The sequence below is a fragment of the Listeria sp. SHR_NRA_18 genome (assembly GCF_003856515.1).
GTDB lineage: Bacteria > Bacillota > Bacilli > Lactobacillales > Listeriaceae > Listeria_A > Listeria_A newyorkensis.
This window is the reverse complement of sequence record NZ_QPKR01000009.1, coordinates 1-57,671: the sequence shown is the minus strand read 5'-3', so window position 1 is coordinate 57,671 and position 57,671 is coordinate 1. Positions and strand designations below refer to the sequence as shown.

Genomic DNA, 57,671 nt, shown 5'->3' with positions numbered 1-57,671 from the left:
TTCGAAAAGTCCTGTTTCTTCCAGCGCTTTGGATAAGAATAGCGCTACTTTCTTCGTTCTTTCATGAATGCCGCGATAGCCATCGAAACCGAGTCGTAAGAAATTGTAGTACTGCGCGATGACTTGGCTCGCACTCCTAGAGAAATTAATCGCCATGGTTGGCATGTGACCGCCGAGATAACTTACATCGAAAATCAGTTCTTCCGGTAAATATTTTTTATCTTTCCAAAGTATCCAACCAATACCTGGATAAACAAGTCCGTATTTGTGACCGGATGTATTGATAGAAACGACGTGTTTGAGACGGAAATCCCAAGGTAATTCAGGATTTACGAACGGTGTGAACATCGCACCACTTGCGCCATCGACATGGATAACGAGTTCATGCCATTTACTCTTCTTATTGTATGCGTCCACTAAATGGTTAATTTTTTCAATGTCATCGAATTTACCAGTATAGGTGATACCTAGAATACCGACAATTCCGATGGTGTACTCGTTGACGTAATCCATTAGTGTGTCAGTATTAATACTCATGTGCTTCGGATCAACAGGAACTTCGATCAAATCGACATCCCAATATACGCCGAATTTTTCCCAACAAACTTGGAAGCCAGAGGAGATGATTAGATTTGGTTTTTGCGCGTTAATATCTAAACCGTTTTCAAGAGCCATTTTGCGCCATCTAAATTTCATCGCCATACCAGCCAGCATACAGGCTTCACTTGATCCGACGGTAGACGTTCCAATGAAGTCATCGCCTTTTTGGACACTCCATAAATCAGCTAGAACGTTCACGCAATAATTTTCCAGTTTGGCCGTTTGTGGATACTCGGATTTATCAATCGCGTTCTTTTCTAGCGTTTCACTCATCAATTTTACTGCTTCAGGTTCCATATAGGTTTGACAAAAAGTGGCGAAGTTTTGGCGTGCATTTCCTTCATCCATCAGTTCATCGGAAATAAGGCGGTAAGCTACTTGTGGATCAATTGGTTCTCTTCTCAGCGTCGTTTTGACGATAGCGGAATCCTCGGCATAGCTTCCGTAAATGGGCATTTTAGGGTCATGTTTCTCTTCTCTACGATCATGTAACATAATTATCGCTCCTTATATAAGATATCTTCGGTTTGCAATACATCCCACTCGTATGGGGTCTGTGCGTTATTGATAAAATCGTCATCCAGCTTGCACCCGGTAATGCGTTGGTTGCCGTATGGTGTGAAATAGTATGTTAAAGAAGATACACACATAGATGACGTATATTGTGTTAAATCTGGGGTGCCATCGGATTTGATGACGGCGCCTTTAGGTATCGTAACGCTTTTTAAAACGTACCAAACATTTGTCACACCTTCTTGTTCATTGTTCGCTTGTTGAATCGTTTCTTTTAAGTATGCAGCTCGGACAAATCGTTCAGGAGGCGTATATCCACCTGGAAGCCCCAAAGTTCCGCCACCTTGTGAAAATGGATGCGCTTCAAAATCGCCGAACGTTGTAGATGATTTTTGCTGTGGCGCAATATGAAGGTAATTACTTAAATTGTGAAAATGCCACTCTAGGGAAGGCGTATTCGTCATCACACCAACCGGGTTTCCCTTGAGTGTTAATTTGAAGGAAGTATCTGTTGGTTCAATAACCGCAACGTTTCCCGCTTTATCATAAAAAATCCAATGTAGAGGGGTCGTGATACCAAGAAGGTCCACTTTTTGATCTACTAAATGAATCGTTGGGAGCACATCTCTTAATTCATGGATATCTTTACAAAAGGACAGCGCCCAAAGTAAAAATTCGTGTGGAGCCAGATTCGTTTTGCCAGATTCTTTATCTTTCGAGTAAACCGCCTCACTTGGCAAATAAAGAGAAGCACAGGCTAAGCCGTGTTCGTTAAGCCCATCTGCCAAAATATATTTTCCTAAATTTCTACCAGCCCCGAGTAACGCATATTTTCCTGAGTAACTTTCGCCATCGACATCCGATTCAAACGTATAGCCTCGAGGTAAAGACACTGGTTTCGCATCCAGCGTAAAGCCAAAGTCCATGGTTCGAGATAAAAATAGATTGTCACCGTTCGTGCGATAAACAAAACTTGTACACATACTACTTCCTCCTTTTTATAATGGATTGACTGAAATATATACATATATATCAAAATTATGATGTATATTACAGTCATAATACCCTTCTAATTATAAATAAAACCGAATGGGTAAAATAATTTACAAAAATTAAATATACTGTTAATGAAGAAATAATATATTTTTTTAATTAGTTTTTAGTTATATATGTTGGTATAAGCTGTTTTTAGTGATTGTATAGTAGATATATCTATGATTAGAAATATAATTTATTTTTTTGAAGTATTATTATATACGTTTTTAGGTTAAATATGAGGAAACGCGATTATCAATGTAAAACGCCAAAAAGTGACAAATGAAACGACAAAATTGCGAATTTGCGGGGCGGGATATTCGATATAATAGGTATTGTAAGTGAGAGAGACATGAGGATGGGACAGCGTTTTAGAAGGAAAAGCAAGGCAGTCAAAAATGTACCGCTAAAACGACAAAAGAACAAAATCAGTCGAAGAGAAACTCGCTATAATAGGTAGTATAGTAATTAAATAAAACTTTGAAGGAGAGAATTAAATTATGTGCACAAGCTTTGTATTAGAAACGTTGGATGGGAAACATGTATTATCGAGAACGATGGATTTCGCTTTTATCTTGGAGGCGAACCCGACAGTTAGCCCGCGGAATTACGAATGGAAATCTTCGACGGATGGCGTGAATTACACGAATGAGTACGCGTTTGTTGGCGCTGGAAGAGAGTTGGATAAGTACATTTTCGCAGACGGATTGAATGAGAAAGGCTTGAGTTGTGCGTCGCTGTACCTTCCTGGCGAAGCGGTTTATGCGCCGGAAGCTATCGATGGGAAAATTAATTTAGCGCCACAGGAATTCTTACTTTGGATGTTAGGTACGTGTGCGACGATTGAGGATGTGGAGGCGAAGCTGGCGGACATCAACTTGGTGGATCAACCGGTTGCGTTACTGGGAATCACGACGCCGCTACACTGGATTTTCACGGATAAAAGTGGGCGCTGCGCCGTGATTGAGCCAACGGAAACGACACTGCGCATCAAGGAAAACCCAGTGGGCGTCATGACGAACACGCCGCGCTTGGAATGGCACATCGAGAATTTGCGAAACTACACAGGATTACAAGCGCAACAATTGGCGCCAGTGAAGTTCGGTGACTATGTCGCGAAACCATTTTCACAAGGAACGGGGACGAGCAAGTTACCAGGCGGATTCACGCCACCGGAACGTTTTGTCCGCGCGGCTTATTTGAAAGAAAACGTAGTTCCAGCGAAAAACGAGGAAGAAGCAATCACCAACGTGTGGTACATTTTGAACAGTGTTCGCATCCCAAATGGCGCGGTGATTAAAGATAATGGTGACCCGGATTTCACGCAATATGTCGCATCGATGTGTTCAGAAAGTAAGACGTACTACTTTACTTCTTATGAAAACAATCAAATCAACAGTGTTACCTTGACGGATGAACTTTTAGAAAATACGAAAGAACCGATCACCTATGTGGTGGATACCGTGCAAAAAGTAAATCATTTAGCTCAATAAACACCTTATGTATCAGAATATTCCGACTATAAAAAGGGAGCTAGAATACAAATAAATGACAGCTCCCTTCTATGTAAAAAGAAACATCATAGCCGATATGACAGCAGATGTAAGTTAAATAAGCAGAAATAAAAATATGATAAAAAGTCATAAAAGGACACACATCTGTGGCGAAAAGTCATAAAATGTTCAAAATGCTACCTATTTATTCTGGATTTTAGAAAATAGATTCTCATTTTTGTTCTATACTAAGTTCCGTTCACTACCAAGAGAAAATGCATATAAATAATCGATAATGTGGAAGGAGAATGTTTAGATGCAGAATAATATGATAGATATGAACAGTTTGTACGGTGAAGCCTCGATAGCAAGCCAGTTTAGTGAGCGTAGATTCCGCCGATTTATAGAAGAAGATTGTATTTTTCCAGTGAGAGGCGTGAAGAAAACCTTCAATAGGAACGATATTATTTTGAAAGCGAATAATGATTTAAATGCCATTTATTTTATTGAAGAAGGTATTGTGACGGGGTCGATTGGAAAAGGAATCGTTGTTGATTTCTATACAGCACGAGACGTACTAGGGCTTTCTAATTTGATGCTTGGAAGTGATCCGGCATATACATATCAGGTTCTATCCGAGGAATTGGTTGTGACCAGATATGCAAAAGAGGACATCATTGAAAAAATAATGAACACGCAAGAAGGCTATTTTTATCATTATGTGCACATGCAAAATTTGGTGAATCAAATGGTGAAAAAAGAGGAATTACTCAGGCTTCCGACGCGACAAAGGATCAGTTCTGTACTTCTAGAGCTAGGTGAAAAATACGGTGAAGAGACCTCAGAAAAAAATATCATCTGCTTTCCGAGACAAATAAGTAAAGGCATGATCGCTCAGTATGCGAATTTAAATCCTAACACCATCACAAGTGTGCTACAAAAGCTGCAAGAAGAAGGGTACATCTATACTATCAAAAGCGCGATTTTTATGGATAAATCTAAGCTTGAAATGAAATTAGAAGTTTTTTCGTAAGTTGTCACAAAGTATTCGAAAATTATTATTATAATTCTAAATACTAGAAAACAGACGAAGATTTCTATTATATACTAAGAATCGACAGGAAGATAATGAGGCACAAAGCATCTCACCGCGGAATAATGCATAGCGCAACGTAGCCCATAAAATAAAAGTAGTTATTAGTAATATTGAATTTTTAATATTTGGATAAAAAATATAATTAGATTTTTTAGGTTATTAATTTCAAACAAGAAAGGATGTCGTTAGGATGAAAAAATGTAACAAGCCGATTGATTCAAGTTAACTCTTTTGAACTCAGTCCAAAAAATAGTTGCGCAACTATAAAAGTAATAATAATTTAAATCAGAGGAGGACATTAATTAATGTCAACGAAAAATAATATCGTCAGAAAAAGTGGAACAATCGCTTTAGCAACCGTCTTGGTTGGGAGCTCGCTACTAAGTACACTACCGGTTAACGTATTTGCAAGTGAAGAAGCACTTAAAAATGCAGTGTCAGCAGCCGCACCTACCGCTGCCCCTGCTAATGCAACAGAGGTAGCAACATCTGCAGAGCTAAGAGCAGCTTTGGAAAGCAAAACAATAACAGACATTAAACTAACAGCAGACATTAAACTAGCAGCAACGTTTAACTTCACAACACAAAAAAACCTATATGGTGATGGACACACGCTTGATATGAATATGAATAAAATTGGAGTTGCCAAAGCAGATTCTGTCAATCGCGTAGAAAATCTAACAATCACTAACCAAAATATTTATCCGTTATTCTGGTCAGAGTATGCTGGCGTGCAAGTTACGTATAAGGATGTCACTTCTAGCGGTAAACAATTTATTTACAATGCGAAAGGTACAGCCATTTTAGAAGGAAATATTAAAGCAACTGCCAATTATGAAGAAATTTTCCAAGGAACGAACCTGATAATTAAAGAGGGTGCAGATGTTGATTTCAATTCCGTTGACTCTGGTTTGACGGCACTCTACGTTGTTGGGGATCTAACGCAAGAAGCGAATTCTAATATGAAAGTCAATTCAAAATCATATACGCTTTATGTGGCTAATAATAGCACACAAATTTCTGTCGCAGGAAACATGGAGCTGAATTCTGGCACGAAACAAGCCATTTACGCGACTGGCGGGAATATGGTCGTTAAATCAGGAGCGAAATTCAAGGCTAATGCAGGCGATACAGTCGAAGAAGGTATTTCCATTACAAACGGTAGCTTAACTGTTCAATCAGGAGCGGATTTCGTTGCGACTTCCAAAGGTGTACAAGGAACAGTCCAAACCGGTAAAGCCCTAACATTTGAGAATGGTTCAAACTTTGCCATTACAAATACGAATGCGACTGGTTCTGTTTTTGCGAACTATGCTGGTGCTTCCACAAAAATTAACATCAATTCTGATAAAGGCCTGTCTACATGGGATTATGGTTTCATCAACAATGACAAGCCAACGCATAACTATAACGATTTTAAAACAGCAACATTCGACTTGTCTGGTTGGGATAAAGGGAACTTAAGCCAAAAGAACTTGACGTCAAACAGTGCGCAGTTCCAATCACAATTTGTAAGTAAAACAACGGGTAAATTATTTGGTGGTAGCTATGCCTTAACGAATATTACAAAAACAACCATCGATGACCTTACGACAGATTCGACGCACGTAGTCGGTCTAGCGGAACCAAATGCAAACATCGTGATTAAGAATGCAGCAGGAGTAACACTAGGTCAAGGAAAAGTAGGATCAGACGGTTACTACGACGTTACTATCGAGAAACAAGCCGCTGGAACAGTCGTAACGGCAACAGCTGACTCTAATGGTATTACATCTTCTGCATCAACGACAGTCATCCAAGCAGCGATTGAACAAACAACGATTGCACCTCTCACAACAGATTCAACTAAAGCAACAGGAACAGCGGAACCAAATGCAGACATTGAAATCAAAGCAAACGGTGAAGTCATAGGTTCTGGAAAAGTAGGATCAGACGGAAGCTACAGCATTACCATTTCACAACAAGATGTAGGCACAAGAGTCACAGCAACGGCGACAAAAGGAACAGCTTCTTCTCATGCGACTACAACAGTAACACAAGGTGACCTTGAACAAACAACGATCTCAGCGCTAACAACAAAATCAGTGCTAGCAGAAGGCACAGCAGAACCAAACGCATCTATTGAAATCCAAAATAGTGCTGGAGAGACACTTGGAAGCGGAAAAGTAGGATCAGACGGCAAATACAGCATCACTATTCCGAAGCAAGCAGCTGGAACAATCGTAACAGCTACAGCAACAAAAGATGGCAAAACATCGACCGCTCAAACTACAGTCGTTCGCGGTGAACTTGAACCGACAACAATTAACAAAGTTACTACTGAGTCAGTGTCCATTTCAGGAACAGCAGAACCGAATGCCACACTTGTTGTAGAAGATCAAGATGGTAAACAACTGGCAACTGGCCGCGTTGGATCAGATGGTATTTACAGTTTAACAATTGCCAAACAACCAGAAGGAACAACTATTTCAGTAACAGCTTCTTTGGCAGGATTAACATCGAAAGCATCAACCATTGTAGAACGTGATGGTATTGATAAAACGACAATTAACGCACTTACAACGGATTCTGTATCTGTTTCAGGAAAAGCAGAACCAAACGCAAACATCGTGATTACTGATCAAAACGGTAAAGAACTAGCGAAAGGGCGCGTTGGATCAGACGGCATTTACAGCTTGACGATTGCGAAACAAGCCGAGGGAACAGTCGTAACAGCAACAGCGACAAAAGACGGAAAAACATCAAGCGCACATACAACAGTTATACGTGATGCCATTGCTCCAACAACAATCAACGCACTAACAGCTGATTCTACAAATGCAACAGGAACAGCAGAACCGAATGCAGATATCGTGATTAAAAACGCAGCAGGAACAACAATCGGATCAGGAAAAGTAGGATCAGACGGCAAATACAATTTAACCATTGATAAACAAGCCGAGGGAACCGTCGTAACGGCAACGGCTACTAAAGATGGTAAATCAGCAAGCGCAGACACGATTGTAACAGCAGGTAAAAATATTGCTCCGACAACAATCAACGCACTAACAACAGATTCCACAGTAGCAACAGGGACAGCCGAACCGAATGCAGCAATCGTTATCAAAAATGGAGCTGGAACAACCATTGGATCAGGAACAGTCGGGTCAGATGGTAAATACAGTTTGACGATTGACAAGCAACCAGCAGGAACAATCGTAACAGCAATAGCAACAAAAGATGGCAAATCAGCAGAAGCACAAACAACAGTTATCCGTGATGCGATTGCGCCAACAACGATTAACGCGCTAACGGCTGATTCCACGGTAGCAACAGGAACAGCAGAACCAAATGCAGACATCGTCATTAAAAATGCAGCAGGAACAACAATCGGATCAGGAAAAGTAGGATCAGACGGTAAATACAGCTTGATCATTACACCACAAGCAGAAGGAACCGTCGTAACAGCAACAGCAACAAAAGATGGCAAAATCGCAAAAGCAGAAACAATCGTAAAAGCAGGACAAACTATTGCAGCACCAACAATCAATGATTACTACGTGAATGACGGCTATGTGACTGGAACAGCTCCAGCAGGTGCGACGAAAGTAACCGTTGAAGTAGCAGGTAAAATAATTCGTACAGTAGATGTTGCAGCGAATGGCACGTACAGAATCTATGTCAACGATAACGCAGCAATGGGCGTAGCAGGAACAACTTTCCAAGCCTACGCAACAGATGCGAATGGCAAACCAGGCGACAAAGCAACAAGCACAGTTAAAGCAAGAGCAGTAATCGTTGCTCCTCCAACAATCAATGATTACGTTGTAGATGGCGGATATGTGACAGGTAAAGCAACAGCACCAGCAACAAAAGTAACGATTTCTGTAGGTGGCAAAGATATTCGCACAGGTGACGTAGCAGCAGACGGTACCTTCAAAATCTACGTAAACGACAACGCAGACATGAAGATTGTAGGTAAAGAATTTACAGCCGTTGCTAAAGACGCAGCAGGTAATGTAAGTAAACCAACAACCGCAACGGTTAAAGGCGCGACACTTGGACAACCAACCATTGATCCTTACTATGCAGGTCAAGAATATATCACTGGTAAAACAGACAAAGCAACGAGCAAAATTGGTCTTTACGACAAAGATGGCAACTTACTTCGTTACGGCGCAGTAGATGCAGCAACGGGAACATACAAAATCTATGCTTCTGATAAAACAGCGATGCGCGTTGTCGGTGATGAATTCTCCGTCAGAGCCATTGACGTAGCCGGAACAGCGACAGCACCAACGAAAAGCACGATTCTAACAGCGCTTTTAGGCAAACCATCTATCAATGATTACAACAAAGGCGACGAATATGTCACTGGTAAAACAGATCTTGCAACGTTCAAAATCGGTCTTTACGACAACAATGGCACACTACTACGCACAGGCCTAGTAAACCCAGATGGCACGTACAAAATTTACGCATCAGATAAAGCATTCATGCAAGTGATTGGCAACAACTTCACGGTTCGTGCCATTAACTCGGCGAACGTTCCAGGTTTAGCGGCAACTTCTACCGTTTTAGGCGAGCGTATCCCGTCAGTCGTGACAGCAGCAGATTACAACTTAGGCGACAACAACATCACTGGAACATACACAGGCGCTGGTGCGAAAGTACAACTATTTGTAAATGACGTACTCGTTAAAAATGGCGCACTAGACACCGCAACAGGCACGTACCAAGTGTACGCGAAAGACTACATCAAGTCAGCAACAGATAAAGTCGAAATCGTATTATACGACAAAAACTGGCAAGAACTAGATCGCACACCAGTAAACGTAAAAGCAGCAGCAGGCCAAACATTAAAAATTACTCCAGATGCGTATACAATTGGCGATTCAAATGTAACAGGTAAACTTGATGGCGTAAGTACAGGTATTAAACTATACGTGAATGGTGTACTCGCTCGTACAGGTCAAATAGACGGTCAAACATTCACTATCTATGCCCAAGATAAAATCAAGTCTACAACAGATGTCGTGACAGTCGTTGGAACAGATAAAGACGGCAAAGAAGTAACGGCACCTGTCACAGTCAAAGCAGCAAGTGAATCACCAGACGCACTAAAAATCGGCGCTACTTCTTATACGCTAAACACAGATAACCTAACTGGTTCCTACACGGGCACAATGAACGGCGTAGAACTTTGGGTAAACGGCGTGAAAGCTCGTACAGGTGGGTTTGATGCAACAGCACAAACATTCACTGTCTACGCAAAAGACAAAATTACGTCTGCAAGCGATGTGGTTCAAATCAAAGGTTACGACAAGAATTGGAATCCAGTAACAGTTGACGTCACTATAAAATAAACGTTTGAAGGCAGGTATCCTAGGACGCTGTTCTTAGGATACGCCTTTCAATAAAAAGTCACATTTGAAATTGTCAACAAATCTTGATAGAAACAAGATTTCAGATTGTAGGAAAACTGCTTCACGTGATTTTTCGCAAAACCTCAGCGTGTCGACAAATGCTTAGTTTCTAGGCAAAAGCGAGTACCAGCGTGGAGCGTACTCAGGTACGTGAGCACTGGAACGGAGTTTTTAACGACGAAAATGAGTGTTTGTCGACACGCTGAAATCTTGATAGAAACAAGATTTTATATATCTATTCTAAGAAATGAGGATTTTTCCTATGAAAAAATATCAAAAAATAATGATTACCGCAGCTACTGTTTTGACATTAGGTACAACAATGGCTGGCTGTAGTGCGGCAAAAGAAGATGATACTCCTAAAGCAACGCAACAAACACAAACGGACCTAGACAAGAAAAAAGTCATTGCCGACATAGAAATGACGCCGAAGAAGTTCACCTATAAACAAGATGACACATTTAACGAAAAAGGAAAAGAGCTAACGGTTATCCCGATGCACATTGCGAACAAGACGAAATCCGAATTCGGCATTGGTGCAGGAGACTTCCACTTAGAAACAACAGACGGAAAGAAAATCCAAACATTCGGTTACCATGACAGCTTCGGCGATGTTATCCCAGCTGGAAAAGCACTTGACGGTAACGCTTACTTTGCTATTCCAAAAAACGGTAAAGATTACACACTAGTCTACCACCCAGCGAATGCAGCGAAAGAACAAACGTTGAAATGGGAGATCGGCGCACCTAAAAAATAAAGAAAAGAAGGTACCAAACGTGCTAAATGCAAAAAAAATAATGATGTTCAGTTCGGTTCATGTTTGGAATGACACACGCATTTTTTATAAAGAAGCGATGACGCTTGCTGATGCAGGGTTCGAGGTGGACTTTTACGCGATTGATAATGGGATGGAGGTCGTGAAACATCCAGGCTTACGGGTTCATTTACTACCTGCGAGTACGTCGCGACTAGCACGTCCCGTTCGTTGGCGCAAACTTTACAAGATTGCAAAAGCGTCTGACGCGATGTACTACCACATTCATGATCCAGAACTGCTCCTACTTTTACCGAAGTTACGTAAGAAAAAACCAGATGCTATTCTAACCTATGATATGCATGAAAATTTTCCAGCAGATATTGAGACAAAAACATGGATTCCCGCTATTTTAAGAAAGCCACTTCAAAAATGGATTTTGCGGATGGAAAAACGAACCATGGCCAGCTGTGATCATATTATTTTTGCGGAAGAATCGTACGTGGAAAGTTATGAACATGTGTCTTGTAAGAAAACCACTGTTTATAACTATCCAACTTACATGGAGGCTATTCCGAAAACGTCATCCGCTTCGCCATTCACGCTTATTTATGTTGGCAGTATCACCGAAGATCGCGGGATTTTTGAGATGTTAGAACTGATTCGTCGGTTACAAGAGAAGCATCCGCAAGCTTATCGTTTGAAACTATTAGGTCCGATGACAAATAGTCTAGAGATAGAAGTACAAGAGTTTGTGAATAAACACCAACTGGAAACGGTTGTACAGATACACGGCCGCGTTCCTTACCCTGAAATTTGGCAAGCGTACGCGGAATCTGATTTAGGTCTTTGTCTTTTGCATCCGATTCCGAACTACCTCCAATCGATGGCTACCAAATTATATGAATACATGGCGGCGTCACTGCCAATCCTAGCCTCAGACTTTCCAGATTGGGCAGCTTTTATCGAAAAGCACCAAAGTGGTACGGTTAGCTCTCCGTTTGACACAGAAAAGCTACTATGTGAAATAGAGAAGCGGGCGGCGAATTCTCCATTTTACGCGCAAGAAGGAGAACGAGGGCGCCTAGCTTATGAGCAGGAATATCACTGGGGAATCGAGGCGCAGAAAATGCTAACTACGATTTATAACACGCATTAATTGGAGGTATTTATGAAAGAAGCAATGAAAACAAAACAGATTTTACGCAGTTTTAAAAAGTCTTGGTATTGGTTGATTATTGTACCAGCGATCCTCGTCATGCTCACGTTCGGAATCGAGAAGTTTTGGATTACACCGAACTATACGACATCGACCCAAGTCTTAGTCACAACCGTCACTCCCAAAAATGAAACGCAGGCTTCGGATAGTGTCCGGTCCTCGATTCAGCTCAGTGACACCTATAGTACGACAATTGGAAGTGCGAGAACGATGCAGGAAGTCATCGATAAATATAAGTTGGATATGACGCCGGCAGAACTCGCAAGTAAAGTCACGGTGAAAGGAAACATCAACTCGCTCGTCTTTACGATTACCGTGGTGGATTCGAGCCCAGAACAAGCTGAACTCATCGCGAACGGCATCGCATCTGTGGTGCAAAGCGATTTCCCAGATTTGTTCAGCGGTACCAAAATGATAAATTTAGAAAAAGCAAGTGAACCCGTCACGGTCAGCAGTATGACGAAATATATTTTAGCAGCTGGCTTTGGATTAGGCATAGCGTTAGTTATTGTGCTATATCGAGCAAGTTACGATAATATTATCCGCCAAAGAGAAAGTTTTGATGACATTGGGCTCAGGTTCTTAGGCGACATTCCACTGATAGAAGGAGAGTAAAACAACATGGCTAGATTCAAGAAAAATAAACTGTTTTTTGAAGGGAAATCCAAATCCTTCGAAGCTGAAAAAATCCGTTCGGCGCAAGTAAGTCTTCAATTCGCACTGACTACGCTGGACAAAGCACAAACCATCATGTTTACATCTGCCAATAAAGGCGAAGGAAAAACATTTTGCATTAGTAATATCGCCAAAGAATACGCAAAACTAGGCAAAAAAGTGTTATTGGTCGATTTAGATTTGCACCGGCCGCGTCTCTCCCAGTCTATTGCCCCACGAGAAGTTGGCGGTTTGATGTTGGGCGTGCGAGACTTATCCGTCTTAGCCGATCAAATTCTTCCTTTGGCGGAGGAAAACCTCTTTTTCTTACCAACAGGTCCGCTACCTTCGAATCCATTGGAAGTGGTGAGTTCCGGATTGCTCGCAGAAGTGTTTGCAAAATTGGAAGAAGAATTCGATATGATTTTTATCGACACACCGCCCGTTCGCGTGTTGTCGGATGGACGTATGATTGCCACGTTATGTGACGGTGTTGTCTTAGTTGTTCGTAATGGCGTGACGAAACTAAATGAAGTAGAAGAAGCCAAAGCATCGATTGAAAATGCTGGGGTGCCGATTGTTGGCGCTATTTTAAACGGCCAGCAGTATAACAAGAAAGAGAAGAGTACGTATGCCTATTATTAATTGGCTACAACTGCATACCAAATTAATAGTAATCATCGTAGGCTTAACCGCCGTACTAGAGGCTTGCGTCTTTCTTCCCAACGGCTTCTTGGCCTTACCACTTTTCTTCGTTGCTGCCTTTATTTTCCTGCCAATCAACATGGAAAAGTTCACAACCGCACTTAGTTTTGTGATTCTGTTTTCTGGATTTTTTGGTTCTTATCTAGGGATACCTGGTAACGAGAACATCTTTTTATTTCGCCTCTTAATCCCGATTCATCTTTTCCTCTTTCTATTCTTTGTAAAAAAAGATTGGCTACGATTGCGTTACGTGAGAGCCTTTCTCTTCCTCTTCATTGCCTTCCTTATCGGGATGATGGCAACTGGATTTTGGGCGCCGCAGTTGGGACAAAGCATGCGTTATCTGTATTTTATTTTTGAATGGTTGTATGTCATTTTTCTATGTGTCTACTATGTTCGGAATGAAAACATATATCAGATGCTGGCAAAATGGCTGACGGTGCTTTATATCGGTATTTTAATGATCGGCGTATGGGAATGCTTGACGGGGAATCATTTAAGTCAGTCGGGTTCTCTCTTTTACGAAACGACAACGAGTGCGTTCCAACCAACTGGCTTTCAGTTTAATACGAATGATTTCGCCTCGCTACTCACGATTTTTTTTCCGATTGTGATGATGTCGATTACCACGTGGAAACGAAAATTCATCATGCTTAGCGGGTTGCTGGGGGTTGGTTCAATCACGCTTTACCTCGTTATCATGACTAATTCTCGCCTTGCGATGCTGGTTCTCATTCTAGAAATTTTCGTTTTGCTGTTCGGATGGTCTAAAATCTGGTCTTTCGTCGCCGTTTATGTTTTGGGTATGGGCGCCTTACTTGTCTCGACTTTCCATGCCTCAGGTTTCGTTCAAAAGTTACTTGGCATGGTGACTAATTCCTTTACGGATAAAGGGGATTCGACGAGTGAGCGGGTGCAAATGTATCAAGCCTCGTGGAACATGATCAAAGAATCACATTTTATGGGAATTGGCGCGGGAAATTTACCGATTCGGCTGGATGAATATATGTATGGTTTTGAACGGGTTTCCGACAATTACTGGGCGCCACACAATTATTGGCTAGAAGCTTTGGCGAATGGTGGTTTGCTGGCTTTTATACCGTTGCTTGCCTTTTTCATTGCTTATCATATTGTCGCGATTCGTTATTGGATGACGGAAAAGTACAGTGCATCCTCGGCGATTCCGCTTTTGATTGGTATTGCTTTTGTGGCGGCGAGTATTGGACTTAGCAGCACGATTGACAAACGGCATCTTAGTTTAGGTATCGGGATTGGGCTCGCCCTCTTGAATATCTGTTATTTACAAAAAGGAAGGATGAAACAGGATGATTAGTATTATTATGCCTGCACACAACGCGGCGGCGCATATTCAAGCAGCGATAGACAGTGTTTTAGCGCAGAGCTTTACCGATTTTGAGTTATTGATTTTAGATGATTGTTCGACGGATCAGACGGTGGCACTTGTTCAAAGTTATACAGATCCGCGGATTCAGCTACATGCGTTGGAAACGAATCTAGGCGCGGCAGGCACGCGAAATTATGGTATTCGCCAAGCAAAAGGTCGATATGTGGCGTTTTTAGATAGTGATGATTGTTGGAAACCAGAGAAATTAGCGTTACAACTAGCGTTTATGCAAGAAAATGAAGTGGCGCTCAGCTATACGGCGTACGATGTGATGAGTCCAGACGGCGACCAGATAACTGGGCATGTAGCGGTGCCAGAAACGGTGACTTATCGCTATTTACTGCGCAACACGATTATTGGTTGCCTCACGGTGATGATTGATACGAAACAAACCGGCCTCGTGCAAATGCCTGCGTTTCAAGGCGCGGAAGATACGGCAACCTGGCTTTCGATTTTGAAAAAAGGACATGTCGCAAAAGGTCTGACCGAGCCGCTCGCTTTTTACCGGAAAGGCAACGTATCGTTATCCAGCAATAAAATTCAGATGGCAAAACACATTTGGCAAGTCTACCGAAAAGGTCAAAACATGTCGGTATTTACAGCATTAACGCATTTCCCATTTTACTTATGGAATGGACTTGTGAAACATTTACGAACAGGCGGTTCCGTGAAACTCGTGAAGTAGGTAGCGCTCTTATCAACTAAAAAAACAAGGAGGTATCAGCCATTATGGAGCAAAAAGCAACATTAGTTGTCAGTCATGAATACAGAAGAGTCAAAAGAATGATTGATTTTATATTAGCACTCATCGGGATTATTTTGTTAAGTCCCATATTTCTCATCGTAGCGCTCATGATTAAGCTAGATTCACCGAAAGAAAAAGTGATTTTTGTCCAAACGAGAACAGGTCTGAAAAATGAACCGTTCCAAATCTTTAAATTCCGTTCGATGCGAAAGAGTAATCAGCCGGGCGGTGCTAGAAAACATGTATACGATTGGGAAAATGGTGTGCCGGACGATTTTGTTTTTAAATCCGTATCAGGAAATGATCCTGAAATTTCTCCCATCGGTGCTTTCGTTCGCAAATTCAGTTTAGATGAAATACCGCAACTTTTCAATGTATTACGTGGCGATATGAGTCTAGTCGGGCCACGCCCAGAAATACCAGCAATCACGAATCTGTACTCAAGAACGCAACAAACGAGATTGCTCGTGAAACCGGGCGTGACAGGATGGGCGCAAGTGAATGGACGAAGCAATATGAATCATGGTCAGAAAATGGCCTATGACAGTTATTATGTACGGAAATTTAGCTTGAAATTAGACATCCAAATCATCGGTATGACCGTGAAACAGGTGTTAACGGGTAAGGATGCGGTTTAATCGATGAAAAAAGTCACAACGAACTATATTTTTGTTTTACTGTATCAACTGCTCATTATTATTACACCGATTTTCACCATGCCATACGTTATTCGTGTTTTAATGCCGGAAAACGTTGGTGTGGAGGCGTATGTGAGTTCCGTTGTACAAATTTTCACAGCTTTTGCCGCGCTTGGTATGGGAGATTACGGTCGAAAAGTGATTGCGAGTGTGAAGCGCAAACAAGATTTGAAAGTCGAATTTTATAGTCTGTATGTGGTACAAAGCTTCTTTTCCGCTATTGTCCTCATCGCCTATCTTATTTTCACATACTATACCAAGCAATATCAGCTGCTGTTTTTGATCAATATTTTGACCATTCTTTCGTATATTTTTGATATTACGTGGTTCTACACGGGGCAAGAGAATATAAAAAACATCATGATTCGGAATATGGTGGTACGCCTCGGTTCGATGATTGGGATCTTTTGTTTCGTGAAAGGACCAGATGATTTAGCGATGTACGTTTGGATTAATGCAGCGACGCTTTTTTTAGGACAACTTGTGACGTGGCTGCCTCTGTTAAGAAAGTTGAGAGGGTTTGAAGTGCAATGGGAGAAGGTGAAAAAGCATGTGGTTCCTGTTATGACGGTTGCTATCGTGCCAATCATTACGCTCATTCCGCTTGCCGTCAATAAAGTTATCCTAGGAAACAGCACCTCGGCGATGGATGTCGGTTTTTATAACCAAGCTTTCAAATTGATGACGCTGTTTGTCGTGTTTGTCACCGCTTTATCCACCGTCATGAGTCCGCGAATGGTCAAACAATACAATGGCGCGAAAAAAGAAGACTTCGAACGTTCCATGTATTTTTCGTTTCGCTATGTCGCGCTCAGCACGTTACCGCTCGTGACCGGTTTAATCGCTATTGCGCCGTTGTTTATCCCGTTATTTTTAGGCAGCGCGTTTCAACCCTCAACCCTTAATTTACAAATTCTAGCCCCAAGTTTATTTTTCTCCGGTTTAGCTGGTATTTTCGGCTTACAAATTTTAGTGACGACAGGCAGGAATAAAAGTTACGCCTTCAGTGTTCTAATTGCTGCGGTCGTGAGTTTCGGCACGAATATCATCTTCATTCGACTATGGGGAAGCTACGGCACAGCGGTTTCCTATCTTATTTTCACGATGATGACCTGCGTGCTACAAGCTTACTTTGCGAGACACTATTTCTCCATCAAAAAAATGGTACAACAACTATTTCCTTATGTAGCAGCGAGTTTGATCGCTTTTGTGTTTGAAATTGGCGTCACGTACGTTTTAACAGAAATACACGCGATTTTTATAATCGCCGCACAGGTGTTTATCGGTGGGATTGTGTATTTTGGCATATTACTTCTATTCCGCGATCCACTTCTTTTGAAAGCTGGACAAATCCTACAAGCAAAAATAATGCGTAAAAAATAAGAAGAAAGGTGATGGACGTTTGTTTAACTTTGATAGTATACGAAATATGGAAGACCTACTTGCTAAAAAAACAGCGATGTTAGCTTCCTGTAATGAAGAAAAAATCGTCTTGCTGGGCGGTAGTAGCGTACTGTATGGCTTTAATACCGATGAAATACAGCGAAGGCTCGGGAAACCGACGTTTAATGCGGGGGTTAATGTTGGGCTAGGTTTTCGGTACTTGCTTGATCATATAGAACCCCACTTAAAACCAGGCGATCACGTGCTTTTGCCCTTGGAATTTAATCAGTACACGAATCCGAGGTATTACGTGTTCGGCTTTGGGATTGATACGTTTGTTCACCGTGAGTACTGGAAAAATTGCAGGAAGTATCGCCGAAAATGGAAGCTACTGCTAATTTCGCTCAAACATGCTAGATCCTCGGCAACACCGGAAAAGCTGGCCAGACGTAAAGTAGCGACACTGACAGAGACGGGCTGTTACCTTGGCTTGGATACACAACTACGAGACCCCGCCACGTTAAAAGCAATACCGTTCCCAGAAACGTTTCAAGAGACAGACACGATGAAGGAAATTGCTGCATTCATGACGCGGTGCCAAGCGAATAATATTCGTGTGACACTATTGCCGCCAGTTTTTTACGCGAGAGAAGTGAATACAGCCTATCTTGAAAAATTGTACGCCTATTTTGGCGAAACGATATCACCAGAGCTGTTTCGTTTGGAGGCATCAGAAGTATATGATTCCGTATACCATGCGAATCAAATAGGCCAAATGCGTGTGACAAATCACCTGATCGAACAATTGGAAGAACCTCAAAATAGAAAGGAATTAAACCAAATATGAAAACGAAATTTTTAACTAAAGAAGCGAAGATTGCTGTGATAGGACTTGGATATGTGGGATTACCGCTCGCTGTTGCATTTGTCCAAAAAGGATTCCAAACGATTGGCTACGATACGAGTGCAAAAAAAGTGCAGTCACTGGTAGCAGGCGTATCGGATATTGCTGATATTTCGAATCAAACGCTTCAAGCATGCTTAGATACGAATGCGTTTGAATTATCAGCGAGCCCAGAAATTTTACACGAAGCAGATGCGATTATCATTTGCGTCCCAACACCACTGACCGAAGCGATGGAGCCAGATATGAGCTTTATTAAATCCGCGATGCAAGATATCGTCACGTATGCGAAAGAAGAAGTCTTTGTTTCGCTCGAAAGCACGACCTATCCCGGCACAACACGCGAACTCATCTGTGCCCCAATGCTTGAAAAAGGCTATACGCTTGGACAAGACTTCTTTGCATGCTATTCACCAGAACGCGTGGATCCCGGAAATAAGAAGTACCACACGTTGAACACACCAAAAGTAGTCGGTGGCGTCGATCCGATGTCCAAAGAACTCGGCGAAATTTTATACGGTCAGGTGATTGATACGATTGTCCCTGTTAATTCGGCAGAGGTGGCTGAAATGAGTAAGCTCCTCGAAAACACGTTCCGTAGCATCAACATTGCTTTTATTAACGAAATGGCGCTTTTAGCTGAAAAAATGGAGATTGATATTTGGGAAACGATTGAGGCGGCGAGCAGTAAACCGTTCGGCTTTATGAAGTTCACGCCAGGTCCGGGCATTGGCGGACACTGTATACCACTTGATCCGATGTACTTGTCTTGGAAAGCAAAATCGAAAAACTTTTATAGTCGTTTCATCGAATTGGCGCACGAAACGAATCATTTAATGCCAGAGAAAATGGTGGATCATGCCGCAGAAGCACTGAATCTGCATCAAAAATCGATTAACGGCTCGAAAATCCTGCTCGTTGGTATGGCGTACAAGGAAAATAGCAACGATTTACGCGAATCGCCGGGACTGCATATTTATGAACAACTTTGCGCACGAGGGGCGGACGTTTCGTTTTGCGATCCAGAAGCGCCAACGTTCCGAGATGCCGATGGAAATACGCAACACAGTATTCCACTCAACTATCAAGCGTTCTCTTGCTATGATTTAGTGGTGATTGTCACACCGCATAAAGTATTCGATCTCGAACAAATCGGTACAGAAAGTTCGCTTATTTTAGATACGAAAAACGCCTTAAAAGACACGTTCCAAGAGAAGAAATGGGCGTATGGCAAGGTGCAGATGAAACAAGTCACGGCGAAAGGAGTGAAATAATTGATGCATAAAAAAGTCCTGTTTTTTGTGACAGAGTTTCCGACACTCTCCGAAACATTTATTTTAAACCAAATGACAGGAGCTATCGATTTAGGCCACGATATCACGATTTTGGCGCTGAAAAAAGGCAATACGACGCAGATGCACGCGGATGTGACGGCGTACGGGTTACTAGATAAAGTTGTGTATGTCGATTTGCCTGATCAAAAAGGAAAGCGCGTATGGCAAGGAATCGCTTGCGGTACCCAACATCCAATTCGGACGGCGCGCCTGTTAAACACGAAGAAATATGGCAGGGTTACGAAGTCGCTACAACCCGTTTTAGTCGCGCAAAAAGTACCGAAACAAGCGTTTGATCTCGTTATTGCGCATTATGGGAACGTCGGTTTAGTCGCCAGCATTTTACAAGATCAAGGCGTATTATCAGGAAGATTGCTGACGTTTTTCCACGGATACGATGTGACGCGGACAATCAAGCTAAAAGGAGCTGCGTTTTATCAATTTCTATTTAGCTCCGATACCGTTCTTTTACCAATTAGCGATTTCTGGGCACAACGATTAATTCATCTAGGCGCAGAAAAAGAGAAAGTGCACGTCCATCACATGGGCATTGATACACAAACATTCCAGATGCAAACACTGAAAGCGACACAACCAACATTGCAGCTACTACTCGTGGCACGTTTGACAGAGAAAAAAGGAATTCCCGATGCGATTCATGCCGTTCAATTTTTACAAAGTCAGGGAATAGATACCGTATTGCATATTGTTGGTGATGGAGAAGATCGCGTTGCCTTAGAGGAGATGGTGAAGCAACTTGGGCTCCAAAATCAGGTCCAATTCCACGGCTTTTTAAATCAAGCGCAGGTGAAAGAACAATTTAACGCGAGTGATATCTTTATTTTACCGAGTGTTGTCGCGCAAGATGGGGATATGGAAGGGATTCCGGTTTCTCTGATGGAGGCGATGGCGCAAGGGAAAACCGTGATTTCAACGATTCATAGCGGCATCCCCGAGCTCGTGATACACGGTGAAACAGGATTTCTAGTGCCTGAAAGAGACGCGAAAGCCCTGAGCCAAGCCATTATCGATTATCTCCACTTAACAGAAGCTCAAAAAGCCGAGATTGTAACAAACGCACGACAAAAAGTAATAGCAGAATTTGATATACACCGTTTAAATCATGTCTTATTTCAGGATGGAGCGTGAGGAGTGATGGGAAAACTCAACAAACAAGAGCAACGTCAGCTATTAGATCATTATTTTCTTTCGACGACGGAGGCACTTGCCATTTTGCGCATCTCCAAACAAAATTTTTATTCGCTTATTCATCGGGATAAAATTACAAAAGTAAAAAAAGATGGTGCTGTGCTATTTTTTAAAGAAGAAATTTTGGCACGGGCCCATGCACAAAACCAATTACGCCAAAAATATCGTCCGTATGATTTTAACTAATCCCCATTGGAACGAGGAGGTCAAACTAGTGAGGAACACCATTTTAGTAACAGGTGGCGCAGGATTTATCGGGAGCCACTTAGTAGAAACATTAGCCAAAAAGGAAACGAGTACTATCGTAGTTTTTGATAACTTAAGTACTGGATGTCTCGAGAATATACCAAATCAGAGCAACGTGCAGTTTATCCAAGGAAATGTGCATCATGAGGCCGATATCGCGCACTTATTTCGCTCGTTTTCGTTTGACTATATTTATCATTTGGCCGCGGTTGCGAGTGTTGCAGAATCTGTTCAACAGCCACTCGCGACGCACCAAGTGAATATGGATGCCACGATTTATTTGTTAGAAGCAGCCAGGGCCCAAGAAAAAACGGTTCGTAAATTTATTTTTGCCTCATCAGCCGCGGTTTATGGTGCAGAACCAACGTTGCCAAAAACGGAAAATTCTGTTATTGATCCAATTACGCCTTACGGTATCGATAAATATGCATCTGAAAAATACGTGACATCTTACGGGCATTTATACGGTTTAAATGTTGCAGTTGCGCGCTTTTTCAATGTATATGGACCACGTCAGAACCCCGCGTCGCCGTACTCTGGTGTGTTATCGATTTTAACGGAAGTAGCGCAGCAAGTGAAACAAGGGAAAACGGGATTATTTCAAGTATTTGGCGATGGAGAACAAGTGCGTGATTTCGTGTTCGTCGAAGATATCGTGCAGGGCTTGATTTTACTGAGCACAAAAGCGGAAAGCCAGGCAAACGCATTTAACATCGGTTCTGGTGAAAAACATTCGCTTCGTGACATCATCGCTGCGTATGAAACGTTGCTAGATATGGTCATTCCGGTAGCTTATCGGGAAGCGCGCGCAGGGGATATTAAATATTCGTACGCTTCCATCGAAAAAATAACAAAACTCGGTTACCGACCAAAGTTTTCGATCATGCAAGGTTTAGAAAAATATATGGCGTGGATGAATTAAGATAGAGTTCTGCCTTGGTTAATCATTTCGTTTGCGATATACTTTAAGAAATGAGAAGAAAAAGGTGGCGCATAGTATGGTAGAAATTAGTGGTTTAGCGACGGGTTTATTGCAGGAGAATTGTTATGTGATTTCGGATGAGAAGCATTGTTTGATTGTTGATCCGGGAAGTGACGCGGAAAATATCATTGCAAAAGTGGAGGAAACAGGGACGAAGCCGGTCGCGATTTTGTTGACGCATTGTCATTACGATCATATCGGGGCGCTTGAGGAAATTCGGGCGCATTACGGGGTGCCGGTTTATGTGAGTCCGCTAGAGCAGGAATGGCTTGGGAATCCGGAGTTGAATGGCTCGGTTGGGATGTCGCAGTATAGCAACAAGGAAATTATTTGTGTGCCTGCGGAGAACGAGTTTCAGATGGGGGAATATTCTATAGAAGGATTTAATTTCCGTGTCGTGCCTACGCCGGGGCATTCGATTGGGAGTGTGAGCTTTATTTTCGATGATTTTGTGGTCGTTGGAGACGCGTTATTTAAAGGAAGTATTGGGCGTTCGGACTTGTATACGGGCGATTTTGATACGCTGATTGAAAGCATTACGAGCCAGTTGTTGGTATTGCCAGAGGAGACACGTGTGTATGCGGGACATGGGGACGCAACGACGATTGGCCATGAAAAAGCGACAAATCCATATTTAACGTGAAGGGGACGGGTAAAATGAGAATTAATTTAGCGAGTGTTTTTGTAGATGATCAGGACAAGGCGTTACGATTTTACACGGAAATTCTAGGATTTGTTAAAAAAGAGGATGTGCCAATAACCGAGAAGTTTCGCTGGATTACGGTGGTGTCAAAAGAGGAGCCGGATGGTGTGGAGCTGGTTTTAGAGCCGGATGAGAATCCTGCGGTGGGGCCTTTTAAGACGTCGCTTTACGCGCAGGGGATTCCCTTTACGTCGTTTGCGGTCGATGATGTCTATGAGGAACATGAGCGGTTGCGGGCGCTTGGTGTTGTGTTTACGAAGGATCCGGTATCGCACGGACAGGTGACGCTTGCAGTTTTCGATGATACGTGTGGGAATTTGATTCAGATCATGCAGATGAACGAGGCGGCGTAGCGTCATGGGACTGTATTTGGAGTTTCCAGCGCTAGATAAGGATTTTCCGATGCGGAGTTTTACGAATGAGGGTGGCGTGATCGTGTATCCTCACTGGCACAAGGAGATTGAGCTGATTTACGTGATTGAGGGGCGGTTGAACCTTGGCGTGAATGATGTGCCGATTCAGATGGCAGAAGGCGAGATTTATGTGATTAATGGCGGCGATGTGCATTATTTTTTGGCATCGCCGAACAGTGAGCGGATTGTGCTGCAGTTTGACTTGAATGTTTTTCAGGAATTTTCGTTGACGGAGGACGAGGGCAAGCGGTTGCGCGATTTGTTTTTGCATGTGTCGCCGTCGAGTGCGGATTGGGACCCAGATGTGGCGCAGCAGGTTGCGGGACTTTTGCAGGTGATTCATCGGGAGAGTTCGCAGCGCAAGCCGGGGTATCGCTATGTTGTGAAGGCGAAATTGTACGAGATGCTGGCGGTTTTGGAGCGAGATGTGCCAAGGCTTGTGCGTGATTCTGCGGAGGACGCGACGAGTAAATCACAGGAAACGCTTGAAAAATTGCAGCAGATTTTCGCGTATGTGGAGGAGCATTATCAGGAAACTATTACGCTGCAACAGGTCGCGGATCATGTCGGGTTTAGTTCGTATTATTTCACGAAGCTGTTCAAGCGCAATATGGGGATTACGTTCATGACATTTGTAAACGATTACCGACTTAGTAAGGCGAAATGGATTTTGCTAAATGAGGAGACGCCGGTGACGGAAGTGGCTGAGCTGGCGGGCTTTAGTAGTGTGAAGACGTTTCATCATGCCTTTAAACGAGCGATGGGTGTGTCGCCGCTCAAATATAGGAGGACAATATTCGGGAATAAGTAAGCAATAAAGTAGGAAGAAAAACCTCGGTTTGTTTTGTATCATGGAGATAATAAAACAAATGGAGGTTTTTTGATGACTTTAAAAATTGGAATTATAGGTTGTGGCGGTATTGCAAACGGTAAACATATGCCGAGTTTGGCAAGTGTAGCAGAAGCAGAAATGGTCGCGTTTTGTGATATCGTAGTGGAACGTGCAGAGAAAGCGAAAGTGGATTTCGGGACACCGAATGCAAGCGTATACAAGGATTACAAGGAGTTATTGGCAGATAAAACGATCGATGTGATTCATGTTTGTACACCGAATATTTCACACGCGGAGATTTCGATTGCGGCGATGGAAGCTGGGAAACACGTGATGTGCGAGAAGCCAATGGCGAAATCAACGGCAGAAGCGCAAGCCATGATTGATGCGAGCGCGAAAACGGGGAAGAAATTGACGATTGGGTATCAAAATCGGTTCCGGAAAGATTCGCAATTTTTGCATGAGGTTTGTGCGAACAACGAATTGGGCGAGATTTATTATGCCAAGGCAAAAGCGATTCGTCGTCGCGCGGTTCCGACTTGGGGTGTGTTCTTGGATGAGGAGGCGCAAGGTGGTGGCCCGTTGATCGATATTGGGACGCATGCGCTTGATTTGACGCTTTGGATGATGGACAATTATAAGCCGAAATATGTGGTTGGAAACGCGTATCATAAGTTATCGCAACGCGCGAATGCGGCGAACGCGTGGGGACCTTGGGATCCATCGAAGTTTACCGTGGAGGACTCGGCGTTTGGTTTCATCACGATGGAAAATGGGGCGACGATTGTGCTTGAGTCGAGCTGGGCGCTGAATACGCTGGATGTTGGTGAGGCGAAGACATCGCTTTGCGGGACGGAAGGCGGCGCGGACATGGAGAACGGTTTGCGGATTAACGGTGAGTCGCATAGCCAAATGTACGAGACGGAAATTCAGATGGAAGCGGGCGGCGTTGATTTTTACGATGGTTCGGGTGATATTCCGGAAGAACTGGAAGCGCAGCAATGGATTGATAGTATTCTGAATGGGACAGATCCTGTTGTGAAACCGGAGCAGGCGCTTGTGGTGACGCAAATTTTAGAGGCGATTTATGAGTCGTCGCAAACAGGACAACCGGTATTTTTCCAATGACGACGCCGATCGCGATTCAGTTGTGGAGTGTGCAGGACGCGTGTCAGGAGGATTTTTTCGGGACGCTTAGGCACCTTGCTGAGATGGGCTACGATGGCGTGGAATTCGCGGGTTATTATGATAAGTCCGCGGCAGATTTGAAGGCAAAATTGGCGGAACTCGGACTTGGGATTGCGGGCTCGCATATTCCGTATGAACGGTTGCGCGATGAGTTGGACGCCGTGATTGCTTTTGAAAAAGAGCTTGGAAATGACTACCTCGTTTGTCCTTATGCAGATTTTGAGACGGAGGCAGAATGGATTGAATTCGCGAAATCGCTACGTGTGATTTCCGAGCAGATTCGTGACGCTGGGCTTCATTTCGTGTACCATAACCACGCGCATGAATTCGAAAAGCTGGGCAACGATTACATTTTGGACGTATTGTTAGCGGGTGTGCATGGCTTGGAAGTCGAGCTGGATACGTATTGGGTGCATCATGCGGGCGTTGACGTCGTGCCATATATGGAGCGTTGGGCGGACCGGATGCCGTTGATTCATTTAAAAGATATGAAACGCGCGCCAATCGAAAGTACGGAAATCGGCAACGGTGTATTGGCTGTGAGACGTTTCGCAGAACTCGCAGAACAAAACGGCGTAAAATGGTTCGTGATTGAGCAGGAAGCATTTGAAAAGGCGCCGCTTGTCAGTGTGGAAATTGGATTGAAGAATTTAAGAAAGATGGTGGGCAAATAATGACGAAGGTAACGGTTTGGAATGAATTTCGCCACGAAAAAGAGAGCGAAGAAGTTGCCGCGATTTATCCAGATGGCATTCACGGTCAAATTGCGAGCTTTTTAAAAACAGCAGGACTCGATGTCAAAACGGCGACGCTAGACGAGCCAGAACACGGCTTGACGGAGGCAGTTTTGGCAGATACAGATGTCCTAGTTTGGTGGGGACACATTGCGCATGACCAAGTGGACGAGGAAATCGTGAATCGCGTCCATAAGCGAATTTTGGAAGGCATGGGCTTGCTCGTATTGCACTCTGGGCACATGTCGAAAATTTTCATGAAATTGATGGGGACGAGCTGCGATTTAAAATGGCGTGAGGCGGACGAGAAAGAGCGGCTGTGGGTCGTGGCGCCGAATCACCCAATCACAGACGGCGTTCCAGAATATATTGACCTCGAAAAAGAGGAGATGTACGGCGAGCATTTCGATGTGCCAGCTCCAGAGGAATTGATTTTCATTAGTTGGTTCGAAGGCGGGCATGTGTTCCGCAGTGGGGCAACGTATAAGCGCGGTAACGGCAAGATTTTCTACTTCCAACCGGGCCACGAAACGTATCCAACCTACCATAACGAAGCGATTCAAAAAGTCATCACAAACGGCGTCAACTGGTGTGCCCCGACTTCTTGGGTGTACCCGAAATACGGTAACGCAGAACCATTAGAAAAGATCGGAGGAAAATAACATGAAATTAGGCGTATTTACACCACTATTTGCAAATTTAAGTTTGGACGAAATGCTCGATAAAGTAGCAGCAGCAGGGCTTGGCGCAGTCGAAATTGGCTCAGGCGGGAATCCTGGAAACCATCATTGCCCAACCGATGAATTACTCGCAAGCGAAGAAGCACGTTTGGCATACTTGAAGAAATTTGACGATCGCGGTTTGATGATTAGTGCGTTTAGTTGCCATGATAATCCGATTTCACCAGATCCAGAAGAAGCGCGCGCCGCCGACGAAATTTTGCGAAAAACGATTCGTTTGGCGTCGATGATGGGCGTACCAGTCGTGAATACGTTTTCAGGGACAGCGGGTGACAGTGACGAAGCGAAAGTTCCGAACTGGCCAGTAGCGCCTTGGCCAACGGTTTACAGCGATATCAAAAAATGGCAATGGGAAGAAAAACTAATCCCGTACTGGAAAGAAATTGGGCGCTTAGCAGAAGAATACGACGTAAAAATTGGCATCGAACTGCACGGCGGATTCCTCGTTCACACGCCACACACGCTCTTAGAACTACGCACAGCAACGAGCCCAGCAATCGGCGCGAACCTTGATCCAAGCCATCTCTGGTGGCAAGGCATCGATCCCGTCGGCGCCATCAAGATTCTCGGCAAAGAAGGCGCGATTCACCATTTCCACGCGAAAGACACGTACCTCGACCAAGACAACATCAACCGCTACGGCCTGCTCGATATGCAACCGTACGGCGATGTCCAAACACGTGCATGGACGTTCCGCTCAGTCGGTTGCGGGCACAGCGTGAAAGAATGGTCCGACATGATGAGTGCCCTGCGTACGTACGGCTATGACTACGTTGTCAGCATCGAGCACGAAGATCCACTGATGTCGATTGACGAAGGCTTCCAGCGCGCCGTGACCAATTTGCAAACGATTTTAATTAACGATGAACCGCTAGATATGTGGTGGGCATAATGAAAAATTTAGTTATCATAGGTTTTGGTGGCATGGGAACGTATCACGTCGAACTCGTTGGTGCAGCGAGCGGAATCACCGTGACAGGCGCCTACGACATCGCACCAGATCGCATGCAAGCAGCCACGGAAAAAGGCCTCGAAGCGTATCCGAGTTTTGAAGCCGTCCTTGCCGATGAAAAAGTAGACGCCGTCCTTATCGCGACACCAAACGACAGCCATAAGGATTTGGCAATAAAAGCACTAGAAGCTGGCAAAAACGTAGTCTGCGAAAAACCAGTCACGATAACGAGTGCCGATTTAGAAGCGATTCTTACCGTTGCCAAAAAAGAAAACCGAACATTCATGGTTCATCAAAACAGACGTTGGGACTCTGACTTCTTAATCATACGCGACATGGTTCAAAAAGAAGCCAAAATCGGCAATGTATTCCACGTCGAATCCCGCGTACAAGGCGCGAACGGCATCCCTGGCGATTGGCGCCACCTCAAAGCACAAGGCGGCGGCATGGTCCTCGATTGGGGCGTTCACTTACTCGACCAACTCCTATTCATGACCGACAGCAAAATCAAGACCGTGTCAGCGAGCTTGAGCTTCATTCTAGGCGATGAAGTCGATGATGGGTTCACAAGCTTCATCACCTTCGAAAACGGCGTCACAGCCCTCATCGAAGTTGGCACAACGAACTACGTGAAACTGCCACGCTGGTACGTCAAAGGCACAGAAGGCACCGCGGTCATTCAAGATTGGGATTTAAGCGGCGAAATCGTGGCCCCAGACCGCACCGTTGCAAAAGTAGAACCAAAACCAATCCAAGCAGGTCAAGGCCTCACAAAAACAATGGCACCACCATCCGAAGAATCCACAACACGAAGCCCCATCACGCCCGTCGCGCCAGACATGCCAGGATTCTACGACAATTTTGCAGCAGTCCTAAACGGCGAAGCAGAACCAATCGTCAAAAATGAAGAAGTCCACCGCGTTCTCCGTCTCATCGAAGCGATTTTCGAAGCAGGCGAGCAGAATAAAGTCGTCGATTTCCAAGAATAATCAGCAAGTAAAGACTCAATCACTTGCGAATATCCGCATAATATACTATACTTACCTTATTCAAAATCAGTACGCCCGATAAGGGGAGTAGCAGTATAGCAATGTCGTCAGTACGGGATAAAACCCCGGCATTGTTAGCAATTTTTGTCGATTGTTTGCGAGACCTTACGTTTATTCGTGAGGTCTTTTTCTTGCGCTTAAACGGCGAAGTAGCTCAGGCAAGTTGATGCGAACAATCTAGTCAAAACAGGAGGAAAACCATTGAAGAAACTACTTTTTTTCGTGATGTCGATGATGCTCGTTTTTTCACCACTGGGCACCGTGACATACAACACAATCATGCCGTCAAAATATGAACAAGTAAGTGAGGCACACGCAAAAGGCTACCGCTCACCAAGCCGATCTTACCGACCAAATAACAACCAAATCAAACGAAACAACAACAGCACGACAAACAAAGCAACAAACAACCAAGCGGCAAAAAAATCAAATCGTGGCTTCTGGGGCGGCCTAATGTTCGGTGGCTTAGCCGGTCTACTATTCGGTAGTATGCTCGGCAATATGGGCGCATTCGGCGATATTTTAGCCCTGATTATCAACGTTATCGCGATTATTGTCATCATCCGCCTATTAATCTATCTCTTCCAGAAATGGCGTAACCGCAATAATCCGAAGCCACAAGCGAACGTTTTCGATCACCAAGGAACGACAAACGCGACGCAAGAAACTGGGAATAGTAGCATCGTTCTTGACGAAGGAAACATTTCCAACGCGGTCATCCACTTCTTCACACACGAAAAAGGCCTACAACTAGAAGATGTAGAAGTTATTTTGACATACGACGACCAAAAAGGTTTCGGCGCAGATGTCATGAAAAACAACACACTCGTTCAGGCGTTAGATCATTTTTCACTGATTCAAGCCATCCGTTACTGGGCAACGAAAGAAGCCCATTTCGATCCAAACTGCGGCTTAGAATTACGATTCTCTGAAACAGAGGGAATTACTGCTATTGTCACTGAATAAACCAAGGAAGCGTCTTTTGTGGGCGCTTCTTTTCTATGTAGTAATGCTAACGGGAATATTGCAAAAATACCGCGAAGCAATGATTTGTACCTAGGTTTTTCCGCCCTTTTTGCCAATTTAAAAGTAAGCGCTTTCTAGGTCTATACGCGTGCGTTTGGATACAAAGTATGAAAAATGTAATATATAGTCTAAAAATTTCCCTTCAATTGTCTCATTTCGTATAATAAAAGAGAAGATATGAGGAGGGATTGCAATGTTGTTTGAGGATATGGAAAAGTACGATTATGAACAGGTTGTTTTTTGTCACGATAAGGCTTCGGGATTAAAAGCGATTATCGCGATTCATGATACGACGCTCGGCCCAGCGCTTGGTGGATGCCGGATGTGGCCTTATGAAACAGAGGAAGAGGCGCTTCAGGACGTTCTTCGCTTGGCTCGTGGCATGACATATAAAAATGCGGCTGCTGGACTTCACCTTGGCGGCGGGAAAACAGTTATTATTGGCGATCCGAAGAAGGATAAATCAGACGCGATGTTCCGGGCGCTAGGACGCTATGTGGAGCGGTTAAATGGAAGCTATATTATTGCAGAAGACGTTGGTATCACAGTGGCAGACATGGATTTAGTACATGAAGAAACGAAACACGTGACGGGAATCTCCGAGCGCTTCGGTTCATCTGGAAATCCGAGTCCGATGACGGCATTTGGTGTTTACAGCGCGATGAAACGCACAGCCTTAGAAGTTTTTGGAACAGATTCACTAGCCGATAAAACGATCGCGGTGCAAGGTGTTGGGAATGTGGCGTTTGCGCTGTGCCGGTTGTTGCATGAAGATGGTGCGAACCTTATTGTGACGGACATTAATACCGAGGCTGTCAATCGTGCTGTGACGCAGTTTGGAGCGAAAGCAGTGGCGCCCGCAGATATTTATGACGTCGAAGCGGATATTTTTGCCCCATGCGCACTTGGCGGAATTTTGAACGATGAAACGATTCCTAAGCTAAAAGTTGCGGCCGTTTGTGGTAGCGCTAACAATCAACTGTTGGATGCAACAAAGCACGGTGACCTGCTGGCAAGCGCAGGCATCCTTTACGCGCCAGATTACATTGTCAACGCTGGCGGAGTCATCAATATCGCCGACGAACTGAACACCTACAACGAAGCACGCGCCCAAAAGAAAATCGGTGAAATTTTCGATCAGATTGGAAAAGTATTTGACATCGCGAAAATGGAGCAAGTCACACCGGCAGAAGCAGCAAACCGCATGGTGGAAAATCGGATGGAAGCAGCCAAAACGAGCAAAATCAGCTAGGTCTATTATTTTTTAGAACCTTCCAAATATGGTATAGTAGAGGCAGTACATATCGATTTGGAGGGAAAAGGAATGAAGAAACCATTATCACTGTATTTTGTGCGTCACGGTCAAACGTATTTGAATAAATATGAGAAAATGCAAGGTTGGGCAGATTCACCATTAACTCCCGAGGGAACAGAAATTGTGAAGGCGAGCGGTCGAGGCTTTGCGGACACGGAGTTTGTGGCGGCTTACTCGAGTGATTTACACCGCACGATTGCAACAGCCGAACTTATTTTAAAAGAAAATAAACACGGCTTTGGTTTGACGCTAGAGCCACGCAGTGAATTCCGCGAGACCTTTTTTGGATCTTTTGAAGGCGATGCCAGTGGGATGACGTGGGATCTCGTTGCTAAAAAGATGGGATTTGCGTCGAAAGCGGAACTTTATGCCAAGGCCAATGTGCGCGAGACGATGAATGGTACGAAAGTCGCGGATCCGACACATGATGCAGAGGATTTTATGACGTTTTGGAATCGCGTCGAGCAAGGCTTCCTGCATGTCGTTAATGCACATCGGGAAACAGGCGGAAATGTGCTAATAGTGGCGCACGGCAACACGATTCGCAACATTGTCCACGAATTAGAACCAAGCGTGAAAGCCGACTTTGTTTTAGATAATGCGAGCGTCACGGTCTTAACCTACGAAAATGGCCTATTCAAAATTGAACGTTTGAACGATACATCTCATTTTATTGAAAATACGTAATGCAATTCAAAAAGCTAGCACTTACGCCGAAATGTAAGTGCTAGCTTTTTTTTGCAGTTTATCCAAAACTAATATTAATGATACCTAACGCGAGCATCCCTAATAAAATCAGCGACGTGACTGTAATATGCCAGGCTTTATACATCACGATAATCGCAATAAACTCCCGCATCAGCGCATTTGGCAAATAATAAAGCGCAGTTTTGGAGCTAATGCCCTGACTTTTTAGTCCAGCTTTTCGTGCATACAGGCTAGCCCGAAATAGGTGGAAATTATTCGTGACGAAAATGCTGCGGTATTTCGGTTTTAAATCATCCATCAACGTTTTCGAAAAGCGCATATTTTGCAACGTATTGACAGACAAATCTTCCATTAGAATATGATCTTCCGGAATCCCTTTATCCAGAAGGTAATTTTTCATCGCGAAAGCTTCGGATACGAGCTCGTTAGGACCTTGGCCGCCAGAAACAATGATCTGTGGCGCAAATTTCTTCGCCGCCTGTTTATAATAAAAAACAATGGCTCGGTCTAACCGGCTGGCAAGCAGTGGAGGGACTCTGGTTCCATCGATCAAGCCGCTTCCCAGTACAATAATGAAATCCTGCTTTAAGCGCGGACGATTGTACTGATAAATATAAGAAGAAAGCAGGAAACTGATGAGTAGGAATGAAAAATAACCTAAAATCAAGAATAGTGCGGTAAAAAAGATGCTTAACCAAACCGAGTCAAAAATTGTGATTTGTAAAATGATTAAAACGATGAGTGCAAGAATCATGATTCCAACAAATAACGTGAGCAAGTTCGGTATTTTTCGACCTTCGCGTTTTACCATGAGCCGCCCATTATACACTAATCCAATGCCCAAACCGATAATGAGAAAAGGCGAAAGTGCCAGAATCAAGAAGAATACACCGATGACGATAAGCGCGATAAGATTGCTATCCGTCGACATTAAACCGTAGGCCACAGCAAGGATGGTGAAAAATAACGCGAATGTGAGAAAAATCCCGTTGCTCACTCTCCGTTTGTCAATAATGAATAGAATCAAAAATAAAAGAATAAAAAATCCTGCGATATAAGCTAGTACCATAATTATAACCTCTTTTCTATATCTCCAACTCTAGTATACTGGGTATGCTTTCAGAAAGGCAAGTCCATTTTTTTGTAGTTGATCAATTTAGCAATATTAACGGGGGAATTGCTCCATTTATGCCGAATTTGTGAACAATTAGCCAATTGGATTGAGTTCCAGTACCTTTTATGATAGATTTAGACTATAAAAGAGAGCGAGGGAATTTTTATATGAAAATGAAAAAGCTTACATTGTTAGTTTTAACGTTAGTTATGGGACTAGTCCTAGTGGCGTGTGGGAGTACACCACAGGAAAAATTCACGAAAAGCGTGGAAAAAACATCGGAACCTGCGGATCAATCGACATCCACAATCGGATTTAAGATTGATGAATTGCCGGCTACTTTAAAAGCAGACCAAAGCGCGGCGATGTTAGAAGGTTTATCTGTCAAAATGACGGTTGCCAATGATCAAAAAGCACAAAAATCTGCGGCGACAATTGCAGTCAAGACGGCAGGATTAGTCAATATCGATGCGACGCTTGATTTATTAGTAGATTTGAAAGCCGAAAAAGTATACTTCCCATTAAGCGATTTATACGATGATAAAGGCAATTTAACCACATTACTTGACCAATTAACAAGCGGCATGTTCTCACAAATTAAGGAAGATAATCCAGATTTAGCAACGAAATACGTGGAGCTGACAGAAGTCGCGAAAGATTTAACGGACGAAAAAGCGAAAAAAGAAGCCGCAAACACGAAAGATGTCGAGAAAGCAACGAAAGATTTGAACAAAAAAGTAACCAAAACTGTCACGGATTATTTCAATAGCTTACCAGAGGATCGTTTCAAAGAGGGCGATGATGGCGAGTTAACTGTGAAATTAACAAAAACAGATATTACGAAATTAGCGAATCAATTAGTGAAATTAGCTGATGACAAAGATGTGAAAGCGGATTTGAAAGTCATCGTGACATCACAAGGCGTTTCAGAGGAAGACTTTGATAAGCAATATGAATCAGCTGTGAAATCAGTCAAAGATGCCATTAAAGATTTAGAAGATGAGAAAAACGCGAAGATTACGATCGACGCGACAATCAAACCTGGCAAAGACGACTCGATTGAAAACATGACGATGAAAGTGAAGCTTACTGATACCAAAGACAAGGACAAACCTGAATCAATGGCCTTTACTATCACGATGAAAACAACAGATTCAGCAAAACTTCCAAAATTCCCAGTAGCATCTGATGTGATTTCTACGACGGAATTACAAAAGATTATTGAGGAAGCAACATCTAGTTACTATGAGTCGTTATATGGCGATGCTTTAACAGGTACGGATACAGACGAAGTACAATAAATAGCATAAAAAACGAGATGTCCTAAAAACTGGGCATCTCGTTTTTTATGCAAGAAAATAATGTTAAGTGCAGGTTATCAAATATTTTTCAGGGGATAGCCAAAATTTGGACTTTGTTTAGAACATACTTAGCGAGTATTGCTGACCAGTCCTATTTTTTATGGTATGATATGTACAGAAAATGATAAAAAAGGTGAAGCGATGAATTATAAAATAGAAACAACAAATGAATCAATCACGCGTGAATTAGCGAAGAAAATTGGCACCAAACTGCAATCTGGCGATGTTCTTTTGCTAGAAGGGGACCTCGGAGCGGGGAAAACCACGTTTACAAAAGGACTCGCGGAAGGTCTGGAGATACCGCAAATGGTCAAGAGCCCGACGTTTACCATTGTTCGTGAATATACAAAAGGACGCTTGCCGCTTTACCATATGGATGTTTACCGGTTGGAAGATGCGGAAGATGATCTCGGACTGGATGAATATTTCCAAGGGAATGGTGTTTCCGTTGTGGAATGGGCCCACTTTATCGAACGGGATCTTCCGGATAAATATATACGCATCACCTTGAAGCATGTCGCAGAAAACGAGCGTACGCTTGAAATAGAGCCAGTTGGAGCACGATACGAAGCACTTTGTTCGGAGGTTTTTGGAGAATGATAATACTTGGGATAGATACGTCGAATGATACACTGGGCGTTAGCATATGGCGCGACGGCAAGGTAATAGGAGAATTCGTCACCAATTTGAAAAAAAATCACAGCGTTCGATTATTGCCGGCAATCGCGGAGTTAATGAAGGAATGCGATGTGACACCGCAAGCGTTGACGAAAATCGCGATCGCGGAAGGACCGGGTTCCTATACAGGCCTTCGAATCGGCGTGACAGTCGCAAAAACGATGGCTTGGGACTTACAAATTCCGCTCGTTGGTGTTTCAAGTCTAGTCCTGATGGCGCAAAATGGGCGCTTTTTTGATGGGCTGATTATACCAATCATGGATGCGCGTCGTGGCAATGTGTACGCGGGCATTTACAAAAAAGAAGCAGCAGGACTCGCGACACTAAAACCGGATCAGCATGTTAGTTTTGAGGATTTACTGGCGGGTCTGGACGCGAAATCGGATGTGCTTTTCATCGGGGACGGCGCAGTACATTTTCAAGAAGAAATCGCAGGACAACTCGGAGCGCGTGCAACGATTGCTGAGGCAGCACTTTGCTATCCACGACCCGCTTTTCTTGGCGAATTAGCGCAACATAAAGACGGCGTTCCAGCGCATTCTTTTGTCCCAACTTACCTGAAACTCGCGGAAGCAGAAAGCAAGTGGCTCGAGGCGAACAAACATGACTGAGGTTACTTTTCGCCAAGCTACCGTTGCCGATGTCAAAAGCCTACTCCGCATCGAAAACGCCGTATTCAGCTCTCCATGGACCGAGAAAGCGTTTCGAAATGAGTTTTACACGAATCAGTATGCGCACTATATTGTCGCGGAGCAGGAGGAGGCGATTATCGGATATGCCGGTGTCTGGATGATTTTGGATGAAGGGCATATTACCAATGTCGCAATCCATCCCGATCAACAAGGAAACGGCTACGGTCGGGCGCTACTGGCAGAACTAATCCACATCGCCCAAGAAAATAACGTGACAAAAATAACACTTGAAGTTCGCATATCAAACACAAAAGCACAACAACTATATCAAAAATTTGGATTCAAAAATGGCGCGATTCGGAAAAAATACTATCCGGATAATCAAGAAGACGCGCTAGTTATGTGGGTGGAATTATGACAAAAGATATCTTAATACTCGGCATCGAATCAAGTTGTGATGAAACCGCAGCATCCGTCGTCAAAAACGGTACAGAAATGCTGTCGAACGTCATCGCATCACAAATCGAGAGCCACAAACGCTTTGGCGGCGTTGTTCCAGAAATCGCTTCCCGTCATCATGTCGAACAAATCACAATTGTATTAGAAGAAGCATTAACCCAGGCAGGCGTCACGATGAAGGATATCGATGCCATTGCTGTTACAGAAGGACCAGGACTCGTAGGCGCACTCCTCATTGGCGTCAACGCAGCCAAAACATTGGCGTTCATTCACAATAAACCACTCATAGGCGTTCACCACATCGCAGGCCACATCTACGCGAACCGCTTCGAAACCGACATGACATTCCCGCTCCTATCCCTCGTCGTGAGCGGCGGACATACCGAACTCGTCGTCATGCACGAGCACGGCAAATTCGAAATCATCGGCGAAACACGAGATGACGCAGCAGGTGAAGCATACGACAAAGTAGCGCGAACACTCGGTTTAACCTATCCAGGCGGCGTCCAAATCGACCGTTTAGCAGCAACCGGAGAAGACACATTCCATTTTCCGCGCGCAATGATGAACGAAACCGATTACGACTTTAGTTTTAGCGGACTGAAATCTTCCTTCATCAACACCGTCCACAACCTACGTCAAAAAGAAATGCCAATCAATGAAGCCGATTTAGCCGCGAGTTTCCAAGCAAGCGTTGTCGATGTCCTCGTGGCAAAAACAATCCGCGCGGCAAAAGAATTCAACGTGACGCAACTCCTTCTAGCAGGTGGCGTTGCAGCGAATCAAGGCCTCCGAGAACGCCTCATCAAGGAAACCGCAAAAGAAATTCCGGATGTCCAGCTCATCATCCCGCCACTGTCTCTATGCGGCGACAACGCAGCGATGATTGCAGCAGCTGGAACCGTCCTATTTGAAAAAGGAATCTACGGCGATTTAACGATGAACGCAAGTCCCGGCCTACTTTTTGAAGATACGTATTAAGCGAAAACGAGTCTCATTCTGCCCTTTTAAAATAGGAATAGAATGAGACTCGTCTTTTGGTTGGAATGGTGGTATAATACGTCCATGTTGTATAGCGTTTAAGAGGAGGATACATATGGAAAGAAAAGATAAAATTAGGATTGGTCTGGCGATTGGGACGCTCGGCATTGTCTATGGAGACATCGGGACATCACCTCTATACGTTATGAAGTCGATTGTCGCGAGTAATGGCGGGCTAAATCACGTATCGGAGGACTATATTATCGGCTCCTTATCGCTCATTTTTTGGACGCTAACGTTGCTTACGACAATCAAATACGTCATCATTGCGTTGCGAGCAGATAATCACGGCGAGGGTGGTATATTTTCACTATACGCCTTGGTCAGGAAACGCGGTAAATGGCTCGTTATTCCCGCGATGATCGGTGGGGCAGCCCTACTCGCAGACGGCGTCTTGACACCAGCCGTCACCGTAACATCCGCGATTGAAGGATTAGAAGAAATTCCAGCCTTTGACGCACTATTCACTGGAAACACCACACTTATTATCACAATTGTTATCGTTATTCTTAGCGGTATTTTCTTTATGCAACGCTACGGAACCATGTTTATCGGGCGTATTTTCGGCCCAACGATGTTTCTCTGGTTTTCCATTTTAGGCGTGTTAGGCATTATCAATATTTTGGGCGACTTATCCATTTTCCGAGCATTTTCGCCATATTATGCCGTAGAATTACTTTTCAGCGATCAAAATAAAGCCGGCTTCCTCATCCTTGGTAGCGTATTCCTAGCCACGACAGGAGCCGAAGCCTTATATTCCGATTTAGGACACGTCGGCCGTAAAAACATCTACATCACATGGCCATTCGTCAAAGTATGCCTACTACTCAACTATTTCGGACAGGGCGCTTGGATTATCTCACTTAAAAATGCCGATGACCCATTCGTGAATCCATTTTTCCAAAGTATGCCAGAATCGTTCATCATGTACGGCGTATTAATCGCGACCCTGGCTGCTATCATCGCCTCACAATCCCTGATAACAGGGGCTTACACGCTCGTTTCTGAAGCCATCGCACTGAATTTATTACCGCGCCTAAGCATCCGTTATCCATCTGAGACGAAAGGACAAGTCTACATTCCAACAGTCACAACGGTTCTCTGGCTTGCCTGCGTAGGAGTCGTGCTCTATTTCCAAGACTCGACCCACATGGAAGCAGCGTACGGCCTATCCATCACCGTCACGATGCTGATGACGACGGTACTCCTTTTCCAATTCTTATTACGAAAAGGGTTCTCGAAACTCGTCACGACAGCGATTCTTATGACATTTGGCGTTCTCGAATTCGCCTTTTTCATCTCAAGCGCCGCGAAATTCATGCACGGAGGCTTTGTCGCCGTTGTCATGGCCGTTGCCATCATGGCGCTCATGTACATCTGGTTCAGCGGTTACCAACTAAAAACGAAACTAGTGAAAAACGTTTCCCTGAAAAAATTCGTACCGATGCTTGCCAAATTAAAAGTCGATACAGCCTATCCAAAATTTGCGCATAATCTGGTTTACCTGACGAGTAGCCGTAACCCATATCGCGTCGAACATGAAGTCATGGCTTCGATTCTCGATAAACGTCCCAAGCGCGCCGATGTCTATTGGTTCGTGAACGTTCAAGTGGTCGATGGGCCTTACGCCGCGTATTATACGGTCGAAAGTTTTGACAGTGATTTCGTGGTTCGCGTGCAATTGAAACTAGGTTTTCGCGTCGAGCAAGATATCAACGTGTTCCTCCAACAAATCGCGAAAGACCTCATTTCCAAAGGCGCACTCGACCAGCAAAAACGGAAATATACAGCGAAGAACGGCCGAACACTCGGCGATTTCTGCTTCGTTATCGTAAAAGACGAGCTGAGCACCGAGGCCGATCTAACGAATTGGCAACGCGTCATCATGCGGAGTAAACTGTTCATCAAGCGATTCACCACCTCACCAGAAAATTGGTTTGGCCTAGAGTACAGCGACGTTCAAATAGAAAATGTCCCACTATACCTCTCCAAGAAAAAAGTCGTGAAAATTCGCGAGTGGAGTTAAAAAACGGGGTTGGGACATAACTCCAAACAAGATAAAATCGCCTTACCCTTCATTTTTGGGTAAGACGAAAATATTGCTTTACACAAATCGAGCGAAAGCGTTTGTATTCAGGGGATTTGGTGGAAGCCGGAAGCGGAGCATACTGGTGTATGTGATGACTGAAAGCAGGGAGAGGGTAGTTTCCTCGACCATGCAAGAAGTTAAGCGTAGCAAGTATTGCGTAGCAGAACCGGAAGTCCGCCAAATCCCCTGAATGCGAGCGCTTGTCGCCGATTTATTTGGCTTATGCACCAGACACGTTTTTTGTTATTCTTCCAGTTCCTCACTCAAAATCGTCCATTCCTCCATCAAATTCTCACTCGATTGTTTCAGAAGGTCTAGCTGCTCCGTCCGTTCATAAGCAGCTTCATGATTTTGATAAACCGCCGGATCTAACAATTCCTGCTCAATCTCACTAATTTTGAGGTCCGTTTCTTCCATCCGTGTCTCGATTTCATCCAATTTCCGCTTCTTCTGACGCATCACTTTTTGCTGTTCCTTATCCAAATGATACGCCTGTTTATTCGTTGCTAACTGCTTCTCCTCAGGATTCGTCTGTTGTTTTTGCAACGCATCAAGTCGTGCATGTTCTCTTTGCTCCGCGATTTTATCCTGATAGTAATCATAATCGCCGAGGTAAACCTGCGCGCGCGTCGGGTGCATTTCGACAATTTTCGAGGCAATTCGATTGATAAAATACCGATCATGCGACACAAACAAAATCGTCCCTTCAAAATCAATCAACGCAGCCTCGAGAACTTCCTTGCTCTCAATATCCAAATGGTTTGTCGGCTCATCCAGAATCAGTAAATTAGCGCCAATCAACGTCAATTTCGCGAGGGCAACACGCGCTTTTTCGCCACCACTAAGCGTATTGACCACCTTCAAAACATCATCATCAGAAAATAAAAAATTCCCTAGCGTCGTGCGAATCGCTTGTTCATTCAGATCAGGATAATCATCCCAAAGCTCATGCAAAATCGATTTATTGGAATCCAGTTTCGCCTGTTCTTGATCATAATAACCAATCTGAACGTTGGTACCAAAGCGATATTCACCAGAAAGCGCCGGAATGTCCCCAATCAATGTTTTTAGCAACGTGGATTTCCCGATCCCGTTTGGCCCAACAAGCGCAATACTTTCATGCCGCTTCATATCGAAAGTCAGCTTTTCCGAAACCCGTTTATCGACCGCATAACCAATCGCCAAATCCTCCACGAAAAGCACATCCTTGCCACTAGAACGGTCAAATTGGAAACCAAAATGCGCCGTCTTTTCACTGCCTTGCGGACGGTCCAACCGATCTAATTTCTCCAACTGTTTTCGGCGACTCTGCGCCCGTTTCGTCGTCGAAGCCCGAACGATATTCCGCGCCACAAAGTCCTCCAATTTTGCGATTTTCTCCTGTTGTTTATCGAATTCCTTCCATTGCTGCTCCAATTTTGCCTGCTTCTGAACGAGGTAACGCGAATAATTCCCAACGTAGCGATCAATCTGCGTGCGGCTAATCTCATACACTTGATTCACCACTTTATCCAAGAAATACCGGTCATGCGAAACGATGAGTAGCGCGCCTTTGTAATTCTGCAAATAGGACTCAAGCCAAGAAAGCGTCGCGATGTCCAGATGGTTTGTCGGCTCATCGAGAATCAGAATATCATGTCGCGCCAGAAGTAGTTTTGCCAAAGCAAGCCGCGTTTTTTGACCACCACTAAGCGACGCAATCAGTTTCTCATAATCCGCCTCGAAAAAACGCAAACCGTGCAAGACCGAGCGAATATCCGCCTCATATTGGTATCCACCTTGTTCCTTAAACGCGTGCTGCAACGAATCGTATTCCTTCATTGTTTGCTCGTACTGCACCTTGTTCTCATAAATCGCAGGGTCGCCAAGCCGTTCCTCAAGCGCGCGTAAATCTTGCTCCATAGCCCGAAGCCCTGTGAAAACATCCAGCATTTCATTCCAAATCGTTTTCGAAGACTCAAGGCCAGTATTTTGCGCCAAATAACCAATTTGGACATGCTTCGGCTTTGAAATCGTGCCGCCATCATAACTAATCTGCCCAGCAATAATTTTCAAAAGCGTCGATTTCCCCGCACCATTCCGACCAACCAGCGCAATCCGATCATTCGTCTGCACTTCTAATTTTATATTTTCTAATATCGTTTCAGCGCCAAAATTTTTGACAATCTGTTGTACTTGTAAAAGTATCATTTTTAAATTCTCCTTCATCTCAAAATCCGTCTCTTCTTAGTTTATCGCAAAGCAAGGAGAGAAGCAATGTCTTGAGAAAGGAAACGCTTACGATAATAGAATTCACAAACTCAATCTTGTGAAATAACTAGCAATATAACATCTTTTGCTGTATAATGGAATCCAACAAGCGTTGTAACAAAATAGTAACATATCATTTGAGCAAAAACATTGTGAAATCTATGTGAAATGTTTATAGTGAATAAGCAAGCATGTGAAATGAACAACGATACGAATTAGCGCAATCGTTTTTGTTATATCTCCATGTTTAGTAGCACAAGGATGGCGTGCGAAAGCCACCGTCCACTTACAAATCAAAAGGAAGAAGGGAAACAAACATGATCGAGGAAACGGGCAAGATTCCACAAGCCACAGCAAAGCGTTTGCCGCTTTACCACCGCTATTTAAAGTATTTGCATGAGTCAGGAAAAGAACGCGTATCATCCGCAGAATTAAGCGAGGCTGTGAAAGTTGATTCAGCAACGATTCGTCGCGATTTCTCCTATTTTGGAGCACTTGGCAAGAAAGGTTACGGCTATAATGTGTCCTATATTTTGGACTTCTTTAGCAAGACGCTGAGCCAAGACAAGCAAACGAACGTAGCCATTATCGGTGTCGGTAATTTGGGGACCGCACTATTACACTACAATTTCATGAAAAATAATAATATAAAAATTGTCGCGGCGTTTGACGTCGATGCAAACAAAGTTGGAACGGTGCAACAAGACATTCCAATTTTCCACTTAAACGATATGCAAGATTTGCTGAAGGAGAACAAAGTCGAAGTCGTTATTTTAACCGTGCCATCCGATGAAGCACAAACAACCGTAGATCGCTTGCTAGAAGCCGATGTGAAAGGCATTCTGAACTTTACACCAGCACGTATCAGCGTACCAAAACACGTGCGCGTGCATCACATCGATCTAACAACCGAACTACAAACACTGATTTACTTCCTAGAAAACTATCCAAACAAATAATAACCGAAGAGCCAGACGCGATGTTTGGCTCTTTTTGGCGAGGAGGAAAGCCACTATGCTTAAAAAAATTGTCACGTGGGCACAGCACCAAAATCAAGTCTGTGCGCTCGTACTAGAAGGTTCGCTCGCGAAAAAGCAAGACGTAGATGCCCTATCAGACTTAGACATCAACGTCTGGTTCACCGGAGAAGTTCCGTTCGGAAAAACAGTAGAATGGCTCGCAGAAATCGGCGATGTACTTATCGAAAACCAGCTACATATGGACACACCAGCCGGTGAAATCGCAACCCAGCTCGTCATCTTCCAAAACGGCATCAAGGTCGATTTTTCCTTCTGGCCGATCACCTATCTAGATAATCCTTTCCCGTACTATGAAAAAATGGAAATACTACTAGATAAAGGCGCATACACCCAGCAAATCAAGCGATGCGTCCGTGAAAAAACGAAACTCGCGATGGAAAAGGCTGATTTCAACCAAATCGTGAACGAGTTCTGGTTCGAGTTACATTACGTTGCAAAATTTCTCAAACGCAAAGAAATCTGGTTTGTGCAAGACATCCAAGCAGGCATCCGCGCGAATTATCTTTTACCAATGTTAGAAGAACAAGCCCGCATCACCGAGCGAAATCCATCTTTTTCAGGTCGCAAAATGGAAACTTGGCTCGATCCCGTGTATTTCAACCGCTTACCATCGATTTTTGCCGACTATTCATTGGAAGCAAACTGGCAAGCCATGTGGGAAGAAATCTCGATATTTGAAGAAGTCACCGATTTTATCAGGAAACACTACCAATTCGAGCTCCCAACAGCTAAAATAGAAGGAATGAAGCACTTATTACGCGGCATACAGGAGGGATAATTTTGTTCACAAAAGCAGAAATAACGCAAATACGGCTACACAAATTAGGAATGGACGAACCGTTCGCCGATTCAACAACATTCATGAACCAAGCAATCGCCCTGCAATCGCAAAACCACCAACCAGCACTCGTGAATTTTTTACAACACGTAGACATGCGTTGGCGCGACGCAGAACAGTTTTTCGAAGACGCGCAAGTCATAAAAATCTGGGCCAACCGATTAACACTCCACACTTTTTTAGCAGCAGATTGGGAAATGGTGTTCCGCGTTTTTGGCACACGGACGAACATCGTACACCGACTTTGTAAAAAAGAAGGCATTGATTTGGAAGCAATTTTGGCGGAAATAGACAAGCTTGGAAGAGGGCAAGAAGTGGTGAGTCGCAAGGAACTGGAAGCGATTATTGGCGATTATTCCGCGCAGGTCAGATCCGCAATCATTGCCCAAGCCGCGATACGAGGCATTTTATATTTGCTACCATCGAGCGATACGATTAGAAATTACAGTCACCGCATGCGATTAGGCAATTATAAAAAGTGGACGAGCGACCCTGAGAAAGATATCGAGGCACTGATGACATTGATACGTCGCTATTTAGCAGGATACGGCCCCGCAACTTGGGACGATTTCAGGCATTGGAGTGGTTTGAACATCGGCGAAATAAAGCCAGCAATAACAAGATTGGCAACAGAACTCGACACATTCACGCTAGAAGGCCAAACCTATCACGCACTAAAAGGCGAAAAAACCGTACCAGCATCCGAAAAAGTATTTTTATCAGGAAAATTCGACCAATCCGTAATCGCCTACAAAGACCCAACATGGATCATGACCGAAGCCCAGCGAAAATCAGCTTGGACAGTAAATGGTCACTGCTCGGCGATTATCGTAGCAGAAAACCGCGCCATCGGATTATGGAAATACGAATGGAAAAAAGAAACCCTACAATTCACCATTACCTATTTTGAAAAAGCCTGTCTCGAGACGGAAATCAAGCAAGAATTGGAACATTTTGCATCACGCTTAGAAAAACAAGCCACTGAAATTCAATATGAAGGCATATAAAAAGAGCAGGCACAAGTCCTACTCTTTTTTCTTCGTCAAACCAATCGCTACAAACTTAATCCCAGTCACGAAGTTAACAGTAGCCATCGCAATCATCAAATACGTCATAATCGTCCAGCCACTCGCATTCACTTGGCTAATCGCGAAATAAGTAAAGACAATCGCAAGCACTAAATAAATGAGGCCCTGCATAGCTAAAGGGTTTTTCATGATCCGCCTCCTAACATAAATTGGCCAACCATCGCGAGCACGTTCATCAACATATGCGCGGCAATCGGCACCGCGATTCGTTTCGTTTTCGTATAAATATAGCACAGAATCAGCCCAATCACGACGTAGACGAGTAAAAACGTCAAATCCATATGCATCAATCCGAAGAAAACAGAGCTAATCACAGCCGCAACGTGAATGTTCATCCGTGACGCCAAGCCTCCGAAAATAATTTTCCGAAAAACGATTTCTTCCAAAATTGGCGCTAAAATCGACGTGAAGACAATCATCAATGGCACAGCACGAGCTAGTTCTCCGAGCATCTCAGTATTCGGAGAGAGGCCACTTATTCCAAATAATCCCATGATGAAAACAGATATCGATTGACCGAAAAGCAGTGCGACGAAACCGAGCACCGCATAAGCGACACTTTTCCCGACAGAAGCAGGTTCTCCTTTTTCGATTTTAGTCGTTCGCGGTTGTTTTCGAAGCAACATCCAGATAATGATCACGGCCACTAAGTTACTGAAAACACTCCAATAAACCGAGGCGTACGTGATGAGCTGCTTATCCGATAAATCAGTTGCTGCACGTAAAATGCCCATCAAAATCGGAGCGCCAATGAGGGATGAAAAATAAGCAGCGAAGTATGTAAGTAGCACATACCAATAACGTCTATTCAAAATAACACGACCTTTCAAATACATAGGCAGTACAAATGCCTGCCATTTATCTCATTTCCCTATTGTACTAATTATTGGGGGAACAAGCAACAACGGGGATGCGATATGCAGAAGAAACCTCTCTATTTTTAGGTGCAAATACTTGCATTTTCCGCGCATTTTTTATAATATAAGAAGTGGGTTAGCACTCTAATGTTAAGAGTGCTAAAAATCATAAACATAGACTTGAGGAGGTTGTTTTAATTGTTAAAACCATTAGGAGATCGCGTTATTATCGAAGTTTTGGAAGCAGAAGAGAAAACGGCAAGTGGTATCGTACTACCAGATTCGGCGCAAGAAAAGCCACAAGAAGGTAAAGTCGTAGCAGTCGGAAGCGGCCGCGTATTAGATAACGGCGACACAGTAGCACTAGAAGTCGCAGAACAAGATCACATTATTTTCTCCAAATACTCAGGCACAGAAGTCACGTATGACGGGAAAGATTACTTGATTGTGAGAGAATCGGATATATTGGCAGTCGTAAAAATAGAAAGCTGAAAAGAGCCTGCTAGCCTCGAAAAAATTTGTTAGGGGGCGCAGTGGAAACCTGAACTTGGTTTTTGCGGAGGCACCGAAAATTTCGAGAGGCTGGTTCTTGAAGCTGGGCTGGGAAATAAGGAAGCTGAATCGGCTCGTTCAGCTCCGAAAAAAAACTGGAGCGGCCGCAATGAAAACCTGAACTTGGTTTTTGTGGAGGGCGTGAAGTTTTCGAGGAGTTAGCCGATGAAACTGGACTGGGAAATAAGGAAGCTGAATTTAGATTAGGAGGAATCATAAAAATGGCAAAAGATATTAAATTTAGTGAAGACGCACGCCGCGCAATGCTTCGTGGTGTCGATCAATTAGCAAACGCTGTAAAAGTAACACTCGGACCAAAAGGACGCAATGTCGTATTGGAAAAGAAATTCGGTTCACCGCTGATCACAAATGATGGCGTAACGATCGCGAAAGAAATCGAACTCGAAGATCCTTTTGAAAATATGGGTGCAAAATTAGTATCCGAAGTAGCTAGCAAAACAAATGACGTTGCCGGTGACGGAACAACAACGGCGACTGTTTTAGCACAAGCGATGATTCAAGAAGGCCTAAAAAACGTCACAGCTGGCGCTAACCCAGTTGGAATTCGTCGCGGAATCGAGCGCGCCGTAGCCACAGCAATCACAGAACTAAAAGAAATCTCAAAACCAATCGAAGGCAAAGAGTCGATCGCTCAAGTTGCTGCAATCTCATCAGGCGACGAAGAAGTCGGTCAACTGATCGCAGAAGCCATGGAACGCGTTGGAAACGATGGCGTTATCACGATTGAAGAGTCTAAAGGTTTTGCAACGGAACTGGACGTAGTAGAAGGTATGCAGTTTGATCGTGGCTACTCGAGCCCGTACATGGTGACTGATCCAGATAAAATGGAAGCCGTTTTGGAAAATCCATATATCTTAATCACCGACAAAAAAATCAACAACACGCAAGAAATCCTGCCAATTTTAGAGCAAGTGGTTCAGCAAAATCGCCCACTTCTTATTATCGCAGAAGACGTAGAAGGCGAAGCGCAACAAACGCTCGTTTTAAATAAATTACGCGGTACGTTCAATGTTGTCGCAGTGAAAGCACCAGGATTCGGCGATCGTCGTAAAGCGATGCTAGAAGATATCAGTATCCTAACTGGCGGCCAAGTAATCACCGAAGAACTAGGCCTAGAGCTGAAAACAACAACAATGGAACAACTTGGTAACGCGGCTAAAGTCATGGTCACAAAAGAAGCAACAACAATCGTAGAAGGCGCTGGAAACAGCCCACAAATCTCGACTCGTGTGAACCAATTACGCGCCCAAATGGAAGAAACAACATCCGAGTTTGACAAAGAGAAACTACAAGAACGTCTTGCGAAATTAGCAGGTGGTGTTGCGGTCGTTAAAGTCGGCGCAGCAACAGAAACTGAATTACAAGAACGTAAACTTCGCATTGAAGACGCGCTAAACTCTACACGTGCAGCCGTTGAAGAAGGAATCGTATCCGGTGGTGGTACAGCCCTTGTCAACGTATACAACAAAGTCGCAGCGATCGAAGCAACAGGCGACGAAGCAACAGGCGTGAAAATCGTTCTTCGCTCACTAGAAGAACCAGTTCGCCAAATCGCGCATAACGCAGGCTTAGAAGGCTCCGTTATCGTAGAACGCTTGAAAAACGAAAAAATCGGCGTAGGCTTCAACGCAGCAAACGGCGAATGGGTAAACATGATCGAAGCAGGCATTGTCGATCCAACAAAAGTAACCCGTTCCGCATTACAAAACGCATCATCCGTAGCAGCACTTCTTCTTACAACAGAAGCAGTCGTTGCAGACCGTCCAGACGAAAACGCTGGCGGCGGCGTTCCTGATATGGGAATGGGTGGAATGGGCGGCATGATGTAACAATTAGAAGTGAATTGGCTTTATATCAATGTTTAACGGGTTTATTTTCACCTGAAAAATTGATTTAGCCCACTTTTAGCCCACATAAATTGCAAAAAATTATTGAAGGAAGCTTTTCGCCAGATTATTTACTTTGGCAGAGGCTTCTTTCTTTATGTTGTCTGTTATATGAATATATGTGCTTTGTGTCGTCTCGAAAGAGGAATGACCAAGTTGTTTTTGTATATATACTTGGGGTAGTTGTAATTCTTCTAATAAGGTCGCGTAAGAGTGTCTAAAACTATGCGGGGTATAATTTTCTTCGATTTCACAAAGTTTTAAGAGTCGCCGTAACCGGTTAGCAATTTGTTTAGCGTTTTGAGGGTATCCATTTGTTTTAGCGAAAATGAACTTTTCATTATGATAGGATTCCCCAGCGGCTAATTTTATTGCTTTTTGCTTTTTAATAAGGCTGGCGATTAAATCGTACAGCTCCTTACTAATATCTATAGATCGTATAGAACCTTTCGTTTTGGGTGGAAGGAGTGTATACTCCTTCATATTATTTTTAGGGTTATATAGAGTCTTAGTAACAACAATTTCGTATTTTCCATTTTGTGATTTTAAATCATCGTATTTTAGAGCGATAAGTTCACCGATACGAATTCCAGTAGAGGCCAGCAAACTAAACGTTTCATAATCATCTTCTAACCCTTTTTCTTTAGCTGTAGACAATATAAGCTTGATTTTATCTATCTCGATGTTTTTATTACCTGGATTCGATATTTTGTTTTGGATGTCTTGGGCGGTTTCTAATTTTTTAGGCAGGATGGCGTATAGTGTCGGGTCGCGATCTATAATGTTATCCTGATATGCTTTTTTGAAAATCATTCTGGCTACTGAATGAGTGCCGCTAATTGTATTTGTTGCATAGATTTTATTGAGTTCGTCTAGGAAGTCTTGATACATAATTGACGTAATTTGTTTTATTTTGATATAACCGAATTGCTTTACAAGCCTTTTCTGTTCTATTTTCCGCGGCCGAACAGTGCTTTCTTTATTGTTGATTGCATAGTTAGCAAGCCATTTCTCCGCATACTCAATGAATAGAACGCTATCGTCTGAATTGAAGTGCCCGCTTTTTATTTTCTTCTCAGCTTCCGCGGCGGCTTCTATACAATCTGCTTTTCTTTTGAATCCTGCAACTGATTTTTCTTTTTGCTTTCCAGTTGCCGGATCAGTGTATCGAATTCTGTATTCCCATGTGCCATTTCTCTTTCGATAAGATGCCATATTAACAAATCCTTTCGTTCCTCTGTTTTAGCTAAAAAGAAAAGCCCGGTAGGGCGATTCTTACATATGCTTCGAAACAATCACACGAGTGACTATGTTTTCGTCGTTATCATTAACAAATAAGACATCGTATTTCTTTTTATATTTTTTCGATTCATAGACGAAATACAATTACATGAACCAATTTCATAATTAAAAAGCGTTGCAGCCCAATGATTTTCAAGGTACAAAAATGGACTACCTCCCCATAAACCAGATGACATTGCGGCTATATCAATAGGGAATTAGATAAAATGACTAAAATGGGCCAATTACCTCCCCATTGATATGATGCGGTTTCCACTTGTTTTCATGAGAAATAAGATAAAAATCAGCCTATTTAAGCCATTTTTCGACTTATGAAATTGATTCACATATCTAAGATTTGTTTTTTCTTATGGATAAATTCTTCTTCTGTTAGAACACCTTCATCAAAAAGTTCCTTGTATTTGCGTAGTTCTTCGGCGGGGGATAGTGTTTGCTGATTTATTAAAACGCTAGCAGAATCCTTTGTAATTCGCTGTTCTATAATGTTTTTTATAATATTAGCTTTATCCGAGTCTTCTTTCAAAAAGATAATACTATTTTCGTCTTTTACAGCGTCTAGTATACCTTGTGAGTTACTGTTTCCAGAGAGAGTAAATTGTATATAACCACTAGTCATACCAGGTTCTTTCAGCTGAACACTATTAATATTAGATATTTTGATTGCTTTTTCTCCAGATGATCCTACGTTAATTTTATTCATAGCTCCTTTACGAGTTATGCGGATAAAGTGTTCATCAATAATCACCTGCGTCTTAGCAGGTTTTTCAAATAAAAATTGATTGTTCTTTATTTGTTGATTTCGTTGATGCTCCTCGGCTAAAATTTGCTTTTTCTTCTTACCTTTTAATTTTAAATCTTGGCTTCTCGACGATTCACTTAATACCTTTTCTTCAAATGCTTTTTCTTCCTGCGCCTTTTTAAATTTCATTTTTTTCTTCTCATCAGAGCGCTCTATAGATTTATCAATGCTCTGTTTTGCTATTTCCGTTGATTTTTCCATACTTTTCTTTGCTAGCGCTTTCCAGTCTACCATGAAATGACCTCCCGTTTTTTAATTATACATAACAACAAATCAACGTGAAAAGCTGATTTGCTTGTCTTTGAAGAATGTGTTCCAATCGCTTTCTAGGTCTGCAGCGTGCTCCGGTCTTCGCATTTTGATATATATATCCATACAATCCAAAACCTCGGCCTCCGCGTCTAAATTACCTTCAAGATAATCAATTATAGCCAAATGTGCATAGGCGTCATTTTCGACAGATGGTTTATCGTATTTTTTGCAAAGAGGGATCGCTTTTTTGAGATAGTTCTTTGCTAGATCAAATCTATTTTTGTGGACATAATATTTCCCAACATTCGTATAAAAGGTCGCATCAAAATTAACGTCCTTACTATAATCAAGATAATAAACCATTCTGTCCTCTATTCTTTTTACCATCTCAGCACCGAGGTCGACAGGGAAAATGAAAAAAAGCTTTGACATAATAAAAAGTTCTTGGTAAGTCCAATCTGGGCGAGGATTAAGAATATCCCAAATCCTTCTAGCGGCAGGGCTCTCCACATCGTAGGTGTTTTGTTGAGTTATTTTTAGGTATACATCTTCTATGACATACATACAGTAAGCGATAAAGTCATTTGGGTTCTCCGCTAAATAAGCTATCATGTGCTCTAATAGCTGATCCCCTTGGATTCGATCTATCGAATTTTTTGTATTTGTAAAACTGAAAAAAATGTCATCAGTAGGGGATAGTTTATAGTCATGCTGAATATACACAAACTCCCTTAGAGGCATCTCAAATTCTTCAAGTATATTCAATAAAGTATCTAGTGTGATGTTACTTCTAGAGGATTCGAGATTTGCTATACCGGCTTGAGTGATACTCTTAAAATCTTTTTGCCTCATGCCTTTCATTTTCCTTATATGTCTGATAGTTTTTCCCACGGTTTTCATATTAAGCCCCCTTAAAATATTTATATGTGGTAGAAAACAACGTTTATTTGACAAAATTTGATAAGATATAGGTGAGGAGGTGAATAATTATGAAAAAACTGAATAAAATGTTTTATGTTAGTAAAATGGTTGCGCTACCAGCTATAACAATGATAATTGCCGCGTTCATCAACATTCATACTTAAGCACAAAAAAACGAAGTCATCTCCCCCAATCTCGCCGATTGTAAAAAGAAAAAGACTTCGTACAACGGGATTATAACATGTAGGAAAGGGATAATACAATTTTTATGAGATGAACAGGAGTGACATCTATGGCGCAATTGAGTGAGAAAGTAACATCTGAAATACTCGAAAATATAGAGAAAAATATGGAGCTATACTTACAAATAACAAAAGATGCTCCAAAAAATAATAAAGTGACGGATGCTCTAGTTACCTTGGGTACTAAAAAAGAAGATATAGCAGGCCTATCTATTTTTATAGCAGGTCTCGTAATATCAACTTATTACCAGTGAATATGAATACTTCAACTGCCTACGATTTGTAGGCAGTTTTTTATTTCTTATTTTTCTTGTCATTATTAATCGATTCAAAGAGTTGTTTAATGTTCTCTAAACTATCTGGGTTTTTGTCGAGTAAATCAAAAAGCCATTGATGTAATTCCTTATCTTTCACAATATCATCAATTGAATTGTACTTTTTCTTTTCCTCAATATTAGGGGTATCAGTTCGACCTAGCAGATAATCAGTTGACACTTCAAAATAGGAGGCCAACTCTTCCAAAGTCTCGGTATCGGGAAATCTATTGCCATTTTCGTAACCAGATATAGATACATTAGTCACATTGACTTTTTCTCCAAGTTGAGCTTGAGTTATTCCTTTTTTCTTTCGGAGATCTTTTAGTCTATCTTTAAATAACATTTTTATCTACTCCTAATATATATCATTGTATTTATTTTATCTTAACTAATAGTTAAAATAAAGGGGTTGTGTTAAATTTAGCTAATAGTAAATAAAAAGAGTTGACATTTAACTATAAGTTAAGTATTATATATTTAACAGCTAGTTAAATTTTATTTTTTAGGAGGTGCATAACATGACTAAACTCAAAAAAATTAGACTTGAAAATGGTTTTACTTTAGAGCAAGTCGCTGTATCGATTGGAGTTAGTACTGCATACTATTCGATGATTGAAAATGAAAAGAGAAGAGTGTCGTATGAACTTGCAGTTAAAATTGCTAATTTTTTCAGTATGAAACCCGATGATATTTTTTTAGATAAAAAATTAACTACAAGTTAATTTTTCTGGATACGGACTTACTATAAAACATTCAAATTAGGAGGAATCAAAATGACAGGTTTAAAAGCGATTACTAAACAAAATTTAGGACGCTTTAGTTTCACTGGTATTGAAGGTGGATTTGGAGACGGTAAGCGAGCAATGACGGTAAAGGATATTGCGGCGATTCATGGTAAGGAAGTGAAACATATAAACGAAGCTATTATAAAAAATAGAACACGTTTTAAAAACAATGTTGATATTATCGATATTCTAGGTGTCGATGGAATCGACCCCAAAGATTTAGGGTATTCGCAACAAGCTATTAACGCGTATACAGGATTAAAAGCAATTGGCAAAGAAGCAGGAATCTATCTTCTGTCAGAACGAGGCTATTCAAAACTACTCAAAATATTAGAGGATGATACAGCTTGGGAAATCTACGATCAGTTAGTAGATAACTATTTCAACATGCGTGAAAAATTGAGTTCTAGCCACTCATTTTCGTACATGATTGAAGATCCAATTGCAAGAGCACAAAAATGGATTGAAGAGCAGGAAGAAAAGAAACAGGCGCTTGAAGTAATCGAACGGCAAAAGCCTAAAGTATTATTCGCAGATGCTGTATCAACAAGCAAAACATCTATTTTAATCAGAGAACTGGCAAAAATCCTTAAGCAAAATGGCGTAGATATAGGGCAACAACGATTATTCGAATGGATGCGTACAAATAACTATTTAATCAAACGCCAAGGGACAGATTGGAATATGCCAACACAATACAGTATGGAACGCGGTTGGTTTGAAATAATTGAAACATCAATTAATCGTTCAGATGGTTCTATAACAATTGGCAAGACGACAAAGGTAACCGGAAAAGGTCAGTTGTACTTTGTAAATAGGTTTTTGAAAGAAAAACAATCTACGTATCAAGAAGCATAAATATGATGTGAGGAGGAGCAAAATGAAAGCAATTGAACTTAGGAACAGATTAAATTCATTAGGATTTGAACTAATCCAAGGAAAGAGCGAAAACTTTTTCATGGTAACTAATGTGAAAAGTGGTGATAATGTTGCCGACTTCTATTCAATTAAAGAATCGAAGCATTACAAAGATTTCTATCTTAATAAAGAGTTCTTAAAATTAGGAGCAGATACACAGGCGCAGCTATTAAATTTGCTGGAAGTTTACACAAAAACACCTTTAAATGAGCGAGAAGCACATTGAGCGCCATGCCTACCACAACAGGCGCTCATATATCAAAGGGGCTAAAACAATCATAACGCGTAATCGTGTTATACGCCCATCAATAAAATAACAGAATGGGGAAAATCATGGCACATGTATTACAAGAGTCAGTTTTCGCACCAAAAGCGGTAACGACATTAACTAAGAAGCATCAGCAAAAGGAGATAGCGCTAGACAATCACATAACACAAGCGCTAGTGAGCCAACAGGCGAACGGAAAAAGAAAAGTATCAAAGCAGACAGCTAGACTATATATGCAAAAATACAACGATGCAGAGGCTAATTTCATGCTTCTACACGAATTTAGCGGCGGATTTTTACCGTGCATACTCGAAAAAATAGATAAGCACCAGATGTCTTTGCTCCATCACTTCGCAAGAGAGGCGACGGAGGCGGTAGAGAGCGTTAAGCAGTCATTAGATACGTTTGCTTCGCCTATCCCGAAAATCAGTCCAGAGCAACGGCAAGTGGTTGTAAACGTAATGCGAGAAATGCTAGACGCATCAGCAATCATAAACACGACACTAGCGATAATCAGTGAAGACTACAATATCGATTTAAAAAATCAAGTATTAGAACGTGAAAAAGTTTGGGAAAAATTCGGATGGATTTGAGGTGTTTTAAATGGAGGTAAGACTTGCAGTTGAGGATCGAAACATACTAAGTGAATTGCTTGCGCAAGTTGCTGAAAAAGCTTATATGCATGGTGTTGAGGATGCCAAAAAGTATTATCAATATCCGGAAGCGCTCAAAACTACAGATATTGAAAAGATGTATCAGATAAAATCGGCAAAAGTGTCTGAACTAGTGCGCCGTAGAGATTTCCCGAAAATCAAATTAATACGCGCAAGGTATCCACGTGACGAGGTAATCGAGTTCATGAAAAACAACAAACATTTATACGCTGAAAAAGATAAAGAGGTGAAAGAAAAATGTTCACAATGCTAGGCTGGGTAATACAAGTTATCGTGATAGCGGCATGTGTTGATACCGCAATTATCATACGTGAAAAGAGGAAAAAAGATGACGAAATGGAAGAAGAGAACATTTAAGCGCCATCATGACATAGGCGACATTACAATCGTTTTGAACTATCAGACCGGTACGGTTTCTTCAAATCGAACAATAGGTAGTATGCCGCTTGTAGAAACTGGCCATAAGACATTTAAAAGCTATGCCGAATATTTGGAATCAGAAGGATACGAGGAGGTAGAGCAATGTTTTCAGCACTAGTAAACTTTTTCTTTTGCGGTCACGAGGACGAAGCTGGCGAAATCAAACTTACGAAAGGAACGATGCGCTTTATAACGATATTTGCAGGTTCTGTAATATTCGCTGTATTGCTATGTATATCGGTTTTGGTGATGAACTATGCAGGTTGAGAATCAGTTGTTAGACGAGGAGTATTGGGAGTTACGCGGTCAAAATAGCCAAGCATGGCATGGCGAGTATATGGAAGACTTGAGAGGGCGTGAAGAAGAGGAAGAAAAGGCATAAAAAAAGCTCACTTTAACGGAGTGAGCGAAACACATACAGGGAGTGCATGTATAAGAATAGATAACTTTATTATACATACTCCCGCACAAAATTGCAATGGAGGAGAGAAAATGCAAACAGTTATTAACACGAAAGAGCTGAACCATGCAGATTGGTTATTAGCTCGTAGGGAAGGCATCGGCGGTAGTGATGCAAGCATTGTGATGGGCCTCAACAAATATAAAACGGCGTTTGAACTATGGCTTGATAAAACAGGTCAAGTAATGCCTGATGACGAAGCTGGCGAAGCGGCATATTGGGGAAATCAGATGGAGGAAGTCGTAGCAAAAGAGTTCGAGAAGCGGACAGGAAAGAAGGTCCGCCGTAGTAATATGATGTACCGGCATGAATATTACCCTTTTATGCTTGCTAACGTGGATCGATTTGTAGTTGGTGAAGATGCGATTTTGGAGTGTAAAACAGCATCAGCCTATCTTGCTAAAGAATGGGAATCCGAAGAGGTTCCAGCACCGTATTTAGTTCAAATTCAGCACTATATGGCGGTTACAGGGAAAAATAAGGCGTATCTAGCGGTTCTCATTGGCGGGAATAAATTTATTTGGAAAGAGGTGCCTCGTGATAACGAACTGATTTCTCAAATCATCGCTTTTGAAATGAATTTTTGGGAAAGTCATGTACTCGGTGGTATTGCCCCGGCACTGGATGGATCAAGCGCAGCAGAACAATATCTAAAAGAACGATTTGCGGAGTCAGAGGAGCGAAAAGTGATGCTTCCAGCAAAATATAAAGGATATTTGGAAGAACGCGAAACTTTGGAAACAGATATAAAAATACTACAGACACGAAAAAAAGAAATAGATAATCATATAAAAAAAGAAATGGAAACAGCGGACACCGCATTGGTTGATGATTATGCGGTTAGTTGGAAATCTCAAACACAACAAAGAGTAAGTGCAGATAAGCTAAGAAGCGAGTTTCCAGATGTATATCAAAAAGTGTTAACGGAAAGCAGTTTCAGAAAATTTATGGTGAAGGAGATTAAATAATATGGCAACGAATAATTCATTAAAAAATCAATTAGCAAACAAACAAGAAGGTAACCAAGTAGGGACAGCGCAATCGTTAGGGCTTAAAGGCTTAGTAAACGCCCCAACGATGAAAGGGAAGTTTGAGGAAGTGTTGGATAAGCGAGCGCCGCAGTTTTTAGCCTCGTTACTGAATTTGTACAACAGCGAAAGCGGGCTACAAAAAGCGGAACCAATGTCGATTATCATGTCAGCCCTGGTAGCGGCAACCCTCGATTTGCCAATCGATAAAAATTTGGGATATGCCTGGATAGTTCCCTATAGCGGGAAGGCGCAATTCCAACTTGGATATAAAGGATATATCCAGTTAGCGCTTCGGACCGGGCAATATAAAGCAATCAATGTTATCGAGGTTAGAGAAGGCGAGTTAGTGAGCTGGAACCGTCTTACAGAAGAACTTGAACTTAATTTAGACGGCGCAGAAAGTGATAAGGTCATTGGCTACTGCGGATATTTCCGGCTAGTGAATGGATTTGAAAAGACAGTTTACTGGACCAAGGCAGAAATTGAATTTCATAAAAATAAATTTAGTAAGTCTAATTTTGGATGGGGCAAAGATTGGGACGCGATGGCTAAGAAAACAGTCCTTCGGAACATGTTAAGTAAGTGGGGAATCTTATCAATTGATATGCAAAAAGGTATCACAGAGGATGGGAACGAGCAAAAAGGGCGAATTGATATTACAGAAGATGTTGGTTTGGATATTATCGATTCCGCGGAAGAACCAAAAAAGCCGTCTGATACGTTGCCAGAAGGTTCCGCGGTACAAGGAAGTATTGTCTGATGATGAATCGAGTTGTTTTAGTTGGTCGTCTGACAAAAGACCCTGAACTACGTTACACTCCCGCAGGCGTTGCGGTTGCGACGTTTACACTCGCTGTAAATCGTAACTTTACTAATCAGGCAGGAGAACGTGAAGCGGATTTTATTAACTGTGTTATTTGGAGAAAGCCAGCAGAAAACGTTGCGAACTATCTAAAAAAAGGAAGCATGGCAGGCGTGGATGGCAAGGTGCAAACACGAAATTATGAGGGGCAAGATGGGAAGCGAATTTATGTGACAGAAATCCTTGCGGAGTCTGTTCAATTTTTAGAGCCTAGGAACGCTAACAATCAATCAAACACGACGAACCAAGGTGATTATCAGGCCGGAACAAATACACAGCAACAGCAAGCTAGTACGGCGGTTATTGACGATGGTAATCCGATAGATGTTTCAGATGATGACTTACCATTTTAACCGATTTTAAAAAGTAAGAGGTGTAACAAATGAAGGGCGCATTCCAGATGAGTCGAGAAGTATTTGAAAGTGATATATGGACAGACGTAGCAAAATTTCGATTATTCTTCTACATCGTCGG

The 57,671-nt window shown here is 42.7% G+C and carries 60 protein-coding genes (1 of these 60 running past the window's edge); 50 read left to right on the top strand and 10 right to left on the bottom strand.

Going from position 1 to position 57,671, the window contains the following annotated elements; all coding sequences use genetic code 11:
• Both gad and DUK53_RS13235 read right to left on the bottom strand, forming a co-directional pair.
• A protein-coding gene (gene gad, locus DUK53_RS13240; protein WP_036094889.1) for a glutamate decarboxylase crosses the window boundary here: on the bottom strand, positions 1 to 1,095 show its 5' portion. 318 nt of this gene lie to the left of the window's left edge; the window shows 1,095 of its 1,413 coding nt (coding positions 1-1,095); the start codon lies at positions 1,093 to 1,095; its stop codon lies off the left edge, out of view.
• Positions 1,096 to 1,097: 2 nt separating this feature from the next.
• Entirely contained in the window at positions 1,098 to 2,096 is a 999-nt protein-coding gene (locus DUK53_RS13235; protein WP_036094892.1) for a choloylglycine hydrolase family protein, read from the bottom strand.
• 552 nt (positions 2,097 to 2,648) lie between these two features.
• On the opposite strand from DUK53_RS13235, the gene DUK53_RS13230 reads away from it, so the two are divergent.
• The 27 genes from DUK53_RS13230 to DUK53_RS13100 all read left to right on the top strand — a co-directional run bounded on the left by DUK53_RS13230 (position 2,649) and on the right by DUK53_RS13100 (position 32,019).
• Positions 2,649 to 3,641 (top strand): choloylglycine hydrolase family protein, encoded by a 993-nt coding sequence (locus DUK53_RS13230; RefSeq protein WP_036133696.1) that lies wholly within the window; start codon positions 2,649 to 2,651, stop codon positions 3,639 to 3,641.
• 316 nt (positions 3,642 to 3,957) lie between these two features.
• Positions 3,958 to 4,674: a Crp/Fnr family transcriptional regulator gene (locus DUK53_RS13225; protein WP_036133699.1), complete on the top strand. Its 717-nt coding sequence runs from the start codon at positions 3,958 to 3,960 to the stop codon at positions 4,672 to 4,674.
• 368 nt (positions 4,675 to 5,042) lie between these two features.
• Positions 5,043 to 10,082 carry an Ig-like domain-containing protein gene (locus DUK53_RS13220; protein WP_161564242.1) on the top strand — a complete coding sequence of 1,680 codons (5,040 nt, stop codon included), beginning with the start codon at positions 5,043 to 5,045 and terminating at the stop codon, positions 10,080 to 10,082.
• A gap of 322 nt (positions 10,083 to 10,404) precedes the next feature.
• Positions 10,405 to 10,899: a DUF4352 domain-containing protein gene (locus DUK53_RS13215; RefSeq protein ID WP_036133703.1), complete on the top strand. Its 495-nt coding sequence runs from the start codon at positions 10,405 to 10,407 to the stop codon at positions 10,897 to 10,899.
• 19 nt (positions 10,900 to 10,918) lie between these two features.
• Positions 10,919 to 12,055 carry a glycosyltransferase gene (locus DUK53_RS13210; RefSeq protein WP_052165097.1) on the top strand — a complete coding sequence of 379 codons (1,137 nt, stop codon included), beginning with the start codon at positions 10,919 to 10,921 and terminating at the stop codon, positions 12,053 to 12,055.
• A 12-nt stretch (positions 12,056 to 12,067) separates the two neighbouring features.
• Entirely contained in the window at positions 12,068 to 12,730 is a 663-nt protein-coding gene (locus DUK53_RS13205; RefSeq protein ID WP_036094897.1) for a YveK family protein, read from the top strand.
• A gap of 6 nt (positions 12,731 to 12,736) precedes the next feature.
• A complete protein-coding gene (locus tag DUK53_RS13200; RefSeq protein WP_036094899.1) occupies positions 12,737 to 13,414 on the top strand; it encodes a CpsD/CapB family tyrosine-protein kinase in 678 nt (225 codons plus the stop codon).
• Positions 13,401 to 14,807, top strand: coding sequence for an O-antigen ligase family protein (locus DUK53_RS17860; protein WP_236637307.1), 1,407 nt, complete (start codon positions 13,401 to 13,403; stop codon positions 14,805 to 14,807). The genes DUK53_RS13200 and DUK53_RS17860 overlap by 14 nt, the downstream gene beginning before the upstream one ends.
• Positions 14,800 to 15,564 (top strand): glycosyltransferase family 2 protein, encoded by a 765-nt coding sequence (locus DUK53_RS13190; RefSeq protein WP_036133706.1) that lies wholly within the window; start codon positions 14,800 to 14,802, stop codon positions 15,562 to 15,564. The genes DUK53_RS17860 and DUK53_RS13190 overlap by 8 nt, the downstream gene beginning before the upstream one ends.
• A gap of 44 nt (positions 15,565 to 15,608) precedes the next feature.
• Entirely contained in the window at positions 15,609 to 16,262 is a 654-nt protein-coding gene (locus tag DUK53_RS13185; protein WP_036094901.1) for a sugar transferase, read from the top strand.
• Positions 16,263 to 16,265: 3 nt separating this feature from the next.
• Positions 16,266 to 17,705 carry an oligosaccharide flippase family protein gene (locus DUK53_RS13180; RefSeq protein WP_036133709.1) on the top strand — a complete coding sequence of 480 codons (1,440 nt, stop codon included), beginning with the start codon at positions 16,266 to 16,268 and terminating at the stop codon, positions 17,703 to 17,705.
• Between the two features lie 19 nt (positions 17,706 to 17,724).
• Positions 17,725 to 18,552, top strand: coding sequence for a hypothetical protein (locus DUK53_RS13175; protein WP_124892800.1), 828 nt, complete (start codon positions 17,725 to 17,727; stop codon positions 18,550 to 18,552).
• Positions 18,549 to 19,883, top strand: a complete 1,335-nt coding sequence (locus tag DUK53_RS13170) for a nucleotide sugar dehydrogenase (protein ID WP_052165098.1) — start codon at positions 18,549 to 18,551, stop codon at positions 19,881 to 19,883. The genes DUK53_RS13175 and DUK53_RS13170 overlap by 4 nt, the downstream gene beginning before the upstream one ends.
• 3 nt (positions 19,884 to 19,886) lie before the next feature.
• A complete protein-coding gene (locus tag DUK53_RS13165; protein ID WP_036133832.1) occupies positions 19,887 to 21,092 on the top strand; it encodes a glycosyltransferase in 1,206 nt (401 codons plus the stop codon).
• A 6-nt stretch (positions 21,093 to 21,098) separates the two neighbouring features.
• Complete coding sequence (locus tag DUK53_RS13160; protein WP_036094904.1) at positions 21,099 to 21,338, top strand: helix-turn-helix domain-containing protein; 240 nt, start codon at positions 21,099 to 21,101, stop codon at positions 21,336 to 21,338.
• Positions 21,339 to 21,366: 28 nt separating this feature from the next.
• Positions 21,367 to 22,320 (top strand): GDP-mannose 4,6-dehydratase, encoded by a 954-nt coding sequence (locus DUK53_RS13155; protein ID WP_036133715.1) that lies wholly within the window; start codon positions 21,367 to 21,369, stop codon positions 22,318 to 22,320.
• 76 nt (positions 22,321 to 22,396) lie between these two features.
• On the top strand, positions 22,397 to 23,023 hold the full coding sequence (locus DUK53_RS13150; protein ID WP_036133718.1) for an MBL fold metallo-hydrolase: 627 nt from the start codon (positions 22,397 to 22,399) through the stop codon (positions 23,021 to 23,023).
• Between the two features lie 14 nt (positions 23,024 to 23,037).
• Positions 23,038 to 23,436 carry a VOC family protein gene (locus DUK53_RS13145; protein ID WP_036133721.1) on the top strand — a complete coding sequence of 133 codons (399 nt, stop codon included), beginning with the start codon at positions 23,038 to 23,040 and terminating at the stop codon, positions 23,434 to 23,436.
• Positions 23,437 to 23,440: 4 nt separating this feature from the next.
• A complete protein-coding gene (locus DUK53_RS13140; protein WP_036133725.1) occupies positions 23,441 to 24,307 on the top strand; it encodes an AraC family transcriptional regulator in 867 nt (288 codons plus the stop codon).
• A gap of 72 nt (positions 24,308 to 24,379) precedes the next feature.
• Positions 24,380 to 25,456 carry a Gfo/Idh/MocA family protein gene (locus DUK53_RS13135; RefSeq protein WP_036133728.1) on the top strand — a complete coding sequence of 359 codons (1,077 nt, stop codon included), beginning with the start codon at positions 24,380 to 24,382 and terminating at the stop codon, positions 25,454 to 25,456.
• Entirely contained in the window at positions 25,453 to 26,190 is a 738-nt protein-coding gene (locus DUK53_RS13130; protein WP_036133732.1) for a sugar phosphate isomerase/epimerase family protein, read from the top strand. Before DUK53_RS13135 ends, DUK53_RS13130 begins: the two co-directional genes overlap by 4 nt.
• Positions 26,190 to 26,912, top strand: a complete 723-nt coding sequence (locus tag DUK53_RS13125; RefSeq protein WP_036133734.1) for a ThuA domain-containing protein — start codon at positions 26,190 to 26,192, stop codon at positions 26,910 to 26,912. The genes DUK53_RS13130 and DUK53_RS13125 overlap by 1 nt, the downstream gene beginning before the upstream one ends.
• 1 nt (position 26,913) lies before the next feature.
• The gene (locus DUK53_RS13120) at positions 26,914 to 27,882 is read left to right on the top strand and encodes a sugar phosphate isomerase/epimerase family protein (protein ID WP_036133737.1); all 969 of its coding nucleotides are present in this window, start codon (positions 26,914 to 26,916) and stop codon (positions 27,880 to 27,882) included.
• On the top strand, positions 27,882 to 28,931 hold the full coding sequence (locus DUK53_RS13115) for a Gfo/Idh/MocA family protein (RefSeq protein ID WP_036133740.1): 1,050 nt from the start codon (positions 27,882 to 27,884) through the stop codon (positions 28,929 to 28,931). Before DUK53_RS13120 ends, DUK53_RS13115 begins: the two co-directional genes overlap by 1 nt.
• Positions 28,932 to 29,192: 261 nt before the next feature.
• On the top strand, positions 29,193 to 29,957 hold the full coding sequence (locus tag DUK53_RS13110) for a DUF2653 family protein (RefSeq protein ID WP_036133743.1): 765 nt from the start codon (positions 29,193 to 29,195) through the stop codon (positions 29,955 to 29,957).
• Between the two features lie 253 nt (positions 29,958 to 30,210).
• Positions 30,211 to 31,269, top strand: a complete 1,059-nt coding sequence (locus tag DUK53_RS13105) for a Glu/Leu/Phe/Val dehydrogenase dimerization domain-containing protein (RefSeq protein WP_036133745.1) — start codon at positions 30,211 to 30,213, stop codon at positions 31,267 to 31,269.
• 72 nt (positions 31,270 to 31,341) lie between these two features.
• On the top strand, positions 31,342 to 32,019 hold the full coding sequence (locus DUK53_RS13100; RefSeq protein ID WP_036133748.1) for a histidine phosphatase family protein: 678 nt from the start codon (positions 31,342 to 31,344) through the stop codon (positions 32,017 to 32,019).
• Between the two features lie 58 nt (positions 32,020 to 32,077).
• On the opposite strand, the gene DUK53_RS13095 is transcribed toward DUK53_RS13100, so the two are convergent.
• Positions 32,078 to 33,109: a YdcF family protein gene (locus tag DUK53_RS13095; RefSeq protein ID WP_036133751.1), complete on the bottom strand. Its 1,032-nt coding sequence runs from the start codon at positions 33,107 to 33,109 to the stop codon at positions 32,078 to 32,080.
• A gap of 212 nt (positions 33,110 to 33,321) precedes the next feature.
• On the opposite strand from DUK53_RS13095, the gene DUK53_RS13090 reads away from it, so the two are divergent.
• From DUK53_RS13090 to DUK53_RS13065, 6 genes are all read left to right on the top strand, one after another.
• Positions 33,322 to 34,455, top strand: coding sequence for an Lmo2079 family surface lipoprotein (locus DUK53_RS13090; protein ID WP_052165100.1), 1,134 nt, complete (start codon positions 33,322 to 33,324; stop codon positions 34,453 to 34,455).
• Positions 34,456 to 34,656: 201 nt separating this feature from the next.
• Positions 34,657 to 35,115, top strand: coding sequence for a tRNA (adenosine(37)-N6)-threonylcarbamoyltransferase complex ATPase subunit type 1 TsaE (gene tsaE / locus DUK53_RS13085; RefSeq protein WP_036094931.1), 459 nt, complete (start codon positions 34,657 to 34,659; stop codon positions 35,113 to 35,115).
• Positions 35,115 to 35,804 (top strand): tRNA (adenosine(37)-N6)-threonylcarbamoyltransferase complex dimerization subunit type 1 TsaB, encoded by a 690-nt coding sequence (gene tsaB / locus DUK53_RS13080; RefSeq protein WP_236637308.1) that lies wholly within the window; start codon positions 35,115 to 35,117, stop codon positions 35,802 to 35,804. The genes tsaE and tsaB overlap by 1 nt, the downstream gene beginning before the upstream one ends.
• A complete protein-coding gene (gene rimI, locus DUK53_RS13075) occupies positions 35,797 to 36,243 on the top strand; it encodes a ribosomal protein S18-alanine N-acetyltransferase (RefSeq protein WP_036133757.1) in 447 nt (148 codons plus the stop codon). Before tsaB ends, rimI begins: the two co-directional genes overlap by 8 nt.
• On the top strand, positions 36,240 to 37,265 hold the full coding sequence (gene tsaD, locus DUK53_RS13070) for a tRNA (adenosine(37)-N6)-threonylcarbamoyltransferase complex transferase subunit TsaD (protein ID WP_036133760.1): 1,026 nt from the start codon (positions 36,240 to 36,242) through the stop codon (positions 37,263 to 37,265). Before rimI ends, tsaD begins: the two co-directional genes overlap by 4 nt.
• A gap of 115 nt (positions 37,266 to 37,380) precedes the next feature.
• Positions 37,381 to 39,351 carry a KUP/HAK/KT family potassium transporter gene (locus DUK53_RS13065; RefSeq protein ID WP_036094939.1) on the top strand — a complete coding sequence of 657 codons (1,971 nt, stop codon included), beginning with the start codon at positions 37,381 to 37,383 and terminating at the stop codon, positions 39,349 to 39,351.
• 306 nt (positions 39,352 to 39,657) lie between these two features.
• On the opposite strand, the gene DUK53_RS13060 is transcribed toward DUK53_RS13065, so the two are convergent.
• A complete protein-coding gene (locus DUK53_RS13060) occupies positions 39,658 to 41,604 on the bottom strand; it encodes an ABC-F family ATP-binding cassette domain-containing protein (RefSeq protein WP_036133763.1) in 1,947 nt (648 codons plus the stop codon).
• A gap of 377 nt (positions 41,605 to 41,981) precedes the next feature.
• Here DUK53_RS13060 and DUK53_RS13055 point away from each other — a divergent pair, with 377 nt between their 5' ends.
• The 3 genes from DUK53_RS13055 to DUK53_RS13045 are packed head-to-tail and all read left to right on the top strand — an operon-like array spanning position 41,982 to position 44,549.
• Complete coding sequence (locus DUK53_RS13055; protein WP_036094942.1) at positions 41,982 to 42,623, top strand: redox-sensing transcriptional repressor Rex; 642 nt, start codon at positions 41,982 to 41,984, stop codon at positions 42,621 to 42,623.
• Between the two features lie 34 nt (positions 42,624 to 42,657).
• Positions 42,658 to 43,482 carry an aminoglycoside 6-adenylyltransferase gene (locus DUK53_RS13050; RefSeq protein WP_255410901.1) on the top strand — a complete coding sequence of 275 codons (825 nt, stop codon included), beginning with the start codon at positions 42,658 to 42,660 and terminating at the stop codon, positions 43,480 to 43,482.
• Between the two features lie 2 nt (positions 43,483 to 43,484).
• A complete protein-coding gene (locus tag DUK53_RS13045; protein WP_036133769.1) occupies positions 43,485 to 44,549 on the top strand; it encodes a DNA glycosylase AlkZ-like family protein in 1,065 nt (354 codons plus the stop codon).
• 18 nt (positions 44,550 to 44,567) lie between these two features.
• On the opposite strand, the gene DUK53_RS13040 is transcribed toward DUK53_RS13045, so the two are convergent.
• Positions 44,568 to 44,759, bottom strand: coding sequence for a YdiK family protein (locus tag DUK53_RS13040; RefSeq protein WP_036082476.1), 192 nt, complete (start codon positions 44,757 to 44,759; stop codon positions 44,568 to 44,570).
• A complete protein-coding gene (locus tag DUK53_RS13035; RefSeq protein WP_036094990.1) occupies positions 44,756 to 45,442 on the bottom strand; it encodes a CPBP family intramembrane glutamic endopeptidase in 687 nt (228 codons plus the stop codon). Before DUK53_RS13035 ends, DUK53_RS13040 begins: the two co-directional genes overlap by 4 nt.
• A 243-nt stretch (positions 45,443 to 45,685) precedes the next feature.
• Between DUK53_RS13035 and groES the strand changes: the two genes are divergently transcribed.
• Positions 45,686 to 45,979: a co-chaperone GroES gene (groES, locus tag DUK53_RS13030; protein ID WP_036094948.1), complete on the top strand. Its 294-nt coding sequence runs from the start codon at positions 45,686 to 45,688 to the stop codon at positions 45,977 to 45,979.
• A gap of 281 nt (positions 45,980 to 46,260) precedes the next feature.
• Complete coding sequence (gene groL, locus DUK53_RS13025) at positions 46,261 to 47,889, top strand: chaperonin GroEL (RefSeq protein ID WP_036094949.1); 1,629 nt, start codon at positions 46,261 to 46,263, stop codon at positions 47,887 to 47,889.
• 99 nt (positions 47,890 to 47,988) lie between these two features.
• Here groL and DUK53_RS13020 read toward each other — a convergent pair whose 3' ends face one another.
• The 3 genes from DUK53_RS13020 to DUK53_RS13010 form a co-directional block, all read right to left on the bottom strand.
• Entirely contained in the window at positions 47,989 to 49,161 is a 1,173-nt protein-coding gene (locus DUK53_RS13020; RefSeq protein WP_059140798.1) for a tyrosine-type recombinase/integrase, read from the bottom strand.
• 409 nt (positions 49,162 to 49,570) lie between these two features.
• Positions 49,571 to 50,281 (bottom strand): DUF4429 domain-containing protein, encoded by a 711-nt coding sequence (locus DUK53_RS13015; protein WP_124892795.1) that lies wholly within the window; start codon positions 50,279 to 50,281, stop codon positions 49,571 to 49,573.
• 39 nt (positions 50,282 to 50,320) lie between these two features.
• Positions 50,321 to 51,199 (bottom strand): helix-turn-helix domain-containing protein, encoded by an 879-nt coding sequence (locus DUK53_RS13010; protein WP_124892793.1) that lies wholly within the window; start codon positions 51,197 to 51,199, stop codon positions 50,321 to 50,323.
• A 313-nt stretch (positions 51,200 to 51,512) separates the two neighbouring features.
• Here DUK53_RS13010 and DUK53_RS13005 point away from each other — a divergent pair, with 313 nt between their 5' ends.
• Positions 51,513 to 51,716 (top strand): hypothetical protein, encoded by a 204-nt coding sequence (locus tag DUK53_RS13005; RefSeq protein ID WP_124892791.1) that lies wholly within the window; start codon positions 51,513 to 51,515, stop codon positions 51,714 to 51,716.
• Positions 51,717 to 51,756: 40 nt separating this feature from the next.
• Here the strand turns inward: DUK53_RS13005 and DUK53_RS13000 are convergent, their stop codons facing one another.
• Positions 51,757 to 52,122, bottom strand: coding sequence for a helix-turn-helix domain-containing protein (locus DUK53_RS13000; protein WP_124892789.1), 366 nt, complete (start codon positions 52,120 to 52,122; stop codon positions 51,757 to 51,759).
• Positions 52,123 to 52,297: 175 nt separating this feature from the next.
• On the opposite strand from DUK53_RS13000, the gene DUK53_RS12995 reads away from it, so the two are divergent.
• From DUK53_RS12995 to ssb, 11 genes are all read left to right on the top strand, one after another.
• Complete coding sequence (locus DUK53_RS12995; RefSeq protein ID WP_124892787.1) at positions 52,298 to 52,501, top strand: helix-turn-helix transcriptional regulator; 204 nt, start codon at positions 52,298 to 52,300, stop codon at positions 52,499 to 52,501.
• A 51-nt stretch (positions 52,502 to 52,552) separates the two neighbouring features.
• Complete coding sequence (locus DUK53_RS17855) at positions 52,553 to 53,422, top strand: phage antirepressor KilAC domain-containing protein (protein ID WP_236637306.1); 870 nt, start codon at positions 52,553 to 52,555, stop codon at positions 53,420 to 53,422.
• Between the two features lie 22 nt (positions 53,423 to 53,444).
• Entirely contained in the window at positions 53,445 to 53,708 is a 264-nt protein-coding gene (locus tag DUK53_RS12985) for a hypothetical protein (RefSeq protein ID WP_059140805.1), read from the top strand.
• 107 nt (positions 53,709 to 53,815) lie between these two features.
• On the top strand, positions 53,816 to 54,343 hold the full coding sequence (locus tag DUK53_RS12980) for a hypothetical protein (protein WP_059140806.1): 528 nt from the start codon (positions 53,816 to 53,818) through the stop codon (positions 54,341 to 54,343).
• Positions 54,344 to 54,353: 10 nt separating this feature from the next.
• A complete protein-coding gene (locus DUK53_RS12975) occupies positions 54,354 to 54,677 on the top strand; it encodes a helix-turn-helix domain-containing protein (RefSeq protein WP_059140807.1) in 324 nt (107 codons plus the stop codon).
• Positions 54,678 to 54,752: 75 nt separating this feature from the next.
• Complete coding sequence (locus tag DUK53_RS12970; RefSeq protein WP_124892785.1) at positions 54,753 to 54,962, top strand: hypothetical protein; 210 nt, start codon at positions 54,753 to 54,755, stop codon at positions 54,960 to 54,962.
• On the top strand, positions 54,947 to 55,111 hold the full coding sequence (locus DUK53_RS17535) for a hypothetical protein (RefSeq protein WP_161564241.1): 165 nt from the start codon (positions 54,947 to 54,949) through the stop codon (positions 55,109 to 55,111). The genes DUK53_RS12970 and DUK53_RS17535 overlap by 16 nt, the downstream gene beginning before the upstream one ends.
• Positions 55,101 to 55,226, top strand: a complete 126-nt coding sequence (locus tag DUK53_RS17940; RefSeq protein WP_255410900.1) for a hypothetical protein — start codon at positions 55,101 to 55,103, stop codon at positions 55,224 to 55,226. Before DUK53_RS17535 ends, DUK53_RS17940 begins: the two co-directional genes overlap by 11 nt.
• Positions 55,227 to 55,336: 110 nt before the next feature.
• A complete protein-coding gene (locus DUK53_RS12965) occupies positions 55,337 to 56,272 on the top strand; it encodes a YqaJ viral recombinase family nuclease (protein WP_124892783.1) in 936 nt (311 codons plus the stop codon).
• Between the two features lies 1 nt (position 56,273).
• Positions 56,274 to 57,095: a recombinase RecT gene (locus tag DUK53_RS12960; protein WP_124892781.1), complete on the top strand. Its 822-nt coding sequence runs from the start codon at positions 56,274 to 56,276 to the stop codon at positions 57,093 to 57,095.
• Complete coding sequence (ssb, locus tag DUK53_RS12955; protein ID WP_124892779.1) at positions 57,095 to 57,550, top strand: single-stranded DNA-binding protein; 456 nt, start codon at positions 57,095 to 57,097, stop codon at positions 57,548 to 57,550. Before DUK53_RS12960 ends, ssb begins: the two co-directional genes overlap by 1 nt.
• The last annotated feature ends 121 nt before the right edge of the window (positions 57,551 to 57,671 follow it).

What these genes read in the sequence shown, in the direction of transcription:
- DUK53_RS13010 (WP_124892793.1), bottom strand. Translation starts at nt 51,199, where the DNA reads ATGAAAACCGTGGGAAAAACTATCAGACATATAAGGAAAATGAAAGGC.
- ssb (WP_124892779.1), top strand. Translation starts at nt 57,095, where the DNA reads ATGATGAATCGAGTTGTTTTAGTTGGTCGTCTGACAAAAGACCCTGAA.
- DUK53_RS13220 (WP_161564242.1), top strand. Translation starts at nt 5,043, where the DNA reads ATGTCAACGAAAAATAATATCGTCAGAAAAAGTGGAACAATCGCTTTA.
- DUK53_RS17535 (WP_161564241.1), top strand. Translation starts at nt 54,947, where the DNA reads ATGTTTTCAGCACTAGTAAACTTTTTCTTTTGCGGTCACGAGGACGAA.
- DUK53_RS13205 (WP_036094897.1), top strand. Translation starts at nt 12,068, where the DNA reads ATGAAAGAAGCAATGAAAACAAAACAGATTTTACGCAGTTTTAAAAAG.
- DUK53_RS13165 (WP_036133832.1), top strand. Translation starts at nt 19,887, where the DNA reads ATGCATAAAAAAGTCCTGTTTTTTGTGACAGAGTTTCCGACACTCTCC.
- tsaE (WP_036094931.1), top strand. Translation starts at nt 34,657, where the DNA reads ATGAATTATAAAATAGAAACAACAAATGAATCAATCACGCGTGAATTA.
- DUK53_RS12970 (WP_124892785.1), top strand. Translation starts at nt 54,753, where the DNA reads ATGACGAAATGGAAGAAGAGAACATTTAAGCGCCATCATGACATAGGC.
- DUK53_RS13225 (WP_036133699.1), top strand. Translation starts at nt 3,958, where the DNA reads ATGCAGAATAATATGATAGATATGAACAGTTTGTACGGTGAAGCCTCG.
- DUK53_RS12980 (WP_059140806.1), top strand. Translation starts at nt 53,816, where the DNA reads ATGGCACATGTATTACAAGAGTCAGTTTTCGCACCAAAAGCGGTAACG.
- DUK53_RS13145 (WP_036133721.1), top strand. Translation starts at nt 23,038, where the DNA reads ATGAGAATTAATTTAGCGAGTGTTTTTGTAGATGATCAGGACAAGGCG.
- DUK53_RS13150 (WP_036133718.1), top strand. Translation starts at nt 22,397, where the DNA reads ATGGTAGAAATTAGTGGTTTAGCGACGGGTTTATTGCAGGAGAATTGT.
- DUK53_RS13200 (WP_036094899.1), top strand. Translation starts at nt 12,737, where the DNA reads ATGGCTAGATTCAAGAAAAATAAACTGTTTTTTGAAGGGAAATCCAAA.
- DUK53_RS17940 (WP_255410900.1), top strand. Translation starts at nt 55,101, where the DNA reads ATGCAGGTTGAGAATCAGTTGTTAGACGAGGAGTATTGGGAGTTACGC.
- DUK53_RS13020 (WP_059140798.1), bottom strand. Translation starts at nt 49,161, where the DNA reads ATGGCATCTTATCGAAAGAGAAATGGCACATGGGAATACAGAATTCGA.
- DUK53_RS13060 (WP_036133763.1), bottom strand. Translation starts at nt 41,604, where the DNA reads ATGATACTTTTACAAGTACAACAGATTGTCAAAAATTTTGGCGCTGAA.
- DUK53_RS13120 (WP_036133737.1), top strand. Translation starts at nt 26,914, where the DNA reads ATGAAATTAGGCGTATTTACACCACTATTTGCAAATTTAAGTTTGGAC.
- DUK53_RS13090 (WP_052165100.1), top strand. Translation starts at nt 33,322, where the DNA reads ATGAAAATGAAAAAGCTTACATTGTTAGTTTTAACGTTAGTTATGGGA.
- DUK53_RS13190 (WP_036133706.1), top strand. Translation starts at nt 14,800, where the DNA reads ATGATTAGTATTATTATGCCTGCACACAACGCGGCGGCGCATATTCAA.
- DUK53_RS13005 (WP_124892791.1), top strand. Translation starts at nt 51,513, where the DNA reads ATGGCGCAATTGAGTGAGAAAGTAACATCTGAAATACTCGAAAATATA.
- DUK53_RS13100 (WP_036133748.1), top strand. Translation starts at nt 31,342, where the DNA reads ATGAAGAAACCATTATCACTGTATTTTGTGCGTCACGGTCAAACGTAT.
- DUK53_RS12995 (WP_124892787.1), top strand. Translation starts at nt 52,298, where the DNA reads ATGACTAAACTCAAAAAAATTAGACTTGAAAATGGTTTTACTTTAGAG.
- DUK53_RS12975 (WP_059140807.1), top strand. Translation starts at nt 54,354, where the DNA reads ATGGAGGTAAGACTTGCAGTTGAGGATCGAAACATACTAAGTGAATTG.
- tsaD (WP_036133760.1), top strand. Translation starts at nt 36,240, where the DNA reads ATGACAAAAGATATCTTAATACTCGGCATCGAATCAAGTTGTGATGAA.
- rimI (WP_036133757.1), top strand. Translation starts at nt 35,797, where the DNA reads ATGACTGAGGTTACTTTTCGCCAAGCTACCGTTGCCGATGTCAAAAGC.
- groL (WP_036094949.1), top strand. Translation starts at nt 46,261, where the DNA reads ATGGCAAAAGATATTAAATTTAGTGAAGACGCACGCCGCGCAATGCTT.
- DUK53_RS13185 (WP_036094901.1), top strand. Translation starts at nt 15,609, where the DNA reads ATGGAGCAAAAAGCAACATTAGTTGTCAGTCATGAATACAGAAGAGTC.
- DUK53_RS13095 (WP_036133751.1), bottom strand. Translation starts at nt 33,109, where the DNA reads ATGGTACTAGCTTATATCGCAGGATTTTTTATTCTTTTATTTTTGATT.
- DUK53_RS13055 (WP_036094942.1), top strand. Translation starts at nt 41,982, where the DNA reads ATGATCGAGGAAACGGGCAAGATTCCACAAGCCACAGCAAAGCGTTTG.
- DUK53_RS13115 (WP_036133740.1), top strand. Translation starts at nt 27,882, where the DNA reads ATGAAAAATTTAGTTATCATAGGTTTTGGTGGCATGGGAACGTATCAC.
- DUK53_RS13140 (WP_036133725.1), top strand. Translation starts at nt 23,441, where the DNA reads ATGGGACTGTATTTGGAGTTTCCAGCGCTAGATAAGGATTTTCCGATG.
- DUK53_RS17860 (WP_236637307.1), top strand. Translation starts at nt 13,401, where the DNA reads ATGCCTATTATTAATTGGCTACAACTGCATACCAAATTAATAGTAATC.
- DUK53_RS13215 (WP_036133703.1), top strand. Translation starts at nt 10,405, where the DNA reads ATGAAAAAATATCAAAAAATAATGATTACCGCAGCTACTGTTTTGACA.
- DUK53_RS13065 (WP_036094939.1), top strand. Translation starts at nt 37,381, where the DNA reads ATGGAAAGAAAAGATAAAATTAGGATTGGTCTGGCGATTGGGACGCTC.
- DUK53_RS17855 (WP_236637306.1), top strand. Translation starts at nt 52,553, where the DNA reads ATGACAGGTTTAAAAGCGATTACTAAACAAAATTTAGGACGCTTTAGT.
- DUK53_RS12965 (WP_124892783.1), top strand. Translation starts at nt 55,337, where the DNA reads ATGCAAACAGTTATTAACACGAAAGAGCTGAACCATGCAGATTGGTTA.
- DUK53_RS13135 (WP_036133728.1), top strand. Translation starts at nt 24,380, where the DNA reads ATGACTTTAAAAATTGGAATTATAGGTTGTGGCGGTATTGCAAACGGT.
- DUK53_RS13105 (WP_036133745.1), top strand. Translation starts at nt 30,211, where the DNA reads ATGTTGTTTGAGGATATGGAAAAGTACGATTATGAACAGGTTGTTTTT.
- DUK53_RS12985 (WP_059140805.1), top strand. Translation starts at nt 53,445, where the DNA reads ATGAAAGCAATTGAACTTAGGAACAGATTAAATTCATTAGGATTTGAA.
- DUK53_RS12960 (WP_124892781.1), top strand. Translation starts at nt 56,274, where the DNA reads ATGGCAACGAATAATTCATTAAAAAATCAATTAGCAAACAAACAAGAA.
- DUK53_RS13160 (WP_036094904.1), top strand. Translation starts at nt 21,099, where the DNA reads ATGGGAAAACTCAACAAACAAGAGCAACGTCAGCTATTAGATCATTAT.
- DUK53_RS13040 (WP_036082476.1), bottom strand. Translation starts at nt 44,759, where the DNA reads ATGAAAAACCCTTTAGCTATGCAGGGCCTCATTTATTTAGTGCTTGCG.
- DUK53_RS13235 (WP_036094892.1), bottom strand. Translation starts at nt 2,096, where the DNA reads ATGTGTACAAGTTTTGTTTATCGCACGAACGGTGACAATCTATTTTTA.
- DUK53_RS13170 (WP_052165098.1), top strand. Translation starts at nt 18,549, where the DNA reads ATGAAAACGAAATTTTTAACTAAAGAAGCGAAGATTGCTGTGATAGGA.
- DUK53_RS13230 (WP_036133696.1), top strand. Translation starts at nt 2,649, where the DNA reads ATGTGCACAAGCTTTGTATTAGAAACGTTGGATGGGAAACATGTATTA.
- DUK53_RS13000 (WP_124892789.1), bottom strand. Translation starts at nt 52,122, where the DNA reads ATGTTATTTAAAGATAGACTAAAAGATCTCCGAAAGAAAAAAGGAATA.
- DUK53_RS13125 (WP_036133734.1), top strand. Translation starts at nt 26,190, where the DNA reads ATGACGAAGGTAACGGTTTGGAATGAATTTCGCCACGAAAAAGAGAGC.
- DUK53_RS13015 (WP_124892795.1), bottom strand. Translation starts at nt 50,281, where the DNA reads ATGGTAGACTGGAAAGCGCTAGCAAAGAAAAGTATGGAAAAATCAACG.
- DUK53_RS13130 (WP_036133732.1), top strand. Translation starts at nt 25,453, where the DNA reads ATGACGACGCCGATCGCGATTCAGTTGTGGAGTGTGCAGGACGCGTGT.
- DUK53_RS13180 (WP_036133709.1), top strand. Translation starts at nt 16,266, where the DNA reads ATGAAAAAAGTCACAACGAACTATATTTTTGTTTTACTGTATCAACTG.